Annotated in this window: 44 protein-coding genes and 1 pseudogene (1 of these 45 running past the window's edge); 22 read left to right on the top strand and 23 right to left on the bottom strand. The window is 63.4% G+C overall.

Annotated elements, in window-relative coordinates:
* On the top strand, window positions 1-569 hold the 3' portion of the coding sequence (locus E3T46_RS03600) for a response regulator transcription factor (protein ID WP_241980436.1). The gene continues 265 nt to the left of window position 1, outside the view; only the last 569 of its 834 coding nucleotides appear in the window; its start codon lies off the left edge, out of view; the stop codon is at window positions 567-569.
* Window positions 566-1,714 (top strand): HAMP domain-containing sensor histidine kinase, encoded by a 1,149-nt coding sequence (locus tag E3T46_RS03595; protein WP_134577503.1) that lies wholly within the window; start codon window positions 566-568, stop codon window positions 1,712-1,714. The genes E3T46_RS03600 and E3T46_RS03595 overlap by 4 nt, the downstream gene beginning before the upstream one ends.
* Before the next feature lie 110 nt (window positions 1,715-1,824).
* On the opposite strand, the gene E3T46_RS03590 is transcribed toward E3T46_RS03595, so the two are convergent.
* The 7 genes from E3T46_RS03590 to E3T46_RS17750 form a co-directional block, all read right to left on the bottom strand.
* Entirely contained in the window at window positions 1,825-3,072 is a 1,248-nt protein-coding gene (locus E3T46_RS03590) for an NAD-dependent epimerase/dehydratase family protein (RefSeq protein ID WP_134577502.1), read from the bottom strand.
* A gap of 85 nt (window positions 3,073-3,157) precedes the next feature.
* On the bottom strand, window positions 3,158-4,261 hold the full coding sequence (locus E3T46_RS18350; protein ID WP_241980435.1) for an MTAP family purine nucleoside phosphorylase: 1,104 nt from the start codon (window positions 4,259-4,261) through the stop codon (window positions 3,158-3,160).
* A 338-nt stretch (window positions 4,262-4,599) separates the two neighbouring features.
* Window positions 4,600-6,063, bottom strand: a complete 1,464-nt coding sequence (locus E3T46_RS03580; protein WP_134577501.1) for a DUF5719 family protein — start codon at window positions 6,061-6,063, stop codon at window positions 4,600-4,602.
* Window positions 6,053-9,058: a glycosyltransferase family 2 protein gene (locus E3T46_RS17755; RefSeq protein ID WP_166790163.1), complete on the bottom strand. Its 3,006-nt coding sequence runs from the start codon at window positions 9,056-9,058 to the stop codon at window positions 6,053-6,055. The genes E3T46_RS03580 and E3T46_RS17755 overlap by 11 nt, the downstream gene beginning before the upstream one ends.
* Window positions 9,059-9,283: 225 nt before the next feature.
* On the bottom strand, window positions 9,284-9,601 hold the full coding sequence (locus E3T46_RS03570) for a WhiB family transcriptional regulator (protein ID WP_104132008.1): 318 nt from the start codon (window positions 9,599-9,601) through the stop codon (window positions 9,284-9,286).
* A 204-nt stretch (window positions 9,602-9,805) separates the two neighbouring features.
* Entirely contained in the window at window positions 9,806-10,771 is a 966-nt protein-coding gene (galE, locus tag E3T46_RS03565) for a UDP-glucose 4-epimerase GalE (RefSeq protein ID WP_134577500.1), read from the bottom strand.
* A 46-nt stretch (window positions 10,772-10,817) separates the two neighbouring features.
* Window positions 10,818-10,958, bottom strand: coding sequence for a hypothetical protein (locus E3T46_RS17750; RefSeq protein WP_166790162.1), 141 nt, complete (start codon window positions 10,956-10,958; stop codon window positions 10,818-10,820).
* A 99-nt stretch (window positions 10,959-11,057) separates the two neighbouring features.
* Here E3T46_RS17750 and E3T46_RS03560 point away from each other — a divergent pair, with 99 nt between their 5' ends.
* Entirely contained in the window at window positions 11,058-12,014 is a 957-nt protein-coding gene (locus tag E3T46_RS03560) for a helix-turn-helix domain-containing protein (RefSeq protein ID WP_134577499.1), read from the top strand.
* A gap of 26 nt (window positions 12,015-12,040) precedes the next feature.
* Here E3T46_RS03560 and E3T46_RS03555 read toward each other — a convergent pair whose 3' ends face one another.
* Window positions 12,041-13,135, bottom strand: a complete 1,095-nt coding sequence (locus tag E3T46_RS03555; RefSeq protein WP_134577498.1) for an FUSC family protein — start codon at window positions 13,133-13,135, stop codon at window positions 12,041-12,043.
* A 93-nt stretch (window positions 13,136-13,228) separates the two neighbouring features.
* A complete protein-coding gene (gene manA, locus E3T46_RS03550; RefSeq protein ID WP_134577497.1) occupies window positions 13,229-14,512 on the bottom strand; it encodes a mannose-6-phosphate isomerase, class I in 1,284 nt (427 codons plus the stop codon).
* Between the two features lie 125 nt (window positions 14,513-14,637).
* Between manA and E3T46_RS03545 the strand changes: the two genes are divergently transcribed.
* The 5 genes from E3T46_RS03545 to E3T46_RS03525 all read left to right on the top strand — a co-directional run bounded on the left by E3T46_RS03545 (window position 14,638) and on the right by E3T46_RS03525 (window position 20,954).
* Entirely contained in the window at window positions 14,638-15,816 is a 1,179-nt protein-coding gene (locus tag E3T46_RS03545) for an acyl-CoA dehydrogenase family protein (protein ID WP_134577496.1), read from the top strand.
* A 187-nt stretch (window positions 15,817-16,003) separates the two neighbouring features.
* Window positions 16,004-17,461 carry an NAD(P)/FAD-dependent oxidoreductase gene (locus E3T46_RS03540; RefSeq protein WP_134577495.1) on the top strand — a complete coding sequence of 486 codons (1,458 nt, stop codon included), beginning with the start codon at window positions 16,004-16,006 and terminating at the stop codon, window positions 17,459-17,461.
* Window positions 17,462-17,546: 85 nt separating this feature from the next.
* Complete coding sequence (locus tag E3T46_RS03535) at window positions 17,547-17,984, top strand: SRPBCC family protein (RefSeq protein ID WP_134577494.1); 438 nt, start codon at window positions 17,547-17,549, stop codon at window positions 17,982-17,984.
* 128 nt (window positions 17,985-18,112) lie between these two features.
* Window positions 18,113-19,648: an O-antigen ligase family protein gene (locus tag E3T46_RS03530; RefSeq protein WP_134577493.1), complete on the top strand. Its 1,536-nt coding sequence runs from the start codon at window positions 18,113-18,115 to the stop codon at window positions 19,646-19,648.
* A 22-nt stretch (window positions 19,649-19,670) separates the two neighbouring features.
* A complete protein-coding gene (locus E3T46_RS03525; RefSeq protein WP_134577492.1) occupies window positions 19,671-20,954 on the top strand; it encodes an O-antigen ligase family protein in 1,284 nt (427 codons plus the stop codon).
* 403 nt (window positions 20,955-21,357) lie between these two features.
* On the opposite strand, the gene E3T46_RS03520 is transcribed toward E3T46_RS03525, so the two are convergent.
* The 5 genes from E3T46_RS03520 to E3T46_RS03500 all read right to left on the bottom strand — a co-directional run bounded on the left by E3T46_RS03520 (window position 21,358) and on the right by E3T46_RS03500 (window position 28,209).
* On the bottom strand, window positions 21,358-23,568 hold the full coding sequence (locus tag E3T46_RS03520) for a cell wall-binding repeat-containing protein (RefSeq protein ID WP_134577491.1): 2,211 nt from the start codon (window positions 23,566-23,568) through the stop codon (window positions 21,358-21,360).
* A 659-nt stretch (window positions 23,569-24,227) separates the two neighbouring features.
* Window positions 24,228-25,157: a hypothetical protein gene (locus E3T46_RS03515; RefSeq protein WP_134577490.1), complete on the bottom strand. Its 930-nt coding sequence runs from the start codon at window positions 25,155-25,157 to the stop codon at window positions 24,228-24,230.
* A 266-nt stretch (window positions 25,158-25,423) separates the two neighbouring features.
* Window positions 25,424-26,002: a hypothetical protein gene (locus tag E3T46_RS03510; RefSeq protein ID WP_134577489.1), complete on the bottom strand. Its 579-nt coding sequence runs from the start codon at window positions 26,000-26,002 to the stop codon at window positions 25,424-25,426.
* A gap of 45 nt (window positions 26,003-26,047) precedes the next feature.
* The gene (locus E3T46_RS03505) at window positions 26,048-27,040 is read right to left on the bottom strand and encodes a glycosyltransferase family 2 protein (protein ID WP_134577488.1); all 993 of its coding nucleotides are present in this window, start codon (window positions 27,038-27,040) and stop codon (window positions 26,048-26,050) included.
* Window positions 27,040-28,209: a glycosyltransferase family 2 protein gene (locus E3T46_RS03500; protein WP_134577487.1), complete on the bottom strand. Its 1,170-nt coding sequence runs from the start codon at window positions 28,207-28,209 to the stop codon at window positions 27,040-27,042. The genes E3T46_RS03505 and E3T46_RS03500 overlap by 1 nt, the downstream gene beginning before the upstream one ends.
* 61 nt (window positions 28,210-28,270) lie before the next feature.
* Between E3T46_RS03500 and E3T46_RS03495 the strand changes: the two genes are divergently transcribed.
* The 3 genes from E3T46_RS03495 to E3T46_RS18655 are packed head-to-tail and all read left to right on the top strand — an operon-like array spanning window position 28,271 to window position 31,384.
* A complete protein-coding gene (locus tag E3T46_RS03495) occupies window positions 28,271-29,143 on the top strand; it encodes a hypothetical protein (protein WP_134577486.1) in 873 nt (290 codons plus the stop codon).
* Window positions 29,140-30,282, top strand: coding sequence for a hypothetical protein (locus tag E3T46_RS03490; protein ID WP_134577485.1), 1,143 nt, complete (start codon window positions 29,140-29,142; stop codon window positions 30,280-30,282). The genes E3T46_RS03495 and E3T46_RS03490 overlap by 4 nt, the downstream gene beginning before the upstream one ends.
* 4 nt (window positions 30,283-30,286) lie before the next feature.
* Window positions 30,287-31,384, top strand: a complete 1,098-nt coding sequence (locus E3T46_RS18655; protein ID WP_134577484.1) for a glycosyltransferase family 1 protein — start codon at window positions 30,287-30,289, stop codon at window positions 31,382-31,384.
* On the opposite strand, the gene E3T46_RS03480 is transcribed toward E3T46_RS18655, so the two are convergent.
* Window positions 31,360-32,520 (bottom strand): glycosyltransferase family 4 protein, encoded by a 1,161-nt coding sequence (locus E3T46_RS03480; RefSeq protein ID WP_166790161.1) that lies wholly within the window; start codon window positions 32,518-32,520, stop codon window positions 31,360-31,362. The two genes, E3T46_RS18655 and E3T46_RS03480, sit on opposite strands and share 25 nt — an antisense overlap.
* Entirely contained in the window at window positions 32,513-34,141 is a 1,629-nt protein-coding gene (locus E3T46_RS03475; protein ID WP_277870914.1) for a DUF2142 domain-containing protein, read from the bottom strand. Before E3T46_RS03475 ends, E3T46_RS03480 begins: the two co-directional genes overlap by 8 nt.
* Window positions 34,142-34,422: 281 nt before the next feature.
* Here E3T46_RS03475 and E3T46_RS03470 point away from each other — a divergent pair, with 281 nt between their 5' ends.
* The 3 genes from E3T46_RS03470 (at window position 34,423) to E3T46_RS03460 (ending at window position 36,078) form a co-directional block, all read left to right on the top strand.
* On the top strand, window positions 34,423-35,142 hold the full coding sequence (locus E3T46_RS03470; protein ID WP_134577481.1) for a glycosyltransferase family 2 protein: 720 nt from the start codon (window positions 34,423-34,425) through the stop codon (window positions 35,140-35,142).
* An 11-nt stretch (window positions 35,143-35,153) separates the two neighbouring features.
* Window positions 35,154-35,531, top strand: a complete 378-nt coding sequence (locus tag E3T46_RS03465; RefSeq protein WP_134577480.1) for a DUF2304 domain-containing protein — start codon at window positions 35,154-35,156, stop codon at window positions 35,529-35,531.
* Window positions 35,532-35,643: 112 nt separating this feature from the next.
* Window positions 35,644-36,078 carry a GtrA family protein gene (locus E3T46_RS03460; protein ID WP_206751473.1) on the top strand — a complete coding sequence of 145 codons (435 nt, stop codon included), beginning with the start codon at window positions 35,644-35,646 and terminating at the stop codon, window positions 36,076-36,078.
* Window positions 36,079-36,122: 44 nt separating this feature from the next.
* On the opposite strand, the gene E3T46_RS03455 is transcribed toward E3T46_RS03460, so the two are convergent.
* From E3T46_RS03455 to E3T46_RS03440, 4 genes are all read right to left on the bottom strand, one after another.
* Window positions 36,123-37,487, bottom strand: coding sequence for a hypothetical protein (locus E3T46_RS03455; RefSeq protein WP_134577478.1), 1,365 nt, complete (start codon window positions 37,485-37,487; stop codon window positions 36,123-36,125).
* A gap of 57 nt (window positions 37,488-37,544) precedes the next feature.
* A complete protein-coding gene (locus tag E3T46_RS03450) occupies window positions 37,545-40,034 on the bottom strand; it encodes a glycosyltransferase (protein ID WP_134577477.1) in 2,490 nt (829 codons plus the stop codon).
* A gap of 82 nt (window positions 40,035-40,116) precedes the next feature.
* On the bottom strand, window positions 40,117-42,183 hold the full coding sequence (locus E3T46_RS03445; RefSeq protein WP_134577476.1) for a hypothetical protein: 2,067 nt from the start codon (window positions 42,181-42,183) through the stop codon (window positions 40,117-40,119).
* A gap of 165 nt (window positions 42,184-42,348) precedes the next feature.
* Entirely contained in the window at window positions 42,349-45,255 is a 2,907-nt protein-coding gene (locus E3T46_RS03440) for a glycosyltransferase (RefSeq protein WP_166790159.1), read from the bottom strand.
* Window positions 45,256-45,478: 223 nt separating this feature from the next.
* Between E3T46_RS03440 and E3T46_RS03435 the strand changes: the two genes are divergently transcribed.
* The 5 genes from E3T46_RS03435 to E3T46_RS03415 all read left to right on the top strand — a co-directional run bounded on the left by E3T46_RS03435 (window position 45,479) and on the right by E3T46_RS03415 (window position 51,328).
* The gene (locus tag E3T46_RS03435) at window positions 45,479-46,390 is read left to right on the top strand and encodes an ABC transporter permease (protein WP_134577474.1); all 912 of its coding nucleotides are present in this window, start codon (window positions 45,479-45,481) and stop codon (window positions 46,388-46,390) included.
* Entirely contained in the window at window positions 46,390-47,613 is a 1,224-nt protein-coding gene (locus tag E3T46_RS03430) for an ABC transporter ATP-binding protein (RefSeq protein WP_134577473.1), read from the top strand. The genes E3T46_RS03435 and E3T46_RS03430 overlap by 1 nt, the downstream gene beginning before the upstream one ends.
* An 11-nt stretch (window positions 47,614-47,624) precedes the next feature.
* The gene (locus E3T46_RS03425) at window positions 47,625-48,524 is read left to right on the top strand and encodes a glycosyltransferase family 2 protein (RefSeq protein ID WP_134577472.1); all 900 of its coding nucleotides are present in this window, start codon (window positions 47,625-47,627) and stop codon (window positions 48,522-48,524) included.
* Window positions 48,521-50,554: a glycosyltransferase family 2 protein gene (locus tag E3T46_RS03420; RefSeq protein WP_134577471.1), complete on the top strand. Its 2,034-nt coding sequence runs from the start codon at window positions 48,521-48,523 to the stop codon at window positions 50,552-50,554. Before E3T46_RS03425 ends, E3T46_RS03420 begins: the two co-directional genes overlap by 4 nt.
* Window positions 50,555-50,839: 285 nt before the next feature.
* On the top strand, window positions 50,840-51,328 hold the full coding sequence (locus tag E3T46_RS03415; protein WP_134577470.1) for a hypothetical protein: 489 nt from the start codon (window positions 50,840-50,842) through the stop codon (window positions 51,326-51,328).
* A gap of 365 nt (window positions 51,329-51,693) precedes the next feature.
* Here E3T46_RS03415 and rfbA read toward each other — a convergent pair whose 3' ends face one another.
* Window positions 51,694-52,554 (bottom strand): glucose-1-phosphate thymidylyltransferase RfbA, encoded by an 861-nt coding sequence (rfbA, locus tag E3T46_RS03410; RefSeq protein WP_134577469.1) that lies wholly within the window; start codon window positions 52,552-52,554, stop codon window positions 51,694-51,696.
* Between the two features lie 5 nt (window positions 52,555-52,559).
* Window positions 52,560-53,168, bottom strand: coding sequence for a dTDP-4-dehydrorhamnose 3,5-epimerase (rfbC, locus tag E3T46_RS03405; RefSeq protein ID WP_134577468.1), 609 nt, complete (start codon window positions 53,166-53,168; stop codon window positions 52,560-52,562).
* A 72-nt stretch (window positions 53,169-53,240) separates the two neighbouring features.
* On the opposite strand from rfbC, the gene rfbB reads away from it, so the two are divergent.
* Genes rfbB through E3T46_RS03390 form a run of 3 tightly spaced genes read left to right on the top strand, consistent with a single transcriptional unit; the run spans window position 53,241 to window position 56,222 of the window.
* The gene (gene rfbB, locus E3T46_RS03400; protein WP_134577467.1) at window positions 53,241-54,227 is read left to right on the top strand and encodes a dTDP-glucose 4,6-dehydratase; all 987 of its coding nucleotides are present in this window, start codon (window positions 53,241-53,243) and stop codon (window positions 54,225-54,227) included.
* A 1-nt stretch (window position 54,228) separates the two neighbouring features.
* Complete coding sequence (rfbD, locus tag E3T46_RS03395) at window positions 54,229-55,083, top strand: dTDP-4-dehydrorhamnose reductase (protein ID WP_134577466.1); 855 nt, start codon at window positions 54,229-54,231, stop codon at window positions 55,081-55,083.
* Window positions 55,080-56,222, top strand: coding sequence for a glycosyltransferase family 1 protein (locus E3T46_RS03390; protein WP_134577465.1), 1,143 nt, complete (start codon window positions 55,080-55,082; stop codon window positions 56,220-56,222). The genes rfbD and E3T46_RS03390 overlap by 4 nt, the downstream gene beginning before the upstream one ends.
* A 234-nt stretch (window positions 56,223-56,456) precedes the next feature.
* Here the strand turns inward: E3T46_RS03390 and E3T46_RS03385 are convergent.
* A pseudogene (locus tag E3T46_RS03385) lies at window positions 56,457-57,479 on the bottom strand (IS110 family transposase); the annotation flags it as partial.
* Between the last annotated feature and the right edge of the window lie 192 nt (window positions 57,480-57,671).

Below are 57,671 nucleotides of genomic sequence, written 5' to 3'. Positions count from 1 at the left end.
CCCTTCCGGTGATCATGCTCACCGCCCTCGGCGAGGAAGAGCATCGCATCGCCGGCCTCGAGGCCGGTGCCGACGACTATCTGGTGAAACCGTTCTCGCCGCGGGAGCTTGTGTTGCGGGTGCAGTCGGTGCTGCGACGCAGCCGGTCGGAGTCGATCCCGGAGGGAATTCTCGAGGCCGGCGAGTTCACGCTCAACCTGGCCGCGCACCAGATTCGCCTGCGCGGGACCCCCCTCGTGCTCACCGCGCGCGAATTCGATTTGCTCGCCTACCTGATCTGGCGCCCGTCCAAGGTGCTCACCCGCGAGGAACTCCTCCGCTCGGTCTGGGGCTGGGAATTCGGTGACTTGTCTACGGTGACCGTGCATGTGCGGCGGCTGCGGGAGAAGATCGAAGCCGACCCGGCGCATCCGCTCGTGTTGAACACGGTCTGGGGGGTCGGCTACCGGTTCGACCCTGTGCCGCTGGGCGCGGGGGCTGCGGATGGCACGGTGCCGGCGGAAAAGGCCGGGACTGCGCGGGGCGCACAGAGCGGGGATGGCCCGAAGAACGCCGGCGGCACACCATGACCGCCTCGGTGTTCGCCGCGGTCGCCGGCATCGCACTCGGCTGCGCGCTGGTCGTGGGCGCGCTCGGGTTGCTCGCGTTGCGGCTGCTGTCGCGCCGGTCGCTGATCGCCCAGATCGTCGTCGTCGCCTTCGCCACCGTCGCATCGGTGGTCAGTGGAACGGCTGCGGTCGCCTCGCTGATGTATCTGTCGGCGCACGATCTGATCGTGTTCTACGCGGTCGCAGCGGTGGCGGGTGTCGTGTCGCTCGTAATGGCATCGGTGCTCGGACGCTCACTGGCACGCGACAACAAGTATTTTCGGGCCGCCGCGGCGAGCATCGGTCGAGGCGAATCAGTTCTCTCCCCGGATCGGCATACGAGTCTGGAGTTCGCAGCGCTGGCCGGGGAGCTCGCCGCAACCGCCGATCGGCTGACCGAATCCCGCGAGCGGGAAGAACGCATTGAAACGTCCAGGCGCGAAATCGTGGCCTGGATCTCGCACGATTTGCGCACCCCGCTGGCTGGAATCCGCGCCATGGCCGAGGCGCTGGAAGACGGCATGGCGCCAGACCCCGAGCGGTACTACGTGCAGATACGCGGGCAGGTCGACCGACTCAGCGGCATGGTCGACGACCTGTTTGAGCTGTCTAAAATCCATTCGGGAGCGCTGCAGCTGTCGCTCGAACGGGTATCCCTGTATGACCTGATGAGCGATACGGTGGCCGATCTGGCACCGGTTGCCCTCGCGAAATCGCTCGACCTGCGCTTCGAGGGCGAACGCGGTCTGATGCTGCAAGCGGATGCCCGCCAGCTGGCCCGCGCGGTGGGAAACCTGGTGATGAATGCCATCCAACATTCGCCGGCCGACAGTGTGATCGTGGTCTCCGCGACCCGGCACGTCGACGGGCGGGCCATTATCTCGGTCGTCGATGCGGCGGGCGGTATCCCCGAACAGGACCTCGGCCGGGTGTTCGAGGCCGGGTGGCGGGCGAGCGAGCCGCGGACGGTGTCCGCCTGGGGAACCGGCGGTCGCAGCGGCGGCGCCGGGCTCGGACTCGCTATTGTTCAGGGGATCGCTGAGGCCCATCACGGGTTGGTGACGGTGACCAATGTGGAGAATGGGTGTCGGTTTGATTTGCTGCTGCCGCAGCATCCGCTTGACTGAGCGGTGTTGATGCGGCGCCGATTGCGACCATTCACCCGCTCAGTGGTAGCACCGCGGGGCCTGCTCAAGGGGCGAAAGGTGGCACCTCGCGGATGCGCCGGGACGACCAATCAGGGGCGCACGGCGGCGCGCAGCGGGGCGGTCGCGAACTCGCGCATTCCGTCGTCGAAGGAGATTTGCGCCGACCAGCCGAGTTCTCGTCGCAAACGCTCCGAGGACGCCGTGATGTGCCGCACGTCGCCGAGCCGATACTGCCCGGTCACGATGGGTGCCGGGCCGCCCGCCGCCGCGGCAAGGGCAGTCGCCATGTCTCCGATGGTGTGAACGATTCCGCTGCCGACGTTGAACGGACGAAATATTCCGGCATCGGAATTCATTGAGCCGGTGGGTGCGATTTCAGCAGCTGCAGCGTCGGCGGGCGCGCGGCCAAGGCCGGCAGCCTGCGGCCTGTAGTCGAGCCCGGTGAAGTCAAGCGCGGCGATGTTGGCCGCGGCGACGTCCCGTACGTGCACGAAGTCGCGGCGCTGCCGGCCGTCTTCGTACACGCGGGGAGCCTCGCCACGCTCGAGTGCCGAGCGAAACAGTGAGGCGACTCCGGCATAGGGCGTGTTCTGCGGCATGCCCGGCCCGTAAACGTTGTGGTAGCGCAGGGCCGCGACGCGTCCGCCGGTCGAGCGGGCCCACGCGGTCGCAAGATATTCCTGGCCGAGTTTGCTGCTCGCGTAGACGTTGCGCGGGTCGAGCGGATCGGATTCGCTGACCAGAACGGGTTCGAGCGGCTCCCCGGTGGTCGGGTCACGGGGATCGAAGCGTCCGGCATCGAGGTCGCTGGCCAAGCGGGGGCCGGGCCGGGTGAAGCCGTTCGGGCCTCGGTAGCTGCCTTCGCCGTAGACGACCATGGATGACGCCAACACCAGACGACGGATGCCCCGCGCGGCCATCGCGGCCAGCAGCACGGCCGTCCCGACCTCGTTGCTGTGCACGTAGTCGGGGGCGTCGGCGAAGTCCACGCCGAGGCCGACCTTGGCTGCCTGGTGACAGACCACGTCGATGTCGGCGAGGGCGCCGGCTGCGGTCACCGGGTCGGTCACGTCCCCGTGCACGAACTCGACCCGCGGGTCCAGTCCCGCCGGCCTCACGTTCCGGGCCCGGGCCCGGAAACGGGGCCCATGTTCTATCATGGGCCCACTTTCCGGGCCCGGGCCCGGACCGGTTGTGGACTCTGCCGCGGGGCCGTGCACGTCGGCGCGCAGTGAGTCCAGCACGCGCACCTCGTAGCCGCGGGCGAGGGCAGCCTCAACGATTGCGGAACCGATGAATCCGGCACCGCCGGTGATCAGCAGACGGACGCCGCTCATGCGAGGGCTCGGTCACCGGCACCAGGCCCGGTGGTTGGCCAGGACGCACCGGGGAGCCTGCGACGAGGCTCGGACCGACCGGTCGTCACGTCAGATCCCCGGCTGGGGCGGACAGCAGGGCAGAAGAGGAATCGCCGTGCGCGGCATCCGACAGCACGGCCCGCGCCAGAACGGCGTCGACCTGGGCCGGGTCGATGAGCTCGCGCGGGGCGAAGTCGGTCGGCAAGGCGCGCAAGATCCCGTCGATCGCCGCGAGGATGCGCGGCTGGGCCTCGCGGAGGCGACGGAACACGACCGATGCGGTGACGGCATCCGTTTCGCTGGTCGCGGTCGGGCCAGACGTTACGGGGCCGCCGGAAGCGCCGGGCGCGGACAACGCTGAAGCCGGTGACCCGGACACGGCCAAGCCCGAAGCGGCCACGCCGGGCACAGGCAAGCCAGGAGCGGCGAAACCGGAGGCATCGACCACGGGACCAACCTCGACGGCAAAAGGCGTCGGCGCGAGTCCCGCGTCGGCGTCCGTCACGAAGGAGAGGTTGACCGTGCCCATGTTGAGCTCACCGGCCAGCACGATTTCAGGGTACGCGGTCATATTGACAATGTGCGCGCCCATCGAACGGAACCAGACGGACTCTGCCCGGGTGGAAAACCGTGGACCCTGGATGACCACGACCGTACCGGAGGGAGCGAAGTTCTCGCCAAGGTCCTCGAGCGCGCGCCGGGCGTACCCGCGCAGCTGAGGGTCGAACGGGTCCGCGGCGGAAAGGTGCTGCACCGATTCCCGGTCGTAAAACGTGTCGGGGCGGCCCGACGTGCGGTCGATGAACTGGTCGGTGACGACGAGCAGACCCGGCGGATATTCCGGCGTGACCCCGCCCACCGCCGAGGAGGAGATGATCGCCCGCACGCCGATCGAGGCGAGGGCCCACAGATTGGCCCGGTAATTGATCAGGTGCGGCGCGACGCTGTGGCCGCTGCCGTGCCGGGGCAGAAAAGCGACGCGGCGACCCGCGCGCAGGCCGATCGTGACCGACGCCGACCCGTACGGCGTCGGAATCCGATGCGTGACCGCGGTTGCGGGGTCGACGAGTTCGTAGAGGCCGGATCCGCCGATCACGGCGACGTCCGCGCGCGCGGTCGGGTCAAGCACAGGGTCAAGCACAGGGTCAAGCACAGGGTCAATCGTCACTAGCGGCTCCCAGCGGGTTACGAGTCGAATGTTCAGTCTGCCATCGAAAGCTGCGTGCCCACGAAAGCCCGCCGTACCAAAACGGATGCCCCGACCCGTCCGACCGGGCCCGGGCCCGGTCGCTGGGCCCATGATAGAACATGGGCCCGCTTTCCAGGCCCGGGCCCGGTCCAATAAGGCCGGCAGGCGCGCGCCGGGCGACACCCGGTGTTCGGGGCCCGGGCCCGCTCCGCCGGCCCGGTCTATAAACTAGGCCCACGTTCCGGGCCTAGGCCCCGGACGCAAGCAGAGCCCCGGACGCAAGTAGAGAGACCCGAATACCCCGGAACGACAACCGGCTAGTGCGTGTAGACGCGGATCGACGACGCGAGCGGTCCGGGCGGGTTCACGGTGAATGACGACAGCAAGCCGCCGCCGGAGTAGTCCACGAGCGCCCACACCGACTCCCCGCCGCTCACCAGGTAGCGAGCCCCGCTCCGCAGCGGAACCGTCGCGCTCGCCCCGGCGTCAATCTGCAGGTCGACGGCAGAGCCGCGGTCGGGCGTGAGGGTGAGCGCAGCATCCGCTCCCCCGCCGTTGACGAGGTGCAGGGTCGGCGACGGCCCCTCGGCGACGGCCACCGTGAACGAACCCTCGAGCGGTGCCGAGGCCGCGAACCAACCGAAGTCCCGGCCGTCAGCGCCCGCGCTGGAGGTGCGGGCGGCCGCGACGATCGGCTGGTCGGAGCGCAATTTCACCGAGAAACTGCCCACGGCCAGCGGCGACAGCGGAATTTCGGTCGCAACTCCGGGCTCGATCTCTACCTGGGTCGAGGTGCCGTCAGCAGCCCCGTCGGCGCTCGTGACGCCGATCTGCACGGTCGCCGCCTCGGTGCCGGGCACGAACACCCGAATCGACGGGGTATCGGCGTTGAAACCCTCGCCGGTGGTGACGGTGTCCGCGGCGACGGCCGACGTGACACGCACCCCGGCAATTGTCTGGTTGAGTGCCGGCGTGGCGGTGGCGCCAATGATCTCGACTCCGCCGGGTTCAATCCCCCGGATGCTGCTCTGCTCCAATGCTGCCGCCACCTGCCCACCACGCGACGACACGCGCACGACCGGGGATTTCAGGTTCGGGGCGAGGCCGGCCAGCGAAATGACACGCTGCTCACCGGGCTGCACCAGAATGCCGGAGGCGCCGGGCGCGTCGACGATTCCGCTCTCACCGTAGACGGTGACGTCGACGGTCGCGAGCACGGTCGACGGGTTGCTGAGCAGCAGCAGGCTACTGCCGCCGATATCGGTGGATCCCCCAACGAGCCAGCTCTCGCTGGCCGCTTCGGTGCAGGACGCGACGGCGAGCCCGCCCAGGGTGTCGGTGCCGACGATCTGCGACTGGCTGCCGGCGACGAGCGGTGGCACGGTGGCGCCATCCTGCACGGGAACGGTCAGCAACAGCGGCGGCTGCCGACTGCTGGAGTCGTCGACCGCACTGATCTCGGTGACGTCCGGGCGAATCTGGTCAAAGTCGCTCCCGGCCGCGTCGATAGCGCCATACACGGCGGCAGCGGACCCGACGCTCGACGCCGACTGGGCCTGCGTCGAATCCTCGGCGAGGGTGAGCAGCGGTCCAGGGCAGACCCGTTGCTGCTCGCTCGGCAGCGGCACGATCTCGCTCGAGCGGGGTTCGTTCTCAACGGTCGGCAGCGTCACGAGGGTCGAGGCCGCGCCGACAGCGACAACGACGGCGATGCCGACCAGACCGAGTACGCCGCGGCCGGCCCGACCACCAATGCGGACGAGAGTGCTTCTAGCGGGCATGATCGTCCTCCACAGTGTCTTCCGTGGGCGATTCCAGCCCGGTACCGACGCCGGTTTCCCGGTCCATGGCCAGGTCGGCCTCTAGATCGGTACCGAGCGGCGGTTCTCGATCGGCGTCCAGGTCGGAAACGACCATGCTCTTGCCCCGGCGGGTACGTTTCGGTTTCGGCTTGGCGTTGGCCCTGGCCGCGCGGCGAATCGCATCACGGTTGGCTTGGCGCACGGCTTCACGGCCGGCGCCGATCGGCAGCGACAGCAGTACGGCGCTGCCCACCACGGCGACGGCAATCAGCAGGGTGACCAGGCCGAAGACGCCGCCGGCGCGAGCCGGTGCCGGAACGCCACCGGCAGCATCCGTTTCGCCGAACTGCCACAGTCGGCCGAATTCGGTGTCGCCCACCGGGGCCAGTGCGGCATTGCCGTCCAGGGCGGTTTCGGTGCGCAGCTGGGTGTCACCGGCAAGAACATCAGCGCCGGCCGGCTGCAACACGATAAAGCGGATGCCGAATTCGGCCAGATCCGCGCTGGTGTCCAGCCCGCTGCGTGAGGCCAGGTTACCGGCGAGCTCCGCCAGCGCTTTCTCGCGGGCGCTGAGCGTTTGGTCGGTGCTGCCGCGGGTGGATTGCTGGTTCAGCGTGGCGCCGACACCGCGCTCGATCGTGGCGAGCAGGCCGCCGTCGGCCTGCGGAACGAGGTGCAGGGTGCCGACCCGGTCATCGATCTGCGCTTCGGCGGCGACGAAGGCCGGCTGGGTTCGGCCGGTTCCCTCGCGCACGGCGGCGGTACCGAGGTGCAGGGAGCCCAGAAGCGGCAGCGCTACGACGGCCAAGGCCAGCGCGGCGACGACCCCGGGCGCCGGCGCAAATCGGCGCAGGGCGCGCAGGCCGATCAGGAGGGCGCCGACCAGGCCGAGCCAGTACAGGCTAAGCCCGGCGCCCGACCACACCCGCACCGGTTCGGCACCGATGGCGGCAAGAACGAGCTGGTTGGCGGCGAGGGCGGTGCCGAATCCGAGCAGGGCGACCAGCCATGCGCCACCCGCGAGCCGGGCGCCCGGCAGTAGCAGCGCCAGCAGGGCGAGCAGGGCGATGGGCGCGAGCAGGATGGGCACGATCAGCTGCGGGTCGAGACCAGGCATTCCGAACCGATCGAGGACACCGGCCCAACCGCTGCCGCCGGGCAGCCCGAGCAGCAGTTGCAGGGTCGGTGCGTGATCGCTCGGTACGGGCAGGCCGGGGTCGGCGACGAGGTTCAGCCAGGTGCCGCGCAGGCCCTGGTCGGCAATGAGCGGAAGCGCGAGGGCGAGCGCCGGAAGCGGAATGCCGATGAAACGCATTACCCGGCGACCGGCAATGGCCACGCTGAGCAGCCAGGCCACGAGCAGCGCCGGGGCGAGGGACGGCGCACAGGCCACGACCGCCGCGAACAACAGTGCGGCCGAGGCGGAGGACGACCAGGTGCGCGCGGCCGCGAACCAGGTGAAAAACAGCCAGGGCAGCAGCAGGTGCACGAGGATGGCGGCCGGGCGGCCGTCGGCCAGGGCGGCCAGAAAACTCGGGGCCAGCACCCACAGGGCGGCGGCCAGGGCGCGCAGGCTGCCCCGGTCGGTCAGGCGGGTCGCCGCCATCCAGGCGCCGACCGCAGCGAGCGGAAAGGCGAGCGCGTAGACCAGCACGAAGGCAAAGGACGGCGACCAGAACGCGATGGAGCCGAGCACGGCCAGCACAGCGGCAAACGGGTCTGCGGCGCCGACGAAGCCGAGTCCGAGGTCGCGCCAGCCGTAGCCGACGCTTGCCCACAGTTCGGGCAGGCTGGGCGACAGCGGCAGCAGCCCACCACCGATGAGGGTGTCGGCGCCAAGCAGCGGCACCATCATCACGATGCCGACCACCGCGGCGGCGAGCATGGTCCAGGCTCCGCCGCCGGAGAAGAACCGAATTTCGGAGCGTTCACCGTGCAGGCCGAACAGGCTCGCCTCGCGCTTGAGTGACTGCCGCCGGCGAACTTCGGCCGACGGAACGCGCAGGGTGGAGATGGCATCCCAGCCGAGGGTGCGGGTTTTCGTAAACATGCGACGGGCGCTGCTGACGCGCAGGCCGTTGAAGGCAGCACCGAATGCGGCCGAGAATTCGCCCACGATCGCTCCGGGCTCCTTGCGCAGCAGCTGGCCGATCGAGCGGATGAAGGCGAGCGGCAGCAGGGTCAACCAGTGCAGGGCGAGCACTCCGGCCGGCGCGTAGACCAGGCGGCGATGCAGCTGCGCCGAGCGTTCGGCTCGCACCCGGCGGCGGCGCAGCCGCCCGCGGGAGGACTGGTTCGGGCCGGCCACGCCGTCGCCGGCCGAAGCCACCCGTGCGGCCGGCACCACCGAGACGCGATACCCGGCGAGGCGCACGCGCACACAGAAGTCCAGGGAGTCGTCGACGGTGGGCAGCGCCGGGTCGAAACCACCCAGCTGTTCCCACACTTGGTGGCGTACGAGCATGCCGCCGGCGCTGACGGCGAGCACATCGCTCAATCCGTCGTGCTGGCCCTGGTCCAGTTCGCTCTCCACCAGGGTGACGGTCGCGCCAAACGGCGTCATCGACTCGCCGAAGTTGTGGATGTATTCGCCGGCGATCCACTCCATCACCTTGGGCCCGGCCACCGCAACGGACGGCGCAATCTCGAGCGCGTCGACCAGGATTTCGAGGGCGGTCGGGTCTGGGGCGCTGTCCTGGGCGAGCAGCCAGAGCAGCTCCCGGTCGTGCGTGGGCGGCGTGGTCACGCGCACGGCGGCGGTAATAGCCTGCCCGAAGTTCAGGTCGGCATCGGCGGCAATGAACTGGGTCGGCCCGAAATCGGCCAGTATCTTGGCCGTCGCATCGCTCGATCCGCAGTCCACCGTGATCACAATGTCGGGTTTGCGGGTCTGCAACGACAACGCCTTGAGAGTTCGCTCAAGGTGTTTCGCACCGTTTCGGGCGACAAGGATGGCGGTGACTCTCGGTTGCATAACAGCACCAGCCTAGGTCGGGATCGGTCGCTGCCCCTCAACCGAGAGGGCGCGCCTCAAATATTGGCCGGGCAATAGCGAAGCGGATGCGTCAGCATCCGCTTCCGCTTCCCCCGGGCCTAGCGCGGCCGAAACCTGGCTCGCTGCCAACCGCGTCAGGGCCGAGAAAGCTGCGCCCGGACCGAGCCAGCCGACAGCATCCGCTTAAAAACTGCGCGGAACGGGTTAGGCGCGCTTGCGCAGTTTGCGCCGTTCGCGCTCGGACAGCCCACCCCAGATACCGAACCGCTCGTCATTGCTGAGCGCGTATTCGAGGCATTCGCTGCGTACCTCGCAACCGGAGCAAATCTTCTTGGCGTCGCGGGTGGAGCCGCCCTTTTCGGGGAAGAATGCCTCGGGGTCGGTCTGCGCGCAGAGGGAGTCGGCCTGCCAGGCCAATAGGTTCTCGTCGCCGTGGTCTTGTCGTACTCCCGGAACACCGAGGGTGACGGGGTCAACGAACCAGTCCTCTGGTACTCCGGAACGATAGTCAGGTAATGCCATATCGTCTCCCCGCGCTCGATCCGCACCAATCAGTGCCGCACCTAATTACACCCGTGTAATTCGATATCGTCAAGTCGCGAATCGTAAACCCTCAATATGGGCTAGAGAGTTGCGACGCGCCCACGGCGACAAATTCGGCCATTTGGGGGGCGTCTGAACGTTGCGAACACAGCACAATATGCGCCCTCAGCGGCGTGTCGACCCTCAATGAACGGCCGCGCGTGATGAGTCCCAGGCGCTCTGCACCATCTGCTCGAGGGTGTGGCGCATGCTCCAGCGCAGGTCGCGGGCCGCGAGCGCGCCAGACGCGACGATGCGATCGGGGTCGCCCACGCGTCGCGGTCCGAGCTCCGGAACGAAGTCGATGCCGGTGACCCGACGCACGGTCGCCATGATCTCGCCGACCGAGACGCCGTCGCCGCTGCCGAGGTTGTAGACCGGCTCGATCGCCTCGTTGGCGTCGAGCCGGCGTGCCGCGGCGACGTGCGAGAGGGCCAGATCGGCGACGTGAATGTAGTCGCGCACGCAGGTGCCGTCCGGCGTGGCATAGTCGTCGCCGTTGATGCGCGGGGTGCGACCCTCGAGCAGCGCCGCAAAGACGAGCGGAAAGAGATTATGCGGGCTGGTGTCGCTCAGGCTGAGGTCGCCCGAGCCGACGACATTGAAGTAGCGCAGCGAGGTGTGCCGCAGGCCGGTCGCTACGCCTTGGTCGCGCAGCAGCCACTCGCCAATCAGTTTGGATTCGCCGTAGGGCGATTCCGGGCTTTTCGCGGTGCTTTCGGTGACGAGGTCGGTGTGCGGCGTGCCGTAGACCGCAGCGCTCGAGGAGAACACGATGCGGTCGATCGCCGCCCCATCCATGGCGGCGAGCAGCGTGGCCGTCGCGGTGACGTTCTGTTCGTAGGTGTGCAGGGGGCGTTGCACCGAGACGCCGGCGTACTTGAATCCAGCGACGTGGACGACGCCGTGCACGTCGTGCTCGCGAAAGGTGTGCACGAGCAGATCGCCGTCGAGCACGCTGCCCCGCACGAAGGGCACTGTGGCCGGCACGAAAGATTCGTGGCCACTCGAGAGGTCGTCGAGCACAACCACGTCGAGCCCTTCAGCCTGGAAAGCGCGCACCACATGGGATCCGATATAGCCCGCTCCGCCGGTTACCAACCACGCCATACTGCCCCGCTCGTTCACGGTGACACCGATGTGCCACCGCTTCAGGCTAGCGCCAGCGAATCAGTGCGTCATCGTCGTCGGTTGCTCGGACGCCTTGGCGACCGTAACCGTCGCGCCCGGAAGAGCGAATCGTGGCCACAACACCGGCGATCGCGAGGACTGTGAGGAGAAAAATAAGAATGAACATGGCAGAAACTCTATGTATTGTGCTTTTCTGCCGCGAGTGGCACAGTTGACGTTGTTCGACACATTTCTGCCATGTCCAGCCTCAGCAGAACGGATGCCCATGCTTCAGAAAATCGTCTGCGTCACCCTCCCCGGTCTGGCGCCGTTCGAATTCGGCGTCATCTGCGAGGTGTTCGGCATCGACCGCAGCGTGCACGGCGGGCCGGCGTTCGACTTTCACGTCGTCGCCGCCGAACCCGGCCCGATCCGCACCAAGATCGGCTTCGACATCGTCGTGCACGACGACCTCGCCGCCGCCGCTGACGCCGACCTCATCGCAATCCCGGCCTACGCTATCGGAGCGGCAATCGACCCGCGCGTGCTGCAGGTCGTGCGCGACGCCGAGGCTCGCGGTGCCTGGGTGCTCAGCGTGTGCAGCGGCGCGTTCGTGCTGGCCGAGGCCGGCATCCTCGATGGGCGCCGCAGTACGACCCATTGGATGTACACCGAGGCCCTCGCCCGGGCCTGCCCGAATACAACCGTCGACCCCGACGTCCTGTTTGTGGAAGACAATCACGTCGTCACCGGAGCCGGCACAGCCGCCGGCATTGACGCCGCGCTGCACATCGTGCGCAAGGAACTGGGCGCGACCGTCGCGAACGTGATCGCACGCCGCATGGTCGTGCCGCCGCAGCGCGATGGCGGCCAGTCCCAGTACATCGAAGCATCGGTCGTCGACTGCCAGGACGAATCCTTCGCCGCCGTCACCGAGTGGATGCTGCGCCACCTCGGCCAGGAATTGCCCGTCGATCTACTCGCCCGCAAGTCGCTCATGTCGCCGCGCACCTTCGCCCGCCGGTTTCGCGCCGAAATCGGCACCACGCCGACCCGCTGGCTCAACCGGCAGCGGCTGCTTCGGGCGCAGGAACTGCTCGAGGACTCCTCAAGCAGCCTCGAGGAGATCGCCATCGACACCGGCTTCGGCGGGGCGGCCGTGATGCGCCATCATTTTCTGCAGATTCTGCAGACCACTCCCACCGCCTACCGGCGGGCCTTCGGCCCCCGCAAGGCCGGCTAACGCTGCAGCCCCCGCGCACCGCGAAATCACGAAGCGGCGGATGCCGGCGCCTCCTGGAGAGAAGGTCGCAGGGCCACCAGAATTCGTTGGAGATCGATCACGATGGCGGCGGTGGGACTCAACGAAGCAGCTCCTGCCCCTATTTCTTGCTGCATTGTGCGCAGGATCTCCCCGACCGCCACAGCAGCCTGGTCCAGAAGCTGGGGCTGTCGCGGGTCGTCGACTCCGACGCTGATCGCCCCGGCAACCGCACTCAGTGCCTCCTGCAGAACGGGGCGAAGATTTTGCGGCGACTCGAGCGGGATCGGCTTGCCCCACACCATGCCGGCTAGAACCTCGGTGAGGTTGCGAATGTGAAACGTAACGTTCTCCAGTGCAACCAGCGCGTCGTAGTCGGCGTCGAGGTTTCCCCGAGTGAACCACGCGCGGGGATTGCCCTTGCGGCTCTCCTCGGCCGCCTGCACGGCCGTGCGCACGTTCCGGGCTGCCGCATCGAGCATCTCGCCGTGCGTGGCCCAGTCTTCGCGAGCCGGCGGCGACCGCTCCAGCACGGCTTCGCCGATCTCGGTGAGGTGTTTCGAGAGGGTTCTCCGAAATCCCAGCATGCGTTCCCGCGCAGGCCCAATGGTGAGGGGCGGCAGGATCAGCAAATTGACGCCCAGGCCGACGATAATTCCCAGGCACAACTGGGTTGCGTAGCCGATCGAATAGCCGTCGGCCTCTGGCCCGCCGATGATCAGCACGAACAGGGCGGTGATGGGCACGTACTCGCCACCCACGCCCATCCACTTCATTCCACCGACCAGGGTGCCGAGGCCGACAACGAACGCGAGAGTCCAGACGTTGGGGTCACTCACAATGAGAACGATGGCGGCCAGCCCGATGCCGATGAGCACCCCGGCCAGAGTTTGGGCTGCGCTGCGGAGCGATCGCATGAGCGTGGGCTGCATGCTCAACAGCGCGCCTAACGGGGCGTAGTAGGGAAAATCCTTGGCGGTACCCGGCATGAGCGGTGCGAGCGACCAGGCAACGGCCACTGCAATACAAATCTTGGCCACTTGAAGCGCTCTCGGGCTCATCAGGCGACGTTTGACCTCGATCAGTTCGTGCGTACGCGGCATCGTGTGCGGTTCCCGTCAGTTCCGGATGCCCTCCCGCATCTTCTCCAGTTGGAGGTTAGGCGAGTTATCTGGTGAGGTTCTGGGAGGCCCGCGTTACGCGCCCGTCGTTGCGAGAAAGATCTCGCCGGTTCCGGCGAAGGTCAGCGTGCCCTCGTCGGGCGTGACGTAGACGGCCTGGCCGCGCTTCAGCGGCCGCGACGACGCGGCACCAGCCACCAGAAATCCGCCGGCCGTGCAGATGGCGATGGCCGGGCCGGTGAGGGTGATCTGTCGCATCGTGACGGGCGACGACGACGACGCATCGGCATCCGCTTCAATGTGCACGAGCTCGAAGTCGGGCACGTCCGGACGATACAGCGAGACCCCGGGCGTGTCGACGATCGGCGCGAGGTACGGCGAGGGCGCCGGAGTGAAGTCGAGCACCAAGAGCAGCTCCTCGACGTCGATGTGTTTGGGCGTCAGTCCGCCGCGCAGCACGTTGTCCGAGGCGGCCATGAGTTCGACGCCCAGCCCGGACAGATACGCGTGGATATTGCCGGCCGGCAGATACATCACCTCGCCGCGCTGCAGGGAGACCCGGTTCAGCAGCAGGGCCAGCACGATTCCGGGGTCGCCGGGATACTCGGCGGCGAGCGCGCGCACCGTCGCGAGCTCTCGCGCATAGCCGATGGCCGCTCCGCCCTCGGCCAGGAATGCGGCGTGGTCGGCGAGCGCCACCACCCGTTCGACCAGCCATTCCACCTCGCCGGAGTCGCCGCCGCGACCGTCGCGCAGCAGCCAGTCGACGGTGTCGGGCAGGCCCCGGGTCAGGTGGCTCTCGAGCAGGTCGATGATCGCGGCCTGCGAATCCTCGGTCGCGAGATCGAGCAGCCGCAACTCGGCGATGATTCCGCGCACCTCGGCGAGCGGCCGAAAACCGCAGAGCGCTTCGAAGGTGTCGCTGAGCGCAAAGATCAGCTCGGGCTTGTGGAACGGGTCGCGGTAATTGCGATTGCCGGCGTCGATGGCCACACCCGCCTCGTTCTCAAGCTCGAACCCGGCGCAGGCCTGCGCGCTGGTCGGGTGCGCCTGCAGCGACAGCGGGCGCCCGGCCGCGAGAATCTTGAGCAGAAACGGGAGGCGTGGGGCCGCATCCGCTTCTCGACTGGCCCAATCAGCGCCGAGTGCTACCTCCGGCGCCGCCGCGATCCACTCGGCGAGGTCCGAAAAACCGCCGACCAGCGCCGGATCCTCGATCACCGACGGCGACCCGGCGTGGGCTCCCAACCACAGTTCGGCCTCCGGCCCGCCCGACGCCGTGCGGCCGAGCAGGTCAGCGATAGCGCGAGTGGAACCCCAGGCGTAATTGCGCGGGGTGTTGGTGATGCCCACAAACATGTTCGGCTCCTTCTACAACTGTTTAGACCAAACTACCAACCGGGTTGGGGCGCTCAGACAAGCCCCCTAGGCTGGCGGCAATTCACCGGTCGCCTGTCGGCCGCAGTCTATGCAACGGAGCAACCATGACCTTTGAACTACTCGGCAGCGACTTCTTCGGCTACGAAGACCTGCTCACCGAGCCCGAGCAAACCGCCATCTTGAAGCTGCGCGCCTACCTCGAAAAGGAGGTGCGGCCGATCGCAAACGGATGCTGGGATCGCGCCGAATTTCCCACCCAAGTCATCAAGCCGCTCGCCGAGCTCGGCATGTACTCCTTCGGCTGGGAATCGACGAAACCGTTTGAGAATTCGGCGGTGTTCCGCGGCTTCGTGGCGTTGGAACTGGCGCGAGTGGATGCATCCGTCGCCACCTTTGTCGGTGTGCAGAACGGTCTCGCCGCGGGCACCCTTGAAGCGTGCGGCTCGGACGAGCAACGCGCCGAGTGGATTCCGCGCCTGGCGTCCGGCGAGATCGTCGGGGCGTTCGGGCTGACCGAGCCGTTGAGCGGCTCCGACGCAGCGCAGGGCCTCCGCACCACCGCGACCCGCAACGGCGACAGCTGGACCCTGAACGGCGCCAAACGCTGGATCGGCAACGCCACCTTCAGCGACGTGACCATTATCTGGGCCAAGGACACGGCCGACAACCAGGTGAAGGGCTTCATCGTTCCTACCGACACCGCCGGATACACGGCTACCAAAATCGAGGGCAAGATCAGCCTGCGCGCGGTGCAGAACGCCGACATCGTGCTGACCGACGTGATCGTTCCCGAAAGTCTGCGCCTGCAGAACGCCAACTCGTTCAAGGACACCGCGAAAGTACTGCGGGCCACCCGCGCCGAGGTGTCCTGGGCGGCCGTCGGCAATGCCATCGGCGCCTACGACGCGGCCGTCGCCTACGCACACGAACGCGTGCAGTTCGGCAAGGCCATCGGCGGGCACCAACTCGTCCAGGACCTGCTGGTCAAGAGCCTCGGCAACATTACGGCCAGCCTCGGCATGGTGGTGCGGGTGTCGCAGCTGCAGGATCAGGGCGTGCAGCGCGACGAGCACTCCGCATTGACCAAGGCCTACACGACCAGCCGTATGCGCGAGACCGTGGCCTGGTGCCGGGAGCTGTTCGGCGGCAACGGAGTCGCCCTCGAGTACAACGTGGCCCGGCACTTCGCCGACGCCGAGGCCATCTACTCCTACGAGGGCACCCAGGAGATGAACACCCTCATCGTGGGCCGCACCATCACGGGCCAGGCCGCGTTCGTCTGAGTCGCGCCGCCGGGCCGCCGCACGTAGAACCGGCAGAATTTTGCGACACGCCGCGCGGGGCATCCGTTTGAAACGGCGTGTCGCAAATTTACCGGCGTTAGCTACGCGAGCGGATGCCCGCGCGGGGTGTGTGTCCGCCCGACTCGGGCTACGGTGTCGGAATGAGACTTGACGTGCACGGACCGGCGTGACGACCGACCAGGAGCTCGACGCGATCGTCGTCGGATCCGGCCCGAACGGACTCGCCGGGGCGGTCACGCTCGCCCGCGCCGGGCTCAAAGTGCGGGTCTACGAGCGCAATCCTCAGATCGGCGGCGGGGCGGCGACCGCCGAGCTCACCCTGCCCGGGTTTCACCACGATGTGGGGAGCGCCGTGCACCCGCTCGCGCTGGCCTCCGAGTTCTTTCAAAAATTCGGCCTCAAGGATCGCATCGAACTCAGGGTTCCGGAGATCTCCTATGGGCACCCGCTGCCCGGCGGCCGGGCCGGCGTGGCCTGGCACGACATCGAACGCACCGCCGCCGGCCTCGGCAGTGACGGCCCGGCCTGGCTGAACCTGCTCGGGCCGCTCGTCGACCAGATCGGAGCCATCGCCGAGCTGACCGGGGATGCGCTGTTGCGCGTGCCGCGGCATCCGCTCACGCTGGCCCGCTTCGGGCTGCGCACCCTGGAGCAGGGCAGCCCGGCGTGGAACTGGCGTTTCACCGGGGAAACCGCGCCGGCGCTGCTCACCGGCACGTTTGCGCACTCGATCGGGCGGCTGCCGAGCCCGTCGACCGCCGGTGCCGGGCTGACGCTCGCGGCGCACGCGCACGCCGGCGGCTGGCCGATTCCTACCGGCGGCAGCGGTGCCATCGTGCGCGCCCTCGCCGACGATCTGCTCGCGCACGGCGGCGAAATAATAACGGATGCCGACATCGTAAGTCTCCGAGAGCTGCCGCCGGCACGCGTGACGCTGCTCGACGTGACCCCCCGCGCCCTCGTGGGCCTCGCCGCCGGCGCCCTTCCCGACCGCTACGCGGCCGCCATGACACGGTTTCGCTACGGAAACGCCGTCGCCAAGGTGGACTTCGCTCTCTCCGAACCGGTGCCCTGGACCGCCGCGGACCTGCGGCGAGCGCCGACCCTGCACGTCGGCGGCACTCGCGCCGACCAGGCCCGCGCCGAAAACGCCGTCGCCCGCGGCCGGCACGCCGACTCCCCCTACGTGCTCGCCGCGCAGCCGAGCATCCTCGACGCCACCCGCGCTCCCGCCGGCAAGCACGTGCTCTGGGCCTACACACACGTGCCGGCTGGGTCCACCATCGACCAAACCGAGCAGATCACGCGGCAGATCGAGCGCTTCGCCCCCGGGTTTCGCGACACCATTCTGGCCTCGGCCAGCCAGACCGCCGCGCAGATGCAGAACCACAATCCCAACCACATCGGCGGTGACATCGCGGCCGGCGCCATCAGCCTCCCGCAGCTGCTCCGCCGTCCGGTGCTCTCGCGCGACCCGTGGCACACCCCGTTGCCCGGCGTCTACCTGTGCTCCTCGTCAACGTCTCCGGGCCCGGGCGTGCACGGCATGTGCGGCTACCGCGCCGCCCTCAGCGCCCTCCGCCACGAGTACAACATCACGACGCCCCCCGACCTCTCCCCTTAACAGCCCGCGAGAGCGCAAAAAGTGCCCGATTGGGCACTCCAATCGGGCACTTTTTGCGCTCTCGCGACAAACCGAAGGAGACCCGATGGCTGTGAACTTTCGAAAATTCCGCTGCACTCCCGAGCAGGTCTTTGCTGTGCTCGAAAACGGATGGCTCTACCCCACCTGGGTCGTCGGTGCGAGCCGCATGCGCGACGTCGACGCGATCTGGCCCGCGGTCGGCAGCCGTCTGCACCACTCGGTCGGAGTCTGGCCGGCCCTGCTCGACGACACCACCTCCGTGCTCGAATGGCAGGCGCCCCGCCACGCCATGCTGAAGGCCCGCGGCTGGCCGATTGGCGAGGCGCACGTGTCGATCGACGTTCAAGATCACCCAAACGGATGCCTCGTGCGCATGACCGAAGACGTCGTCGCCGGCCCGGCACGCCTGGTTCCCACCACCCTGAGCGATCTGGCCATCCGCTACCGCAACTCGGAGACCCTGCGCCGCCTCGCCTACCTCGCCGAGGGCCACGCCGAGTAGCCGCGTCCCCTCGTCCCCCTCGTCCCCCTCGTTCCGCGAGAGCGCAAAAAGTGCCCGATTGAGCCCTCCAATCGGGCACTTTTTGCGCTCTCGCGTGACCTGGCGCGCAACACCGGTAATCTGAAACCATGTCCGCCGTGCAGAGTCGCCTCGTCATTCGACTCTTCGCGACCTTCGTCTGGTTCACCGTTCTGGCCGGCCAGTTCTGGCGCAACCTCGGCGGCTGGTGGGGCTTCGGCGCCATCGCCGTGATCGTGGTCATCGGCAGCGTGATCGGCCTGAACACCCAGCGCCACAACGCCCGCCGCCGGGCAACCGCCAACGCAGCCACAGCCACCCGCCTAAACGCAGCCCCCGCAAACGCGTCCGCAGTCTCCTCACACGCTGGCACGGAAGCCTCGGTCCCGGTACAGGCCGACGGCGCAGCCGCGATTTCAACGACCGTAGCGCCCCCACCAGCCCAGGACGACACCCCCACCGACCGCGACATCGCCCGCGGCAACACCTACCAAGCTGCCCTCGCCCCCGCGCTGAACTGGCGCAAGTTTCCGAAGACCATCACCGCGTTCCTGCTGCTGGCCACCCTGTCGATCGCGTGGTCGTATTACCCGGGGGCATCCGCTCTGGGAATCACGCTGCAACTCATCACGACCCTCGCCGCCCTGTTCCTGGCCGTGACCCTCACCTGGCCGGAGCTGCTGCGCACCCTGGCGGGCGCCCTGCGCTGGGTACTCGCGCTGAGCCTCGTATTCGAGCTTTTCGTCGCCGTCGTCATCCGAAATCCGGTACTGCCGTTCTTCGTTGACTACGGCACCGACGACGTGCCAGGCGCCTTCTACTGGAGCCGCGGCCTGCTCTTAAATGGCGGCCCCATCGAGGGCATCGTCGCCAACCGCAACCTGCTCGGATTCATCGCGTTGACCGCCATCATCGTCTTCATCGTGCAACTGAGAGCCCGCCTCGTCAAGCGCGGCGCCGGCCTGGTCTGGCTGGGCCTGGCCGTCGGGATGCTGCTGCTCACCCGCTCCGCCACGGTCACCGTCTCGCTGGTCGCCGTCGTCGCAGCCCTGTTGTTCGCCCTCTGGGCCCGACGACTGCACGACCAGCACCGGCGGCCGCTGTATCTCGTGGCCGCGGCATCCGTTCTGGCGGTGGCAGCGGCCCTCGCGCTGTTCTCGTCGCAGCTGTTCGGGCTGCTCGGCCGCAGCGAGGATCTCACCGGTCGCTTCGACATCTGGGCCAGCGTCACCAATCTCGCCCAGGAACGCCCCGTCTTCGGCTGGGGCTGGGTGAGCTACTGGGTGCCGTGGGTGGAACCGTTCAACGACCTCGCCGTGCGCAAGGGCGTCACCTACCTGCAGGCGCACAACGCTTGGCTCGACGTGTGGCTGCAGCTCGGCATCGTCGGCGTGATTCTGTTCGCCGCACTGGTCTTCTCGACCCTGTGGCGGGCCTGGTTTCTCGCCGTCGACCGGCCGCGCCTCGGCATCGAGGACACCGAACCCTTCGCCGTCTCCGCGCTGCTGCCCCTGCTGCTGCTCGCCGCGCTGATTGCGCAGAGCGTGGCCGAGAGCCGAATGCTGATCGAGAGCGGCTGGGTGATTCTCATCGTGCTCGCTGTCGTCACCAAACGGCAGCAGCACGCGCCCCGGCCGATGCCGTGACCTGCGCGCGGTAAATTAGAGGATGACCACCCTGCCCGAGGACCTGCGCCGGGTGTTCGCGTCGCCGAAATTCGCGGCCGCACTCACGCTCATTATTCTGGCGACCGCATTCAGCACCCATCTGCTGCGCAGCGTCATGGGCTGGGCCGGCCTCATCGGCATTCTCGGCGGCCTGGTCGTTCTCGCCGTGCTCTCCCTGCTCGCCCGCCGCCCCATCGTGGAGTGGCACGGCCTGCTGCCCATCTCGATCATCGTATTCGTGGCCTGGTGCGCGCTCTCCGGCGTGTGGAGCGGCTACACAGCCTCGACCATCATCGGCGTCAGCTACCAGGTCACCGTCGGATTCCTCGCCATCTACGTGGCCCTCGTGCGCGACACCTTTCAGGTGGTGCGCGCCATCGGCGACGTGCTGCGCGTGCTGCTCGGCCTCTCAATCGTGCTCGAAGTGCTCTCCGGCCTGCTGCTCGACCTGCCGATCGCCTTTCTCGACGTGGTCGGCGATATCGACCAGCTCGGCCCGATCCAGGGCATCTTCGGCTCCCGCAACGTCTTCGGACTCATCGCGCTCATCGCCGCCGTCACCTTCTACGTCGAGCTGCGCGCCCGCTCGATTCCGCGCAGCCTCGGCCTCGGCTCGATGTGGCTGGCCGGCATCTGCCTGGTACTCACCCGCTCTCCCGTCGTGGTCGTCGTCGCGATCTGCGTCACCGTCGCAGCGCTGGCGCTCTACCGGTTGCGTCGCACCCCCGTTGCCGGCAGACGGATGCTGCAGCTCGGCCTCCTGAGCGCGGCCCTCGTCGCCGCCGGCGCGGCCTGGCTCGGTCGCACGGCCATCATCGACACCCTCAACGCGGGCAGCGAGTTCGAAACACGATCCTCGCTCTGGAGGGAGATGTGGCGGCTGGTGGAGCTGCATCCGCTTGAGGGCTGGGGCTGGGCCGGATTCTGGCCGCAGGACGTCACACCCTACGGCTGGCTCGAATTCACCACCGGACGGATGCACCAGACCGGCCTCAACGCCTACCTGGACGTGTACTTTCAGGTTGGATTGATCGGCTTTCTCGCTTTTCTCGCCCTCGTGCTGCTGGCCTTTGTGCGCTCCTGGCTGCTCGCCTCCAACAAGCGCTCGCTGGCCTACGTCTGGGCGCCGCTCATGCTCGTCACCCTGCTGGTGACCAGCGCGGCGGAGAGCACGATTCTGTTCGAGTTCGGCTGGCTGCTGCTGGTGATCTGTTCGGTCAAGGCCGCGCAGGGCCTGAGCTGGCGCAGCGCCCTGCCGCACAAGCCGGCCCCCGACGCCCCGTAGCCCCAAGGCCGCTGGTCAAGCCTGCCGAAATCGTCGTGCGCCCGATGATGCCGCCACCCGCAAATCAGACCGGCTGCACCAGATCGCGCATCACGGCCTGCAGCCCCAACCTAAACCGGGAGTAATCGCCGGCCCGCCAGCCGCGCACGTTCAGCCCCACCCCTAGCGTCTCTCGGGGCCACCGGCGCGGCCTGACTCGGCCGCACCACCATCATCGGCACCCTCAACGCCGGCAGCGAGTTCGAAGCCCGGTACTCACTCTGGACCGAGATGTAGCGGCTGGTGGAGTTGCATCCGCAGGTTGAGCCCGCAGTGGGGTCACGATCGACCGTTCCGCAGCAAGCCCCGTACACGGAGGGACAGCGCGGCCGCTCGATTGGACGTGACCATTCATGTTCCGCAGTTAGCGCACGAATCCGGCCAACTGCACACTCACCGAGTCTGAGAGAACATTCATTCCACCCAGGATGACGATTCGCGCCGGGTTCAGACGCCGGAGTTCGGCCTGAATGACGGTTGGGATGCTGCTCGACTGCACGAGCAGCACCGGCGCATTTTTGGAACTGGCCACAGCCGCGCCTGAGAGAGCATCGGGAAAGTTCAAGCCATTGGCAACGTAGACGACGTCAACGTCGGCAGGAAAGCTCGACTGCGAGATCATCGCGGATGTATCAAAGCGATCAGCGCCCGACAGCCGGGTCACGCCACCAGCAGCGTACCCGACCAGTGCATTCTCAAGTTCCTCGGAAATTGCGGCCGTACCACCGAGAACCACGATGCGCTGCGGCTGTAACCGGTCAAGTTCGATTCCGATGTCGTCCGGAATGCTCGCGGCCTTCACAAGCAGCACCGGGGAGTTGACGGTTCCAGCGGCGGCCGCGCCCGAAAGCGCATCCGGAAAATTCAGACCATTGGCCACGTAGGCGACGGGCACACCTGGAGCAAAACTGCTCGCAGAGATTGCGGCCGAGGTCGCGTATCGGTCGGCGCCCGAGAGCCGGGTCACCGTTCCTTCCGTGTACGAATCGAGTGCACTCTCCACGGAGTTGGTAATCACCGCCGTGCCCCCGAGCACAACGATCCGCTGTGGCTTGAGCCGGAAGAGTTCGGACTGGATGGCTCCCGGGACGCTCGTGGCCTCCACGAGCAAAATAGGTGCATCCGCGGATCCGGCCACTGACGCGCCAGATAGTGCGTCGGGGAAGTTCAGGCCGCTAGTAACGTAGGCCACGGCCACCCCTGGAGCGAAGTTGGCGCTGGAGATTGCTGCCGACGTTTCAAAGCGTCCGGCGCCGGCCAGACGTTCTACGGCCGCCGGCTGAGACACGTTAATGGTCACGGTGGCGATGCCGCCTTGAATACTCTCGACCGCCACAGATACGCCGCGCGAGCCGGTAAGCATCTGTTCACCCGCAATCATGTAGAGCTTGGTCTTATTCTCGCCGGGAATGGGAAGCAGGATCGACTCCCCGTTGGGCCGCTGGGTGAGAACACGCACACCCAGATTGACGCCCAGGGTGTCGAGCCGCCCCCTGGCATAAAGCGAGGAAGAGTCGCTTCCCCCGCCGCCACGGTAGTCCACGTAGTAGATCGCTCCCGTGCCCGGGTCGGTGACGCGCAAAGCTCGCTGGCCGCTGGTGCCCGTGGATGCGAGTGTCGTGGTGACGTTGTAGCTCGCCCGACCGGAGGGAAGGGCGATGCTCCGCATCTCGCCGGAGGTCAGGGCGCTCAGGAGCCGCTTGTGCGTCACATTGAGAGCCGTAGGTCGTTCATTCGTCTGCGACCCCACCGACCAGGCCGCTCCCATCACGTCGTAGGCGTCGCCGTACTCCTCATCGGCACAGCCTTGGGGAGCCGATCCGGGAACGGTGAAGTGACCCTCGGAAATAGACGGGTCGGTGCAGAAAAGGGTGTTCGAATGCTGCAACCCGAGATTGTGACCAAATTCGTGCGTGACGACGTCAAGGGCGTTGGGGCCAACGGACGTCCACACCAAACCGCCGTTCGCCGCACCGACCGCGGAATTGTTGCCGGTGCCAACGCTTCCGACACCGCCCTCGCCGCAACTGACCGGGGTGAGCACCAACAGGTGGCGAGACGACGTCGTCAGGTACGCGTTGAAGTTGCGGCCGAAAGCCGTGGCCGCTTCGTCCCAAGCGTTGTATGGATCACTGCACGAGAATGCACTGGAATAGCGGATGATTGCCGCGTCGCGCGTAAGCGAAACGACCTGATTGTTGGACTCGACTTTCCAATAAGCGGCGGTCTGGCTCACGAGGCTGTCGACGTCCGAGTCCGACATGAAACTCGTAGTTTCGGAGACATCGGACGGAACAACGACTGCCACATCGATGACATGATTTGCTTGCACGAAGGCCGAAGCCGTGACCGCTTCGTCCACGGCGAAGCCCCGGGCTTCGGGCGCTGGTGTCGCACCGAGCAACTCCGCCGAAGTGAAAGTCTCCTCATTGAAGAACGTGGCCGTCGGTTCCGGGCTATCGGCCGTTCGCGGCGCGGCGGAGGCCGCTGTTCCGGCGAGGGCAAGGGAGAGGCTCAGAGTGGTGGCCACGGCGATGGCAATGCGTCGTCGATTGGCGAGCGTATGGAAAGTCATAGTGCCGTCCCAGTCGTGAGGGGCTGGCCTCAGCTCATCAGCTTATCAGCAGCAGCGCTCACCGTTCGCCCCAGAACGGGGACATTGAACGCGCGAGTGAGGCAGACTGCGCGCGCGCTGATTGACGCCCGGGCTGGGTCTTCGCCGAGCGAGACCCCGCGCAGGCCGCGGCGGTTGAGCAGGGCAAGCTGCGTCGACAGTGCAGATCCCAGGGGCTACACGGGAACGTCTCCTATCGACCAAAGTGTTGACGCCGACCCAAAACAGGGCCAATAGTGCCGGCAGTTTCAAGCGGTCAATGCAATAACGGCGATACTGGCCCTATTTTCGGTCGGCGTTATCACAAAGCGGTACATTGGCCCAGCGACGGCATTGCATACTGACTACGGAGAAGTCAGACCGGCTGGACCAGATCTCGCAGCACGTCCTGCAGTCCCAGCCCGAACCGTGAGTAGTCGCCCGCTGGCCAGGCGCGCACGATCGGCCCCACCCGCAGCAGACGCGAGGCTGGCAGCGCGCCGCGTCTCCTCTCGTGCGCCCGCTTCGCGTCGATCAGCGCAAACACTGAGGCGGATGCCGCCGGCTCCCGCCAACAACCGCGCGTTCCGCCTTTCGACGTCAGTGAGTGCGCCTGGTCATTTACTCAGGGGCGTCCTTGACTAGGAGGAGAAACGTCCCACCGCGCGTTCAGCAATGCTGATTAGCAGTGTCTGCACGTCATGCTCGGTGCCAAGTATTTCTTTCTCAGCACTGAACTGAACCCAATTGCCGGCAATTACTGTATCCAAAGTGCAGAACTCGGAATACACGTGGCACCCAAAGGTCGCGCGGTCAATATCAGTGCTTCCCTGAGCCACTGCGCTGACTCCGCCCCCTGCTGCCATCAAACGGGCGGACGTATCAAAGGCCCATTCCCCGCCGGGCAGCGCCGTTACGACGAATGGCCATGTTTGTCCAGTGCTTTCGGGAGCCCAGACGCAACGGTCACCTCCGGTCATCGCCCAGCCCGCGTTGTCGATGCCCCAACCGTCGCCGTCGCTATCCCCGCTAATCAAAATTTCCCCGGTACTGCCGAACGCGGCGCGAAATTCATCTGCGGAGGCATACACGGAACAATCAGCCGGAAGCATTCCGGTGGAAGTCGGAGCAACCCATGCGGGTCCGGGAGCCGGAGTGTTCTTCACGGTATTGACGATGTCGAGGATCAGCGGGTCCACGCGCTCAACAACCGCTTCGTTGCTCGCACTCGGTTCCACATTCAAGCCCTGCGCATACACGTCGATCCAATTCTGGCCGACGAGAATATTCACTGAGCAGGAGAATGACCCGCCGATGTTGAAGCAGGCCACGTTGGAGGCATCGCCGTAGACCGCATCCAGCCCAGACACGACGTCCGGGTTCTTGGCAATGTAGTCAGTCCATTGCGCGGATGCATCGGGCAGCACCTCAACACTCACATAAGTGTCCGCCACGACTTCGCCGCTCGCCAAGCAGGAGACTCCACCGAGCTGACTCACGGCGTATGCCAACGGCGCTGCCGATTGCGGTCGAATCATCAGGTCTGTCGTAACCGTCGTCGTGTTGAGCACACCTCCCACTAGCGCAGAAGGCAGCACGTCATCACACGTCAGGCCTAACCGTGAGGCTGGCAGCGATACCGGAACGGAACTTTCGCCCGCCGATGATTGCCTCGATGGATCGGCTTGATTGACCGTCGTAGGCCTAGAAGCACAGCCTGTCAACAAAACTGACACTGTAACGACGGCCAGAATGCCTAGGTTCCGCAATGTTTCCCCACATATTTGGATGCTGCTGCCTACACCTGCTGCAATAGACCGGAATGGTCGATTGGCCTCTACGTACCTACGAGCGCGGGAACCCATTGGGTCAAGGCCGGGTAGCTCACATAGAAGAGATTGCCGTCGCGATAGACGAAACCGCCATCTACGTAGTTCGGGTCAGTGTCCGGTTCGTTGAAATAGCCCTCGCCCGGGGTGGCCTCTTTGAGGTAGCCAGTCGCGTTCAGCTCAGCCTTCCGGGATTCCCACTCGGCGGCAGTCAATGCGAGTTGCCCGAAGATAACGACCACATCGCCCTGCCCCTGCCAGGTGCAGGTTATGCCACCGTCGTCAGCCATGAACTGGATGTCCGTTCGCCAGCCCTGATACTCGCGCAATTCCAGCCCGGAGCTTTCGAAATCTGAGTACGCCGCGGCGGCGAGGGCCGTCGCGCACTCTGGCGTCTCCGCGACAGGTTCGGCCGCTTCAGCAGCCGCAGACGGTGCCTGCGACGCCGTCGGCGCATCACTCGCGATCGGCTCGGCCTGCTCAGCGGCGCAGCGCGTCAACGCGAAAGCAAGCAGCAAAACCGAGCCGGTACGAACAAAACTACGCATTTTTCTCTGAACCCCCATCTGCTCATCGTACCGACGCACTTGAGCGGAAACCCAAGCGAGCACGGGCAGGCGGCCGTTTCCGCGTCAGACCGGCTGCACCAGATCGCGCAGCACGTCCTGCAGCCCCAGCCCGTACCGGGAGTAGTCGCCGGCTCGCCAGCCGCGCACGATCGGCCCCACCCGCAGCAGCCGCGCCTCCGGCAGCGCGCTGCGCCGCCTCTCGTGCGCCAGCTTCGCGTCGATCAGCGCCAACACTGAAGCGGATGCAGCCGGCTCGAACCCCGACGCCCGTTCCTGCAGCGCTGCGGCTCGCGCCAACAACCGAGCGTTCCGCGCTGTGCGTGGTGCCGAAAGCCGCCCGAGCTTGCCGGAGGCATCGAGGCTTGTCACACCGATCTGATTGCCACCGTGTTGCCGATAATCGGTGAGCGGCTCGTCGAGCAGGTCGACCAGGCCGGTCGCGGCGGCGACCATGGCCATCCACTCGTCGTGCACCCATGCGGGCGGAAACGGTCGTGAACGCTCGACGAGCTCGCGCCGCACCATCATCGTGGCCCCGGTCACGATGTTGCGGCGCAGGTAGGCCTCGATGGCGTGCCCCGCGTGCACGGCGGCCCGGTCGGCTTCTGACAGGCCCAGGGTTTGCAGCAGGATGGGGCCGAGGGGGGCGCCGGCGTCGTCTACGAGGCGGGCGTCGGCGTGCAACATCTGCAGGGCGGGCCTGCGGGTGAACTCGGCGACCATGCGCTCCACCCGCTTGGGCCACCAGACGTCGTCCTGGTCGCAGAGTGCGATGAGATCGCCCGAGCAGGCGGCGAGCGCCTGCTCGAAGTTCGCCGTCACGCCGAGCGCGGTGGCGTTGCGCAGCACTTTCACGTCGACAACATGTGCCGAATCCTCCGTGCGCCAGGCCGCTACGACCCGCTCCAGCACGGCCAGCGTCTCGTCGATCGACGCGTCGTCGGACACCACGATCTCGTTGGGGAGTAGGGACTGTCGCAGGATGCTGAGCAGCTGTTCTTCGAGATAGGCAGCACCGTTGTAGGTGCACAGCGCGACCGAGACGCTCACGGCCATTAGCTGCGCTTCACGCCGACCGACAGCACGCCGAGGAACAGGCCCGCCATGATGGTCTGCGCTCCGAGCATCATGAGCAGCGCGGCCGGAATCGCGGCGCGCAGGGTGGCGCCGGCCTCGAGGGGACCAAAGTCGTTGGCGGCCCAGCCGATGAACTGCGCGACTGCAACGCCCAGACCGATGAGAAAGAGCACCAGGCCCACGATCGCGCCGCTCTCCAGGCTAATGCGTTTCTGCAGGCGGTCGAAGCTTCGGCTGCGCGGAATGCGAAAACCCTCTTGCTGCGCGTAGATCTTGGTGAGGATCGCGAAAAGTACGGACTGGTAGCCAACGACCGTCAACGCCGCCAGGTAGAGCTGACTGGAATAGGCGAGCCCGATCCGGCCAAAGACGAGGGGCCCAAAGCTGAGCAGCATGACCCCGACAAAGCCCAGCACGAATGCTGCGGTTCCCGGGATTAGAAACAGCCAACGCGGGCTGAAGATGAGCAGAAAACGCAGGTGGCGCCATCCGTCTCGCCAGCTGCGCAGGTGCGGCGGCCGGCTGCGGCCGTCTTTGGCGAGAGTGGTCGGCACTTCGCTCACCCGGGAGCCGCCGAGGGTCGACTTGACAACCATTTCGCTGGCGAATTCCATGCCGGTGGTCTGCAGGTGCAGGTCAAGCATCGACTGGCGGTTGAAGCCGCGCAGTCCGCAGTGAAAGTCCTTGATCGGTGAGCGAAACAGCATACGACCGATCCAGGACAGCACGGGATTGCCGAGGTATTTGTGCAGCGGCGGCATGGCGCCGGGCTCGATACCACCACGAAAGCGGTTGCCCATGACGAGTTCATCGCCGGCGCGCAGGCGTCCGACGAAGCCATCGAGGCTGCTGAAGTCGTAGCTGTCATCGGCGTCGCCCATGATCACGTAGGTGCCGCGCGCGTGTTCGATGCCGCCGTTTAGGGCGCTGCCGTAGCCCTTCTCCGCGATGGCGACGACGCGTGCGCCGAGCGACTCGGCGATCTGCTGCGATCCGTCGGTGCTGCCGTTATCGGCAATCAAAACTTCACCCACCACACCGCTGCGCTCGAGGTAGCCAAGTGCCTTGTTCACGCACACCGCCAGGGTCTCAGCTTCGTTCAGACAGGGCATGAGGATCGTCAGTTCGATCGTCGAAGTTTGCTGCATGTGCGTGTAGGTCCTGTCTATGTTCTGCGGTGCGCCCTCAATCGTACAGACTTAGTGCATTATGAACATTGGCCTCGTCGTTACCACTCTCGGGCGAGAGCAAGGTTTGCTCCGGCTGCTGCAGTCCCTGGCCGGCCAGGTCACCGCCGATGACACGATCGTGATCGTCGCCCAGCGCAATCTCTCGGCCGTGACCGACCTCGCGACGGATTTCGCCTCTATCGGCTGCGACATCATCGTGACGACATCGCCGCTGGGTGCCTCGCGCGGCCGCAACGCCGGGGTCGCCGCGCTGCCGGAGCGCGTGGACTACCTTCTGCACTTTCCCAATGACACGACCTGGTTTCCCCCTGGCAGCATCGCCGGCATCCGTTCCACTCCCGCTGAAGCGGGCGCAGGCGCACTCACGGTCACCGACGAGAACGGTCCCAAATTTCACCTCCCGGTTGCGGGAACGGCCCTGGACCGTTGGAACGTGTGGACCGTCATCGAGATGGGCCTTGTCATGCGCCGCAGCCTGTTCACAGAGCTCGGCGGCTTCACGGAGTCGATCGGCACGGGAGCCTCCACTCCGTGGCAGTCGGGCGAAGCCACCGATCTACTCCTACGGCTGATTAGTACTGGTGCCGCCGATTCCTTTGTGTGGCTGCCGGCAGACATTTCCATCGGCGGAATTTCTGACCCGCAAGGTCTCTCCAACGCCGAGCGCCGACGCAAGCTTCGCACTTACGCCCGTGGCTTCGGTCGGGTGCTGAGCGTCTGGCACTACCCGCTCTACTGGCGCGCTGCCGCCCTGGCTGGCGGCCTGCTCTTCGGCGTGCGAAATCGGTCATCTTTTCAGGCAGCGGATGGCTGGTGGGTCTTCGTGGGCCGTTTCGAGGGCCTCACCGGCCGCTGCTTCGGCACAAATCTGGCAACGGCGGTCGATCGATGAGCATTTTTCTACCCCCGCAAATTCGCCTGCGCGGCGCGGCAATGTCGCTGATCACCTTGCTCGGCGGTGTCTCGTTGGCCTTGATTCCGGCCGCAACCGTGGCAATTTCAGCTCGCCAGTTCACCCTGGATGAACAGGGCGCCATCGCCGTCGCCGTGATGGTGGCCACTTTCGTTGGCCAGGTCACCTTCGCCATCGTCGTCGAATCCCGCCTGAGTTCCGCCGCGACGGCTCGTCGAGTAACGTTTCCGCTCTGGCTCGCCGGGCTTTCGGTGTTGACGGCGATCGTCGTGGGATTCAACTCCAGCAACGCGGTCGTGCTGTGCATCGCTCTGCCCATTTTGCTGGCATCGCTCGAGGTCGGCCGTGGTGTGTCCGTGGCCGAGCGTCTCGATACCCGCGAGATCTGGGCATCCGTTCTGGTCGGCTCTGGAGCACTCACCGGCGTGCTTGTGGCATTCACCGCGCAGACCTGGGGCATGATTCCGTTGGTCGCCGGCATCGCGCTGGCCACCTGTGTGCGATCCCTGCCGGTAGCGCACCAGCCCAGCCGGCCCGACCCAGCGGTCATGGGCTGGGTGGTTGCAGATACCTCAATCACCGGAGTCATCTACCCGCTCTTGAATGTGATGATTCTCGCCTTCATCGGCCCGGCGCAGGCCATCATTTTCACCGCCATCTCGACGGTGTCGGGGTTGCTGGCGATACCGCTCAACTTCTTGCGCCTACGGCTGCTCAAGGAACACTCCCGCCTCGACATTGCAGTATCCGGGCTCGCACTATTGGGCGCCATCGTCGCGCTCGGCATTCTGGAAGCGACCGGCGCGTTCGGATTCATTTTCGGTTCGGCCTGGTCGCTTTCCGACACCGCGCTGCCGCTGGCCGTAGCCTGCGCGTGGCGGGCAACATCCATTCTCACCACGATCCCCTTCGCTGCCCTGCGGCGCTTGGGCGCTGTGCGTCTCCTGACCGGGCTGCGCGCGATCGTCGCCGCCATCACGTTCGCTCTCGCCGGGCTGGGTCTCGTGACCCAGAACATCGTCTGGGTCTTTGCCGGAATGCTCGTAGCCGAGCTGATCTCCGCGGTGATCTACGAAGCGGCCCGCCGCTCCCGCACCACTCTCGTGACCAAGGACTAAGTCGATGCCGCTTCCGCTCATTTTGGTCGACCTGCTGTTCTTCACGGGCAAGAAGGGCGGCATGGAGTCGTATGTGCGCGAGGTCTACAGCCGGATGCCGCCCGAGAGTGCGGGGGTGCGATTCATCGCCCTCGCGTCGAGCGAACTCGCTGCGGGCGACACCTCCTGGTTTCCCGGCGACGTGATCGATTCCGGCATCAGCGGCGAGAACCGAGTGGCCTGGGCGCGCGGCGAGCTGTTCAGCGTCGCCGGGTTTGCGCACCGCCGCCGCGCAGCGCTCATCCACTGCCCGGCCAACTTGGGTCCGCTCTACTCACGCATTCCGGTCGTCATGACCATTCACGACCTGCTGCCCTTTCGGCATCCGGAATATGTCCCCGGCGCCTACTCGCTCATTCTTCGCACCCTCATTCGGCTGGGTGCGCGCACCGCTCGCCACGTTCTCACCATCAGCGACGCGTCCCGTGCCGACATCCGGCGTTACCTGCGCATCAAACGAACCCCCGTCGATGTCATCCCCCTCGCCGGCGAAACGGCCGGCACACCGGTCGTGCAGACGCAGCGCCGCACCGACCAGCTCCTCGCCGTCGGTAACCGGATGCCGCACAAAAACTTTTCGACACTCCTCGAGGCGCTCGCGCTTCTACCCGAGCACGCCCGACCGCGCCTGGTAATCACCGGAAGTCACGGCGACGACCCGCTCACGCCGCTCGTGGACCAACTCGGGCTTCAACAGTGGGTGTCGTTGCGGGGCTGGCTCACCGCCGACGAGCTCGACGCGCTCTATGCGGAGTCGGCCCTCTTTGTGTTTCCGACGCTCTTCGAGGGCTTCGGCCTTCCGGTTCTCGAGGCGATGGCGCATGGGTGCCCGGTGCTGTGCTCCGACATTCCGGTGCTTCATGAAGTCGCCGGCAATGCGGCGGTCTACGTTGATTCTCACGACGCCGCCCAGCTCGCACACGTCATTGGCGGGCTCCTGGGGTCGCCCGAAGAATTGTCTCGGTTGGCGGCGGCCGGGCTCGAGCGCGCCACCGAATTCACCTGGGACCGCACCGCCCAGCAGACCCTTGCGTCGTTTCAGCGAGTCTTGGCCGAACGGTAGGCGTCAAAAATCCGCTCGATCGATCGACTGAGTCCGCTCGCAATGCGTTCCGTCTCGAACCAGACGTGAGTGGACTTTCTGAGCGACTCACCGGCGTTCACGACCGTCACGATGGCGGTCGCGAGCTCGACCGGCTGAACCGAGGTTGCAACGGCGCCATTCACCCCGTTCTGAACCAGTTCAGCCGCCGCGTTGTCGGGGCCGGCCACGACCACACTGGGGGTGGCGACGGCAGCTGCTTCGGCGACGACGAGGCCAAAGCCTTCGCGACGGGATGGGTTGACCAGTGCTCGTGCACCGGCCAGCAGTGTGTGCAGCTTGTCATCACTGACCCGACCGACGAGCGAAACGGCTTCATCGAGCCCCAGCTCGGTGACGCGTGCTTTTACCGCGGCTGTCTCCGGTCCGGAACCCACGATAACGAGCCGCAGGTCGCTGATCTGGGTGCGCGCCTCGAGCAGTGCCGGCAGCAGATCGATGAGTCGTTTGTCAGCGATATGACGGCCGATGAATATGAGATACGGCTCCTCACCGCGTTGGGTTGTCGCAGCCGGGGCGGTACCGACGAGGTCGACTAGCCCCAGCGTGACCGGAGTGGCCCCGCGCCGGTAACCCCGAATCCGCGAACCTGTGAAGTCGCTGTTGACGGTGTGCAGGTGGCCCAGACGAATCGCCACGAACTGCAGCACCGAGGCCACGGTGCCCATGAGCGCCCCGGAGTACGCCCGCCACTGCCGCCAGCCCCAGACTTCGAGCCAATCGGTCACGACGAAGGTTTTGCGCCCGGCCAGTGCCAGCTGCACCGCGAAGACGTTGAGTACGGGTAAGGCGCTGACAATGACCAGGTCGTAGCTGCCCCGACGAGCTCGAAAATGGCGAAAGAGGGCCAGCGCAAATTTCACGGCGCTGGCCGGCGTGCGCGTGCCCATGCTGTCGTAGATCGCCCCACGCCACACCGGCACGACCGAGAAGGTCGCTTGCGGGGCCGGGCCATCCCACTGGGCGCGCGTTACATAGTCAACGTGGCTCCCCCGTTCGCTGAGCACCTCGGCGATTCGGCGGTACACCCGTTCGCCGCCGCCCGAGTTGATCGGAAAGAGGCAGTCGTAGGCGATCGCGACGCGGGGCTCAGACACGAACGGTGGGATCAGTCGATGACTCTGGAGCTGCCGCGTTGAGGCTTTCGGCCAGTTCGGACGCATCCTCGAGCCGTGCCGCGCGAGCGGCAATCCAGCCCGTCCACGAGACGAAAATGATCGATGCGAGCGCATAAAGCGCGACCAGAGTTGGCCACCCGAGCGGCGGCTGCCAGGCCGGGTTCTTCCACATCTCGCTGATCGGGTGTTCGCTGCCGACAACGTACCGCCGCATTACGACGACGAAAGCGATCAGTCCGTAGCAGGCGAGCATCGCTGAGCCAATCCACGTCACACGTATGGACAGGAAGGCGACGCGATTCCCCTGGCGGGCGGACAGCAGCCAGGCGGCCAGAATCGTCACACCGAGATAAAGAAAGAGTGCATATCGTCCTTGCCAGATAATTCCTGTTTGGCTCACGCTGTAGCCCTGCACCAGGGCCGGCACGAAGACGGCTGCGGCCGCCATTACGGCCATCGTGATCAGGCCGCGTCGCCGAGAGACGGTGAAGGCGAGAACGATCACAAGGCCGAGCGGAACCATAAATAGCCAATACGCGGATGTTGCCAGTGGCGCGTCGAACCAGCCAAAGTAGCCAATGGCCTGCTGAAAGAACTCCGGGGTGGTGCGAATTACGTACACAACGCCCTGCAAGAACGAAGCTCCCACTAACGGGGCATCAGATTTTTCTGCCTGACTTGAGAGGCTTCCACCGCTCAGCGTCCACACAATCGAAAAGATGCCGCCAGCCGCGACAACGCCGAGCGGGATATAGGAACGTGCGGTGGTGAACAGCGACTTGACGGGAATCCAGCCGGTCGCGATGAAGCAGATGCCGACAACGACGATCAACCACAGTGGGCCAGTGGCTCGAGCCGTCGCGAGTGTCACCGAAGCGATGGCAACTATCGCCCACAGATACCAGCGCGGGAGTGTCGACAGGTCTCGCGAGATTTTTCGCGAATCGAAGCGTTCGAGCAAACGAGGAAGGGCCGCCCAAAGAGCAACAGCCGATGCGATTTCGATACCGTTAGGGTTCACCGAGCCGAACAAATACACCACCATCGGGGCTGCCACAAACGCCAAGCCCAACGGCATCCACCGCGATCGCCGCACGGACATCGCCGCCTGAAACCCCCACGCAACGAACACGGCGGCGAGCAAGCCGCTCACAATTCGCAGCCCGTAGATGCCGGCTGATCCGTCGAGAATCAGGCTCGGCCATCCGACCGCGTAGTAGTACAGAGGGTTGTATGCCCCGACCCAGGTATTGAACCAGTCTGCTCCGCCCTCATCGCCAAGTTCAACGCCACAGTTCGCGGGCTGTTCGGAGTGAAAAACGAAACAGAGGATTTGCGGCGAGTAGGTATAGCCCTCGGGGAGGTCGACCACCGTGTGCTTGATGCCCGGCACCTGATACCCCATGACCTGCCCATGCACCTGGGCGATGGCCTTGGTCGCGTGTGCATTCTCGTCGGGCACTGAGAAGATCGGACTCGCCAAGGACCACAAAGTGGACAGCGCGGCCAGGATCAGAAAAGTACTCCAGAAGACGGAGCGAGAATTGCCTGTAGGTCGCCTGCCGGCCGCCTGCTTCGCCAGCAAGGTAGTTCGTGGCACGTGTGCATCGCTCCAGACATTTTGCCAGGACCAATGCCCAGTCAGAGCTAGATTACCGCCTCGGAGGTGCGACTGGCGTTGTCGACCAAGTCGCGTGAATGATCGCGCACCCAGGCGCAGGGGAGTTGACCATGCTTGAATCCGATCGGGCGAGGTTCCACGATCGTCGGCCACGACCCATCCGAAAGGAACCTCCAGCCGGTCCTGGCCGTCTCCGGCGACTGGTCGCGCGCCCACCAGGCGACGAGTACCCCCGACGAGACTTGGCTAGAATTGCTTACATGCCAGCGCTCCACGAAATCCTCATTGTGATGCCAGCGTTCAATGAAGAAGAAGCGGTCGGTGATGTCGTCAAGGAAGTCCTGACCGTTTTACCGGGCGTGAATTGTCTCGTTGTCAGCGACGGTTCTACCGATGCGACAGCCACTGTGGCCCAGAGTGCCGGAGCCACGGTTCTGACGCTCCCGTTCAATCTCGGCGTTGGCGGAGCGATGAGGCTCGGTTTCAAATACGCGGTAGACAAAGGGTTCCAATACGTCGTACAGCTTGACTCCGACGGCCAGCACGATCCAAATTGCGTACCTGATTTGATTTCTCAGCTCGAGGTGGCAGATATTGTCATCGGAGCACGGTTTGCCGGTGCCGGCGACTACTCCGTGAGAGGTCCGCGCAAGTGGGCCATGAAGTTGCTGTCGACCATGATCAGCCAGATTGCCAAGACTCCACTCACTGACGTCACTTCCGGGTTCAAGGCAGCCGGTCCGAGAGCCGTGCGCCTCTTTTCAATCCATTACCCCGCTGAATATTTGGGAGACACCATTGAGTCTCTGGTGCTTGCTTCTCGTGCCGGATATTTGGTAGTTCAGGTGCCGGTGGCTATGCGACCGCGCGCCGGTGGCGTCCCCTCGCACAACCCGGTGAAGTCCGCAATCTACCTCGCCCGCGCGGCCATGGCGCTCGTCATTGCACTCTGGCGCACCCCGATCACGTCTAAAGGCTAGGAACCATCTTCATGAATCCCGTTTCCTACGCTTTTGCCATTGCAGCGGCAGCAATTGCACTGCTCGCCGTCATCGAGATGCTCCGTCGCCAGCGATTTCGTGAGCGCCACGCGTTCTGGTGGCTCTTGGCCGCAATTCTTTCATTGGTGATCAGCATCTTTCCTGTCACGCTGGAATGGGCCGCGTCCGTCGTTGGTGTTGAGGTACCGAGCAACCTTGCCTTTTTTGCAAGCATCATCATCCTGTTTTTTGTGACCGTCCAACACAGTTCCGAGCTCACTACTCTCGAAGAGAAGACACGGGTGCTCGCGGAGCACACCGCGCTGATAGAGGAACGACTCTCCGCCGTCACGGAACGACTCGATTCCGAAGCGAGCGGACAGAACTGACATGAAATCCGAGATTTGTGCGCTCCAGAACGAGACCGGGGCATAAGCTTCAACAATGCCTACCCCCAGCTCGCCGAGCCCTGCCGAGACTCCTCCGGCGGATTCATGGCTCGTGAGCGTATTTCGGCACAGCGCGTTCCGCTACCTGCTCATCGGGGGCGCAACTTTCTTTATTGACCTCGGGCTCCTGGCGATGCTCCATCAGGTTCTCGGCTGGCCGCTGTGGATCGCCACGGGCACTGCATTCCTGGCAACTTTCGTGTTCAATTATTCGCTCCAGCGAACCTTTTCATTCAGCTCGCGGGCGGCGCACGGGAATACGCTCGCCAAGTATCTCACCCTGCTGGCTTTCAATACCGGTGCAACAATTCTGATCGTCTGGCTGATTGATCAGACGGGATGGGGCTGGGGCATCGGGAAGGTTGCCGCCACGGTCGCAACAACTACTTGGAATTACTTTGTCTTCCGATATTGGGTCTTCGCACCCGGGCCCCAAACCGCCAGGCAGGCACCCAACCCTGACGAGACACAGCCGCATACCAGCTGAGCGATGTTTGCGAGGACCAGCCTGTGGCAGCTAGGTCCTCGTCGTCACGCTGCGCCGGTTATCGCCAATGAGACTAAAAACGCGGCTCCGCCCGAGATCGCGACTGAGTTAGTCAACCACCGCTTCTGCGAGAAGAGCAAGGCCGCGCAGCACACAAACATCGGTACTAACGCTAGCCCGTAGCGTGACGGCAGCGAGAAGTAGAATCCGCTTGTCGCGAGGTTCGCCACTGCCAGGGCCGGCCCAGCCACAAGCGAAACCACGAGTGTTCCGACTGCAAGGGAAAAGCCCCACGACCGTCTATCTCCCGAGGCGATCAGACCGAGTACGCCTGCTACAGCGATGATGGCAAAGAGACTCGCAACGATCACCCCGTTCACACCAAGCGACTGCGGCGCCGTCGCACCGTTTACAGCATTCGGGAAGAATTTGAACATCTCTGAGATCAGGGCACGAAAGCCGATCGGCTCGGAAACGAGTTGGTCCGGGGCCGGTCCAACCGCAATCACAGAACGGATGACCGTCCAAACAGCCTGCACGAATATTCCGGCAACAACAGCGCTTACGGCAACAACCGTTCTTCTGTCCTTAACCGCCCGAAGAATTCTCTCCTTGACCCGAAGGTCTGACCTGCCGAACCACTCCACCCCGGCGTAGACGACGAGGCCCAATGCAACGGCAGCGACGGCGGTGAGGTTTTGAAGTTTGAACAGCGTCACAATTGCGGATGCACTGATGAGGAGCCAGCCGAACCGTCGGGTCTGCATGAATACAATGGCGAGGTATAGCATGACCGCGCCCGCGGGTAGAGCCGTGGCATCCGTGCTGACAAACGTGTGGGACCAGTAAGCGGGAAGCGATCCCGCGAGAAGGAGACCGAGCCCTAAACCTACCCAACGTGAAATTCCGATTCGCCGCAAAGCAGCAAACATGAAAACCAGTGCAAACGCCAGCCAGATCGAACCGGCATACCGCCCGGCCTGGGCGAGATCCTGCACTCCGGCCCATTGAATCGGCTGGACCATCAACCACGTGGTGCCGAAGTAGAGGGGCGTGTAGAGGTCTGCAGAAGTCACACCACCAAACGGGTATTGGGAATCCTCGGCGAAGTTCGGGCCGAAGCACAACGCAGGTTGCGGCTCGGTATACATCGACACACCGTGGCACGCAAAGTACTCACGCGCGTAGTCACCTGTTTCCTCGCCGCGTTCCACCACGCCTTCGGTGCTAACTTTGGCTAGGTAATCTATGTAGACAAATTCATCAATTGGTGAGATCTGTTGGTGCTGAGGCACATGAACCAGCCCGACAACGAGACTTGCCATTACCAGTCCGAGACAAATTAGCCAGTCTGCGACCGAGAAGCGGTGAGTTCTGAGCTCCGTGGTACTGGCATCGGTTGAGGTCATCGAGGAATTCCCATAATTTCGTTGGTAAGAAATTTACTTGTGGCGGAGCAATCGCTGTTAGCGCTTTCGTCCTAAGCGGTTACGCACCTTGCGCATCGCGACCGGTAACCCGCCATTTCGCAGATAGAAGACAACCAAACCCAGATCGTGTCGAAAGCCGTGCTTCTTGACGCGTCGACGCGGGCGGCTGATCAGGCTCTCACCGGTAGTGCCAGCTTGCCCGCCGGCCAGCCGGTCAGGCGCATGATGTGCGTTTTCCACAAAGGAGACGAGTGGCTCAAGGGTATTCCGCCAGAAGAAATCCTCGCGAACTCGATGAATGTTTGCCTTGACCTCGGCAATGAACACCTCATCGAACAGTACGCGTTCCAGCGCATCCGCCAGCTGCGCCTCGTCCCCGGCATCGACGACGATTCCTAGTTTCTCGGTCTCAACGAGCTCGGCAAAATAGTCACCTTTTGTGAGTACCATCGGCAATTCGGCCCAGAGATAGTCAAGCACTCGCGTTCTAAAAGAAAAAGTCGTTTCAACGTGCGAGAAGTGCGTGCTTACACCGGCATCAGATTCAGTGAGAAAATTCTGCCGATCCGCATAATCGACCCAGGACGCGTTGAAGAACACATTTTTGTCGAGCACGCCCAACTCTGAAGAAAGCTGACGAGATTCCGCGACTATCGCCATTTCCGGCACGCCCGGATGCGGATGCTTCGTGCCTTGGAAAAAAAGCCGCACGTTCGGACGTTTCACGGCCAGGCGCGTCACAGCCCGAATGAGAGTTTTAGGGTCAAACCAGTTGTAGAGCCCGCCGCTCCACAGCAGCACTTTGTCCTCAGCCTCGATCCCCGCAACGACGGATTTGAGAACCTGCCGGACGTGCTTCGGTGGAGTTTCGTCCAGCCCGAACGGTACGACGCTGATGAGCCCGTTCAAATCGGGGTCCGAAGCGTAATTCGCCGGGTTGACGCGACCCAACGCGGCGAGTTGGCCTAAATAAAAATGGCGCTGACGCTCGGATGCACAGAGAAAGAAGTCCCCACGAAGCAATTGCTCGTTCAAAACGTCCGTTGCATCGGCAACTTGTTTGTCCCACAACGGTTGAGCAAGCCCCCGCCCCTGTTCCAGCTGTTCCAGGTGCATCGGGTCGTAAATGTCGGCGATGACAATTTTCTTCGTGCGACGAAGAGCATCAAAAACGGCCATGGCGTGGCCTTGGAAGATAATGACGTCGGCCCAGTTTTCAAGCTTGGCAAAGGTCCGATTGTCTCCAGCCGCAACATGAACAATATCGAATGGTGCACTCAAGAGCTCCGCGCCAGACAACGTCACCAGAGTGACCGTGCTCGTTTTGGACAGCGCCAAGGCAATATTCCATGCACGAATAGCGGGGCCGGCCATCTTCGCGCCGATGGGGTCACCAGTAATGAGAAGGACCCGCGTCGACGACGGCGCCTCCGTCACATCGAATGCCGTCACGATACTCTCGTATCCCGCAAGGTAGTAATCGTTTTGAAATGAGGGGGCGTCGGTGAGCCCGAAGAGTCGCCAAAGGCGACTGTCCGAAACAAGCCGGCTGTTCTGAACGAGGTCCCTGGACTTTTTGAGTCCTGGCAGCGCCTCCACAAATTGATCAATCGCGAACAGCGACGCGGCCGACTCCTTTGACACCGACATCTCTGACGCACCGTCCTGGCTCTTCTTTCGAATGTCTAGAGCTGTGGAATCGAGGTGCCCCTTCGCTACCCCACGGCGCACCGACAGCGCCATAGCTGCTGGAAGCGCCTCCGCGAGGGACTCCGCGCCGAGATTCTTATAAAGGGCAAACAGTGCATTTCGTTCCAACAAGTACGTTTCTTTGAAGGATCCGAAGCTGGACATCGATGCGTGGTGTTTGTGGAATGCAATGGACTTCGGTTCATAGACATATCGCCAGCCCCGAAGGTTTAGCCGCCAGCCCAGGTCGACGTCTTCAAAGAACATGAAGAACCGCTCATCGAATCCCTCGAGTTCTTCGAAAACTGAGCGACGAACGAACATGGCGGATCCCGTGCCGAAAAGCACATCGTGTGCGGGGACCTCCCGTGCCGGCAGAGGCTCCGCGGTTAAGGGTTTGTAGCCCATTCCAAACCAGGTCAAGGCGGCGCCGACGAAGTCAACGTTATTACCGTCCCAATCTACGACCTTGCTTGCAACCGCCCCGATCGCGGGCGACTGAGCGAACTGTGTCATGGCAGCACGAATCCACGCACGGTCAGGCTTCGCGTCGTTGTTGAGGAAGGCGAGGAACTCACCCGTACTGCGGGCGACGCCGAGATTGCAGCCCCCGGCGAATCCCACGTTTGTCGGAGAGACGACGATTCGCACCATTGGGTGCGCAGCGCGCAGCAGCGATTCGCTGTTATCACCAGATGCGTTCTCCACGACGATAATTTCAAGCTGGGAGTCGGGCCAGTCGACACCGTTCAGGTGATTGATCGCTTCGATTGTGTCGTCAACGCCCTTGAAATTCACGAGGATAACTGACACGACGCCCGGTCGCAGCTTCGGCATAGATGCCCTTTCAGTGGTCGGATAGTGCTCGGCGAGTCTAGCAATTGCCGCGAAGAGAGCCTTCACATGGGCATAGCCAGGCCTACTTCAGCACGGTTTTGCACCCCATATCCTGGTTTGCACCGGCGCCGGTGCTGATAGCGAAGACGCATACTTGGGTGCTGCCCGATTCAAGGGTCACTGGAATCGAAAAACCGTGTTCGGCACCGAATGCCGGATAGGCACGGTCGACATCATTTCGGGGTGTATTGGCGGCGAAGCTTCCTCCCCAGCGACCATTGAAGTAGACATGCACATTAACGGGCGACGTCGTATCTGGATCAATCGTCCATCCCGATATTGTCGTCATCCCTGTCGAAGATGTGACCGCCGATTCGAAGTTGCCGAACGGCGTTCCTGTTGGCCTAATTACCTTTGCGCAGCCGAGCGAGGAGTTGAATCCGCGCCCCACGTTGATCCCGAACAAGCAAACTTCGCTCGATCCGCCGGGAACGGGAACGCTCATGCTGAATCCGCGGGAGTCGCCATAGCCGGGGTATGCGCGGCCGACATCGGCTCGTACCCCGCTCGCGGTGAACGACCCACCCCACTTTCCATTGACATAGGCGTGGACAACGATTGGATCGGTCGTGTCAGGATCAAGACCCCACCCGCTCACAATGGCTTGTCCGGCAGCTGCCTTTGCGGACTCTATATTTCCAATCGGCGGGCCCGAGCCGGAGGACACAGTGGCACAACTAACCTGCCGATCGACGCCGCCAGCTATATTGACGCCATCGATACATATCGTATTTGTGCCGACTCCCACATTGATGACAGCGCTGAAACCGTGTTTCGAGCCGTAGCCCGGGTAAGCGCGCGCGACGTCCGCACGTTCAGCATCGGCCGCAAAAATCTCTCCCCGAGTGCCATTCACGTACACCTGGACAGTCGTTGATGCGGGAGAATCGGGATCGATTACCCAACCGGAAACGGTCGCGATTCCGTCTGTCAGCGTCGCTGAGTCCACGGTTCCGAATGGCGGGCCAGTCGGTGTCGTGACGGTCTTGCACGCCAGCAATTGGTTACTGCCAATGCCCACATTGATGGCATAGAGACACGCCTGGACTGCTCCTGCTCCGACTGCCAGAGGGACCGAGAACGCGAACCCGTGGTTTGGTCCGTAACTCGGGTAGGCCTTTGCAATGTCCGGCCGAGGTACTGCTGCCTCGAAGGCACCACCCCACTGGCCGTTCAAATAGAGGTGCACGGAAATCGGCCCAGCAATTTCCGGGTCGAATGTCCAACCTCTAAACGTTGCGGAGTTGACAGAGGCTGCGGCCACTTCAAGGTTGCCTATGGGATCAAGCGGCGGTCCGGTCGTCGGCCCGAACCAATTAGTGTAATGGACCCAGAAATTGCGATTGCCGTACGCCGAGCACCCGTCTCCAACCCCGCCGAGGTTCTCCAAGGCACTCGAATTTGGCTGGTACGGCGTGTAATAATACAGGGCTGCGGTGGCCCGGTTCTGGATAAGAACGTTCGACGATCCGCAGGCCGTGTTCGGATGAAACCTAACAGCGTTTTGCTGGCCAATCTTAATGGAGGTAAATGATCCATCGGAATTTCCGTACCACGCGAGCTGCCGCGCCGCACCAAAAACTTGAAGAAAGAACCCGAAATAGGCGGGGTTGCAGCTGGCGCTATCAGGACACTCGTACCCCATCGCTTTGCGCAGTATCGCTTCCGAGGGCGCCGTGCGGGTGACCAGAGTCTGTTCCTTCTGCAACGTGGCCAGAATTACCTTGGCACTGATCGCGCACGCACGCTGCACCTTGAAAATGACACGAGCTGCAGACTCATTTGCTTCGCCGGCATACGTGTCGCAGGTACCAAAACTGAGGGTTTTGGTGGGGGTATCCACGCGGAGGACGTTCAGACAGAGCGTGTTTTGACATACACCGACCCGTGCATCGAGAAACGATTGAATTTGATCCTGCGACATCGCGCTCGCATCGTAGAAGTTCTGGTCTGAGATGATGTTGCCGGCCTGAAAGTCCGCGCCGGTCAGGGCCGAGGCCGGTGACAACTCCGAAAGTTGCAATAGAGACGTGAGTACCACGAGGCTTAGTCCTGCCGCGATAGTCCGACGTATGATATTTTTCCGCATGTGTGCCTAACTTGCCGTTCATGGAAATTGCGGACTCGCAACGATCAGTTCAAGTTCACACAACAAGAGGCAACGTTAACGGCACACAGTGTATTTACAGTAACCCAAGTTGTCCCCGAAAAGGGAGGGCAAGAAATCAAGTTCCCCTTCCGACAGGAGAACTCCCTACGAGCCGGGGTTCGCCATGTAGCCGTGGATATCATCCAGCGCCGCATTCCAGTCCGAGTGACCGGACTGGATCGTCGACAATGCACGGGCTGAGAGTTCCGTACGTAGTTGTCTGTCTCGAACAAGGGTGTCGAGTTTCTCCACCAGGTCGTCCAAGGTCCTCATCGTCAAAAGGGAGTTCTCTCCATTCGTGAAGAGCCAGTCGAACCAAGCGCTGTCAGGGGCCACCATCGGGACACCACTGCTCATCAGCTCCAACGGGAGATACGAAGGGTGGCGGGAAATTTGCATGGTCAAACCAATATCTGTTTCACGATAGAGCCGGCCGGTCGCGCGATAGTCGAGCAACCCCAAATCGATGAAATCCGCGCTCGCAGGAAGGTAGCGTGCTCCAGCTGCAACGATTCGAACGTCGTCACCGTGGATTCGCTTGATTTCGGTCAGTGCGCTGTAAACGAGCTCCCAGCAGTTCCGAAAGTGATCGCGTGCATAGGCAAAAATCGTGACAGGTTCATTTGCGGACTTCTCGCGACGCCCTTCAGCGTGATAAATGGACTGATCGACTGCTGGCGTGAAGTAGGTCGCTTGTCCGCCGTACATGCCCGTGTAGATACTGTGCATGCTGACGGTGTTGCAGATTCCATACAGACCGAGCCGGTAGCTTTCCTCTGCCATCGCGAACAGAGTGCTCGCCGGGTAGAAAGCGGGCTCATAGTCCTGCATGAGGTAGAACTTGCGCTTAACGTCAGGGGATTTGGCCACGTGGATGGCGGTGAGCCAGAGGGTCGCCACTGCTGCGTCCGCTCCGGGTATCGCAGCGATCTGTTCGTCGGAACCGTCATAAAACGAGATCTCCGAGTCTGTGAGGTCCGGGAATGCCGCTGTCAGGGCAGAGGCCACGAAGGCTCGATTAGGTGCGGCCAGTACGACGAACCGATTCTGAATTCCATGATCTCGAGCGAGCTTGGCCGCGAGCCGAAATGCAGTGTTCAAACCACCGAAGAACGGCATGTCGATGTCAGGAATGAACCAGTTGATCGTCTTGATGTCGAGTTCACCGGAGAAGTCTTTGTGAAGTTGGTGAACGGCCGCGACCTCCTCCGCCGAAATCGAAGCCGTGCCCAGCAGGGCCGACGCTTCCTCGGAGATCGATGAGCTCTGCGCGTGCTTGATGAACGAACGACCGAGAACTTCTAAGGCCAACTTGATGGGATCCTCGTCCCTGGGGTCCTTAAACCGAGGCACGGGACTCAGCCGAGACACGTTCGGCGACATATATGGGTCTCCCCCCTGCAGCCACGGGTGGTACCGCCAGTAGCTGGCGTAGAAGTCCTCGGCGGGCACCGAGGTTCCCCTCGTGAGCGACTCGAAGTGGCGGACGGTGTCAAAGGGAACGACAACATTTCGTCGTCCACGAATGATCTGGTCGAGACCCAGTACGACATCGCTTCCGCAGAGGATGAAGGCCTCATCCAGTCCCCCGACGTCTTCGAAGTCGGTTCGACGAATCGCAACACAGGCACCGGTCACGGCCAGCGCATCGCGGTACCAGGACGTGCGGCCGATTAGCGTGTCGGAGTCTGGTTTCATGCTCGCAAAAATATTGTCTGCGAAGCCACCCGGGCCGATCATGACGCCGCCGTGCTGAATTAGACCATCAGCTTGGCGGTGCTGGACGCCGACCGTGCCTACACCGTCGCGCAGCAGGAGCCCGACCATCTCTTTCAACCACACGGCTTCAACGATCTCCGTGTCGTCGTTGAGCATGACAACGATCTCGCCGTTTGTTTCCCGAACGGCAGCGTTGTTGACCCGCGAGTAGTTGAAGGGCGCCTCAGTCCACCACTGCACGGCGAGATTAAGATCCGCGGACTGTTCGCGATACCAGGCCGCGTTGTCTTCGCTTTCACCGCCATTGTCCACGATGCGCACATCGAAGCCCGGGTAGTCCGTGCGAGCAAGACTCGGTAGGAGCCTTCCCAAATTAGAGCGCGAGTGGCGTGTGGGAATCACAATCGATACGGTCGGCCACCTCGTCGGTTCAAAGAGCACGCGCACGACGCCGCCGACAGCCGTCGCCGTCGCTCTTTCACCCTGGTGGTTGAGAACCCGCTGGACCATCTCCGCATCCGATGTCGCGGCACGGCGTTGCGGGGCCTGCGGTTCCGTCAGGAGCACGTGCGATAGGTTGCCCGCCGTGCGTTCCGTTGTCTGCGACGAGAGCAGCAACTCCCAGATGCCCCGATCATTCAGTAACACGCCCGCAGCGGCGGGAAGCGCTGACGCCTTGATGGCAAAGGAGCGGTCAATGTAGTTTGCCCCGAGGAGTACGTCCGGGGACCATTGGGGCCGGAAATGCGGATCAACCGGACCGAGGTGCCCGCGCACATCGGAGTCGAAGACAACCAGCTCCAAGGCGGGGTCAATGCGATGCTTCTTCGCCACCTCGGCGAGGGCGTGCGGAGAGAGCTCAGACCCGGCGCGGAGAAAAAGGACAAAGTCCTCGTCTACGGCGCAAAGGATCTCGCTGAGCGCCGATCCGGATCGCAGAGCCGCAATACGACCGGACGCACCAATCTGGGCAGCGATGCTGTCTCGGGTGCGTTTGACATCCCCCACCGCCCCTGCAGCCGCTACCTCGACGATGACAGCGAACGAAGTCTTGGTGGCACTTCCTTCGGCTCCGGCACCGTGCACCGCGTTCAGCTTTCGCCAAGCCCGGTAATCGAGTTCGGATGTTCGGGAGGCACTCGCAGCGCGCACAAAGTTGGCTCGAGCATTTCGAGAGAAGGTTCCAGCATCCTTGATGCTGTAATACGTCGCCGCAGCAAAGAGGCGCGGACCAGAGTTGAGGGGAAGTGCCTTACGCACACCACCCGCGATTTTTGATTTCCAAGCGCTCATACAGTCAAGTCTCCATGCCAGTGCCATTCGGTGCACAAACGGGTCTAAGTTCCACCGGATGTCGATCTCAGCGGATTCTGAGTTCAACCATAGCTGAGGCCCCTGAGCCCCCAAAGTCCCTGCCGCGACGCGCGATCCCGGTCAGCGATGAGATCAGTGCTGTATTGTCTCTCACGGCAGCAAGTCGTCCTTTGCCGAGCCCCCATCATTACTGGAGAACTACATGACCGGCCCTCAAACGTCTTCACCCGAGCGCAAAGCCCGGCTCGAGCAGATGGCTTGGCTGGACGTTGGAACGCGGAGCACTCTCGTTCACGGGACCATTGCGTCTGTTCGGGACATTTGGTCACACCGCGAATTGCTCGGCATGCTTACTCGCCGCGAACTCAAAGCCCGGTACAAAGACAGCGCCCTGGGTTTCATGTGGAGTCTTGCCCGGCCGCTGACACAGCTCCTGATCTACTACGTAGTCGTCGGGAAATTTCTAGGTGCAGCCCGCTCCATCGATAATTTTGCTATCTACATCTTTGCCGGCCTTACGATTTACACCTTGTTCAGTGAGATAGTTTCGACCGGAACCGGCGCTATCATCGCCAATGCGGGACTCGTGAAGAAGGTGTATCTCCCGCGCGAAATCTTCCCGCTGGCGACGATCGGTTCCTCACTCTTCAACTTCATGATTCAGCTGGGAATTTTGCTCGTCGTTTCTGTTTTCGCAGGAACGCTCCAGTTCGGCCCGAACTTGCTCTTCGGCGCAGCTGCACTCGTGCTCGTTCTTGTCTACGCCGGTGCGCTGGCAATCCTCCTTTCCGCGTACAACGTGTATCTGCGCGACGTCGCCTATCTCGTAGACGTGATTATTTTGCTGCTCATGTGGGCTTCACCCATCGTCTATTCGTGGATCTTCGTCAAGGCCGCTATCCCCGCATGGGCACTCGAGATTTACATGAACAATCCGGTGACCCTGGCGGTGCTCGGCTTCCAAGAGGCGTTCTGGACCGAGGCCAGCGGAGGCGATACACCCGGCTTCCTCGCTGGACGCATGCTAATCGCAGGCGTCATCGGGCTGATCTTCCTACTTTTCGCTCAGCGTGCTTTCAGCAAGCTTCAGGGCAACTTCGCGCAGGAGCTTTAATGACCATGACCACCGCGGCCGTTGTGCCGATCGTCAGAGTAAACGACGTCTCGAAGCGTTTCGTTATCAGGAAAGATAACAGCATTAAGGAACGCATCCTCAATGTAGGACGAGGCGCCAAGTTCAAAGAAGACTTCTTTGCCCTCAAGCACGTAAATCTGGAAATTGAGGCCGGTACTACGATCGGTTTGATCGGACCGAATGGGTCGGGCAAGAGCACGCTTCTCAAAGCTATCGGCGGGATAATACAACCGACCACGGGGAGTGTCCAGAGACGAGGCCAGATGGCTGCACTCTTGGAGCTGGGCGCCGGTTTCCACCCTGACCTGACCGGTCGGGAGAACGTATATCTGAATGCCTCGATTATGGGTCTTTCACGTCGGCAAACAGAAACGCATTTCGAAGAAATCCTGGAGTTCTCTGGCATCGGTGAATTCATCGATACTCAAGTGAAGTTTTACTCGAGCGGAATGTACGTTCGACTTGCCTTTGCCGTTGCCGTTCACGTCGACCCCGACTTACTTCTCGTCGATGAAGTGTTGGCGGTGGGCGATGAGGCTTTTCAGAAGAAGTGCCTCGATAAAATCCGCGCCTTTCAAATCGAGGGACGAACCATCGTTTTGGTAAGTCATACGCTCAGCCAGATCACCAGCATGTGCAGTCGTGCGATCGTGCTGGCGAAGGGGAGCGTCGTCTTTGACGGCGATCCGTTCGACGCTGTTTCCGTATTGCGTTCGGGCTTCGCCACCTCCATTGAACTGGACTCCTTGAAGGACGACCGGCTGAAAGCGGCCATGGCGAATGTAGAGCTTGGACGTATCAAGGGCGTAAGGGTAACGAATAGCGCGGGCGAGCAGCGACCCGCTTTCGACACAGGCGATGACATCGTCGTTGAGGTAGAGATTGAGGCACCGAAACGCCTCGCGTCCTGGAGTGTTGGGCTACACATCAACAATCCTCTCGGCCAGCTGGTAACGGGAGCAACCTCCACGAGCCTCGACGTAGGGCTGGGCGAACTCCTTGGAACCTGCGTAGCTCGATTTACCCTGCCACATGCACCATTCGGTTCGGGTGAATACGGCGTCACCGTCGCCCTCATGGGAACGCAGGGGCAAGAAATCGCGCGCGTCACTGATGCGGCGTCGTTCAGCGTGAATAACCACGGCGGCACCTGGGGGCCATTACGCACGGACATGACCTTTGAAGCCATAGCGGGCGTGTAGCCACAACAGTTATGACCGATACAAATTCGATGCCCCCCGGCTCCACCCAGCCCAGAGTTGCCGTAATCACCGTGAGTTACGGCTCTGAAGGCGTGCTCACGCCATTCTTCGAAACGCTGAGGGAAGCGTCGAACCAAGACATCATCACCGTTCTCGCCGATAACAAAGCATTCGTTGACTCACCGGTGGAAGAGGTCGTCCATCTATTTGGAGCGAAATACCTCGCTATGCCGTCGAACGCCGGATACGGCGGCGCTATCAATGCGGCCGCACGAACTTTGCCGGCATCTGTCGAGTGGATTCTGATTTGCAATCCCGACGTCACCTTTAGCAAGAACGCACTCGACTTGTTGGTAGTTGCGGGAGATTCTGATCCGCTTATCGGTGCAGTCGGCCCAGGGATCCTGACCGCGCTTGGCGAGGTGTATCCCTCCGCGCGATCTATCCCTTCACTGCGAAATGGAATCGGACACGCCCTCCTGGCCGACATCTGGAAGTCGAACCCGTGGAGCGCCGCATATAAGAATGACGCTCAAATGACGTCACCTCGAGCGAACGTCGGCTGGCTATCCGGCGCTTGCCTCCTAGTGAGGCGTTCGGCCTTCACCGCAATAGGCGGGTTTGACGAAGACTTCTTCATGTACTTCGAAGACGTCGATCTCGGGTATCGACTCAGCAAGCTTGGTCTTAATAATGTCTACCAGCCAGCGGCTTTGGTCACACACTCAGGCGCGCACTCTACGGCCACAGAGGCGACCACCATGCTTACCGCCCACCACAAAAGCGCCAAACGTTTTCTTGCAAAGCGCTACCCAGGCGTTGTCTTATGGCCAGTACGAACAATTCTTTCCCTCGGTCTAGACATTCGCGCGCTGGTTGTCAATCGAGTGAGTAGAAGGGAACGGACATGAAGCTCGTTCTGACCGTGATGGTACGTGATGAGGCGGACATCATCGAGGCGATGATCCAGCATCACTTGGCACAAGGTGTTGAACTGATAATCGCGACCGATAATGGTTCCGTCGACGGCACGCGGGAAATCCTTGAAGCACACCGAAGCGCGGGCCACCTAGTGCTGCACGACGATCCCGTTCACATGAAACAGCAGCATTCGACGGTGACGAGCATGGCTCGTGAGGCATACGCAGACCACCAGGCAGACTGGGTAATCAATGCCGACGCTGATGAGTTCTGGGTGCCCGTGAATGACGCCATCACCCTTCACGAAGCGCTCTCGCACATACCCAAGTCGATTCAATCGTTCTTGGCTCCTGTCACGGATATGACAGGCCTGGCGGCGGCCTCGGGGTCACAGTTCGGGCGCCTGCATTTGAGGGATCATCGATCTGCGCGGGAAATCATGAGGACCGGGCTCCTGGCACATTCCACGCCAAATGCCGTGCATGTCGGATACGCAGAGATTGAAGTTGCTCAAGGCAACCATTTCGTAAATCTGGCTAGTAGAGGCGATCCTGACCCCGAATGGGCTATCGAGGTGCTCCATCTTCCTTGGCGATCATGGGAGCAATACCGCCGCAAAGTGGACAATGCGGGACGCGCTTACGAAGCAAATCCGAAGCTGAACCCTAGCCCCAATCACCACGGAATGAGGGATTACCGTCGACTCAAAGAAGATGTGCTACTCCCGTTCTACCTTCTGCGCCATCCGACCCCGGACCAAGTCGAAGTCGGGTTGGCGGACGGCACCTACGAGGTCGATGACCGGCTATCCGCCCTCGAAGTCTTTTCCTCAACAGATGTCATGTTTGAACCTGAGTTCGAGAATTGGAACAGACGCCTTGGCGCGTCCATCGCGTTGGGCGAGGAGCAGTTGCGTGCCGCTACTCAGAAGATCGAGGATCTGCAGTCCACGGCATCCGAGGACGCGAAGCTCCGCTCTGAACTCGAGCAGGCGCTGCTTGATCGCGACAGCCGGATACTTATCCAGGAAGACACTCAGGCGGTTCTTGAGGAGCTCATAAATCGATTCAGAGCGCGCCGAATCGTGCGTTTGGTAGACGGAATCGCAGAAAACAAAGGCCAAATCAGCACCGCAGCCGCCGTGCCGCGAAGAGTCCTGACGCGTATTCGCGCAGAATCGGTTCGCCTCAGCGACCTGCGGCACAACGCAATGCGTCTGCGCGAGGTCAATCGCCTGCTCAAGCGAGGACTCCCGCTAACAACAACAAATGGCACTATCGCGTCGACCGCATTGCCCATCGTTATGTGTCTGTGGAACCGCTCCCAGCGCATCGATACAATGCTCGAGAGTTTTGCTCGGCAGGCCACGAAACGCAACCTCCGTGTCATCCTGTGGAATAACGCCCCAGAAGATGCGGAATATTACCGTATACGTGTGCACGAATTTCAACTCAGTGGAGCCCTCGACTCCATCGAATTGCACTCCAACCCGATCAACATCGGTGGGATGGCACGGTTCGTCGTCGCCAGAACATTGTGGGAGCAGGGGGTGCGCGGTCCCTTCATCATGGTGGATGACGACCAGGACCTGAGTGAGACATTCGTTGAAGACTCACTGGTCGGCTACGAGGCGCACTCCATCAATTCCTGGTGGGCCTTTCGCAACCACGGTTCGCACTGGAATCGTTCCGAGCTGGAACCCGGCGATATTGCCGACTATGGAGGCACGGGCGGCGCAGCCGTCGACCTGGCAATTGTTGAAGATCTTGCCTTTTTCACGATTCCGGTTCGGTATTTCATGCTCGAGGACCAGTGGATGTCCCACTACGCGCACACGCACGGCTGGACGATTCGTAAGTCCTCCGCACAGATCACCGCGGTGCTCGAGGAGACGAATCAGTACCACGCTCTGCGGGAGCTCAAGGACGAGTTCTTCACCTACCTGCACCCTGGTGTCGGCGGACGCGCCTTCTGCCGCGCAAGGACACTCGGTGGACCATCAGATAATCGCCCAAGCTGAGTTCTGCGCACGGCAGCAGCGGCTGCCGCGATCTCAAGTATTGCGAGGTCAGTGGGACGCATTTCCCGACGACTTACCTGGACTAGTCGTATATTGTCCACGAAAATGCTCCGAAGCTGCGCTCTTCCTGGCCCTCCTGGACTCACCCTTCCTCGTGCCAACGAGTAGCACTGAAAGGGGCGTCAATGTCAACAGCATGGCCACTGTCCACGGCAGGACAACTGCGGCGAGAAGCGTCCACTTCGGCATGACGTCGTGGGTCCTAAAGGCCCATATCACGACGGGATGAGCCAACACTACGGCGATACCAACTACGCCAAGACGAATGGCCAGTTCAGAGACGTGTGTGCCCAGTGGAAAGCGTCGAGCAATCAGGATCATTCCTGTGCCTGCGGCCACGGCGATCGCCACGCCGACTCCCGGAGTGCCAAACAATCCAACTTTCAGGTCGACGAATTGCTGCGGAATAGAGGCAATGGCAGCTCCGGCTGCAAATACGAGCAGTATTCCGATGACCAGCGGATTGGTCAACCGTGGCTCAATAACCTGCAGCAAGCGGCCCGCGAGAACGAAAGCAAGGCACGGAACAGCCAAACCAATTCCGAACGGCATCCCCGCAAGGAACTCTCCATCGAAGTAGGCCAGGCCGAGACCACCTATTGCCACCACGATCTGCAGGCTGTTGGGTACACGCTCTATCGCTCGATAGAGCACGACCGTAAAGAAGAGCACAGATACAAACCAAAAGGTACCAAACGGACCCTGCGCGTGTGATCCGCCCATTAGAGCCGGCAGAAGTGAATTCAGAGTAGCCGGGCCAGACAAGGCAGTAATAGCCAGGAAAACTGCAGACACTACGACGAACCATCCCGCATAAGGGACCACAAGAGATCGAGCTCGCATACGAATATCGCTCACCCAGGCACGGCCAGGGGTCCAGAAATAGCCAGTCAGGATGAAAAAGAGGGGTACGTGCCAAGCGTAAACCCACTGGTGTGTGAGCGGTCCGGTGTATACGTGAGCAAAGATGACGGACGCGATGCTGGCGACTCGAAGGGCGTCGATCCCCGCAGATCGTTTCAACGACATTTGTGAGGATCGCGGCTGAATCAATGTACCTTCCCCTCAGTTTGACGCGGCTATTCGACCAGGCCGGCGAGGTAGCGTCCGTAGCCGCTCTTGAGGAGTGGCGCGGCGAGTACCGCGAGTTGGGCATCCGATATCCAACCTGCACGCCACGCAATCTCTTCGATGCAGCCGACCTTGAAGCCCTGGCGGTCTTCAATGACCCGCACGTATTCTGAAGCCTGCATCATTGACTCAAACGTTCCAGTATCCAGCCAGGCGGTGCCACGATCGAGCACCTGCACGTGCAAGTTCCCCTGCTCCAGGTAGCGTTCGTTGACCGTACTGATCTCCAACTCGCCGCGCGCACTCGGCTCAATGGTCTTGGCGATCTCAACGACGGAATTGTCGTAGAAATAGAGGCCCGGAACCGCATAATTACTCTTCGGTTTCGCCGGCTTTTCTTCAATGGAAATTGCCGTTCCGGTCTCATCAAATTCGACGACACCATACGACGTGGGATTGCTGACGTGGTACGCGAAAATGCGCGCGCCCTCGATCTCCGCATTGCCGCGAAGTGACGAACCGAGCCCAGCGCCGTGGAAGATGTTGTCACCCAGCACCAGCGCGACGCTGTGATCGCCAATGAACTCTTCACCGATGATAAACGCCTGAGCCAAGCCGTCCGGCGAGGCCTGGACGGCATACTCGATGCGGATACCGAGATCAGATCCGTCGCCGAGCAACGCACGGAACTGTTCATTGTATTCGGGCGTGGTGATGATGAGAATCTCTTTGATGTCAGCCATCATCAGCGTGGACAAGGGGTAATAGATCATCGGCTTGTCGTAGATGGGCATGAGCTGCTTGGAGATGCCCTTGGTGATCGGCCACAGGCGCGTGCCCGAGCCGCCGGCGAGAATGATTCCGCGCATAAGTGTTAGTTCCTGTCGTTCAAAGTGGCATAGTAGGCGCGGGCAGCTCCCCAGGTGGGGAGGAGGCCGGCGGCCGCTGCGGCCGCGAGAGTGGGGGCATCCGTGTCTTTTGGCGAGAGCAGCAGCTCGCCAGCCTCAGGCGGGAATACCAGTGCGATCTGCTCGTCGAGCGGGCTGATGCCGTGTTCGCGGCCGGGGCTGAAGGTGCTGTTCACGAGGTAGCTGACGGTGGCGTTGTCGGTCAGGGCTACGAAGCAGTGGCCGAGCCCTTCAGCGATGTAGACCGCGCGACGATCTGTGTCATCGAGAAGCACGCTGTCCCACTGGCCATACGTCGGCGACCCGACGCGAATGTCGATGATGTAGTCGAGAACCGCGCCGTGAACGGCGGTGACGTACTTGGCTTGGCTGGGCGGGACATCCGCGAAGTGAATGCCGCGCACCGAACCGCGCTTGGACACAGACGTGTTGGCCTGAGCGAGGTCTAGCTTGTGCCCGACCTTTTCTTCAAGCTTGTCGAAGCGGTACCACTCGAGGAACACTCCCCGGTCGTCACCAAACTGCTTCGGAGTGATTTCAAAGGAATCGGGGATGGAGAGTTCGCGAATCTGCACGTTGGGAGTCTACCAATCGTGATCCGGTAGAATCGCGGAGGCCATTGAAGCGAACGGAACGGTTACTCCTATATGAAGATCCTCGTCACCGGCGGCGCCGGTTTTATCGGCTCCAACTTTGTGCGACGCACGATTGAAGGCAAGTACCCGGGCCTTGAAGGCGCCGAGGTTGTCGTGCTCGACGCACTGACCTACTCGGGCAACCTCGAAAACCTTGCCCCGATCGCCGATTCACCTCGCTACAGCTTTGTGCACGGCGACATTCGCGACGGCAAGCTGCTCGATACCCTGTTTCCCGGGCTCGACGCGGTCGTGCACTTCGCCGCGGAATCGCACGTGGACCGTTCCGTAATGGACTCGACGATTTTCGTGGAGACCAACGTGCTGGGCACCCAGCAGCTGCTCGACGCAGCCCTGCGCCACAAGCTTGCCCGGTTCGTGCACGTCTCCACCGACGAGGTCTACGGCTCGATCGCCGAAGGTTCCTGGAACGAGGAGCGCGCGCTCGAGCCCAACTCCCCCTACAGCGCATCGAAGGCCGGCAGCGACCTGCTCGCCCGCAGCTACCACCGCACCCACGGCCTCAACGTGTCGATCACTCGCTGCTCGAACAACTACGGCCCGTACCACTTTCCTGAGAAGGTCATTCCGCTGTTCGTCAGCAACCTGATCGACGACCTGCACGTTCCCCTCTACGGCGAGGGCAACAACATTCGCGACTGGCTGCACGTGGACGACCACACCCGCGCCATCGCCATGGTGCTCGTCGGCGGCCGCGCCGGCGAGATCTACAACATCGGCGGCGGTACCGAGCTCACCAATAAGGAACTCACCCAGCTGCTGCTCGACTCGACCGGCAAGGACTGGTCCTACGTCGACCGCGTCGCCGACCGCCTCGGCCACGACCTGCGCTACTCGGTCGACATCTCGAAGATTCAGGCCGAACTGGGCTACGCCCCCGAGGTTCCGTTCGAGCAGGGCCTCGCCGACGTGGTGCAGTGGTATCGCGACAACCGTCAGTGGTGGGAACCGCTCAAGGCCCGCGCGGCGCTGAACTAGCATGACCCGTTACCTGATCACTGGAGCGACCGGCATGCTCGGCCGCGACCTGCAGGCGGCTCTGGCCGGCCGCGACGTGACGGCCCTAGGCCGCAGTGACCTTGACGTGACCGACCTTGACGCGGTCACCGCTGCCGTCGCCGGGCACAATGTCATCATCAACTGCGCTGCCTACACCAAGGTCGACGACGCCGAAACGAACGAAGATCTCGCCTACGCCGTGAACGCGGTGGGGCCGCGCAATCTGGCGGTGGCGGCATCCGCTTTGCGGGCGAAGCTCGTGCAGATCTCGACGGACTACGTCTTCGACGGCAGTGCGACCACGCCGTACGCCGAGAACACGCCGCACAGCCCGATCTCAGCCTATGGTCGCACCAAGGCCGCCGGTGAAGACTTCGTGCTCGCCGAGAACCGCGCCCGCAGCTACATCGTGCGCACGGCCTGGTTGTACGGCAAGAACGGTCCGAACTTCGCCAAGACCATGCTCAAGGCCGCTGGCACGCGCGACACGCTGAACGTCGTCAACGACCAGGTCGGACAGCCCACCTGGACGGTTGACCTCGCCGCTCAGATCGTGCTGATGCTCGACTCCGACGCGCCCGCGGGCGTCTACCACGGCACGAACGCCGGGGTCGCATCGAAGTTCGACCAGGCCCGCGACGTGTTCGCCCTGGCCGGACTTGACCCGGAGCGCGTGCTGCCGACCGACAGCTCAGCGTTTGTGCTGCCCGCACCCCGGCCCGCCTACTCCGTGCTCGGCCACGGCAACTGGACGGCCGCCGGGCTGGCGCCGATGCGCAGCTGGCAGCAGGCCCAGGCTGAGGCGTTCGCAGCGGGAGTTTTCGAGACAGCATGATCACTCTGCGGGTACTCGTCGACCAGATGGTCGCCCCGGTTCCGGGCGGCGTCGGGCGGTACACCGAGGAACTCACTCGGGCGCTGATCGCTACCGCTCCGGCCGAGTGTGATGTTGAGGGGATCGTCTCCTCCTCGACCCCCGAACAGTACGAACAGATCGAGGCCGCTCTGCCCGGTCTCGGCAACCTGCACAAAACAACGTTGGCCCGGCGCGAGCTCGCTGCGGCTTGGGCGCTCGGCGTGACCAAGTCGTCGGGCACCGGACTGATTCACGCGCCGGGACTTCTCGCTCCGCTGCGGCGCCACAATCGCGCCGAGGACGGCACTCAGATTGCGGTGACCCTGCACGACGTGCTGGCGTGGACGCATCCGTCGTCGCTGACCCCGGCAACCGTGGCCTGGACCAAGGGCATGCTCAAGCGCGCCCGTAAGCACGCCGACGCGATTGTGGTGCCGAGCCACGCGGTCGCGCGGCAGCTGACCGAGAGCATGGATCTCGGCGACCGGGTGCGCGTGATCGGCGGCGCCGTCGGGCGCGGGCTGGTGCTGCCGGCCATTCCCCTGGTAGAAGAGCGCCTGCAGGCGCTGGGGCTTCCCTCGCAATACATTCTGACCTCCGGGTCGCTCGACCCGCGCAAGGCCGTGACAGCGCTGATCACAGCGCTCGGGCTGCCGGGCGCGCCCGACCTGCCGCTGATCGTGCTCGGACCGGATACCTGGGGCGAACTCGACCTCGCGTCGGTCGCCGATGAAGCCGGGCTGGCACCGGGACGCGTGCGTGCGCTGTCGGGGCTGAGCGACTCCGACCTGGCCGTGGTGATCGCCCGAGCGAGCGTGTTCGTCTATCCGAGCCTGGAAGAAGGCTTCGCGCTGCCGATCATCGAGGCGTTCCACCTTGGTACCCCGGTCGTGCACTCCGACGCTCCGGCCCTCGTAGAAGCGGCCGGAGACGCCGGCGTTGCGGTGGAGCGGTCGGACCCGAAGGAGTACCCGGCCCGACTCGTCGATGCGATCAACCGCGTGCTCGGCGACAGCGTGCTGCGGAGCCGCATGACTGTCTTCGGCGGCGACCGGTCGCGGGCATTCAGCTGGCGGGATTCCGCCGAGCGGGTCTGGCAGCTTCACGCGGATTTGTAGCCCGTGCGCGCGATGATGCTCCTATAGTTGTCAAGCTGCGATTTGGTGGGGTTGGTGTTCGTTGAGCCAGGCCCGGTAGCGGTGTAGGAATCGGGTGTCGCGGATGGTGCCGCGTTCGATGAGTGAGATCTTGCTGATCGCGCAGTTGAGGGCGTCCGCAACCTCGACGAGGCTGAGCCCGAGGTGCTTGCGTGCGGGGCGCAGATCGCTGCTGTTTTCCGCTGGCTGTGGATTCGTGATGAGGTGGAAGACTTCTCGGGCGATGGCGCGTTTAAGGCAGCGGAGGACGTCTTTCTTCGTCTTGCCCTCGGCGGTCCGGCGGGTCGCGTAGTCGCGGGTCTCGGGGTCCGTGGCCAAACGCACGATCGCGATCTTGTGGAGCGCGGAGTTCGCGGCCCGGTCGCCGCCACGGTTGAGGCGGTGGCGTGTTGTTTTTCCCGAGGACGCTGGTAAGGGTGAGGCGCCGCAGAGCATTGCGAAGGCTGCCTCGGAGCGGAGCCGGTCCGGGTTGTCGCCTGCGGTGATCAACAACTGGGCGGCGGTCACGGTCGCGATCCCTCGGGCTTGAACGAGGGCCGGGTTCACAGTGTTCACGAGTTGCGCGAGGTCGGTGTCGTGGCCGGTGATCTCCTCATCGAGCTGCTGGTAACGAACAGCGAGCCGTTTGAGGGCGGTGCGGGTCCTGGCCGCAACTTGGTCATCGCCGACCCGTGCACGAGAGCCTGCCAGTCCCGCTATCAAGCGGCTCGTGGGCAGGTCACGGTACTCGGCTCGGACGCGCTCGGGGGCGGTCACGATCAGCGATTTGAGTTGCACGATCGTCTCGGTGCGTGCCTTCATCGCGCTGCGCCGGGCTGCGTTGGTCACACGAATCGCTTCGACGTTGCCGGTGCTGGTCTTCGCGGTAACGGTGTCATTATTCGCCAACGCGATGTGCGCGGCGGCGTAAGCATCGAGCTCGTCTGATTTGCCGCGCATCCGTCGGGTCTGTCGTGCTGGCCGGATCACCTCGACGACTTCGATGTCCAGCTCATGCAAGTGCCGGGTCAAGCCCGCCCCGTATGAGTTCGTGCCCTCAACACCGGCGCGCAGCAGCGCGCCGTGGCAAGTGATGAAGCCCGCAAGGGCGCGATAGCCGGCGTCGCTGGCGGGGAATTGGGCGGCGCCGAGGTGTTCCCCAGTGACGGAGATCACCGCCGCGTAGTGCGTGTCCTTGTGCGTGTCCACGCCTGCAACGATCAGAGAATGATCGCTCATGGTGTACTTCCCTTCGTTCGTGTTTCAGAATGGGAAGTGGCGGCCGGGCAGGGCAGACAAGACGTTGACGAGACTGAACCGTCCCTGATTTCCTGCCGCTTTCTTTCTGGTGAAAGGATTCGGATATGCCCAAGAAACACCCAACAGAGGTTCGCGAACGAGCGGTCCGTATGACTCTTGATCGTTTGAAGG

The organism is Cryobacterium sp. Hh11, assembly GCF_004404045.1.
GTDB lineage: Bacteria > Actinomycetota > Actinomycetes > Actinomycetales > Microbacteriaceae > Cryobacterium > Cryobacterium levicorallinum.
Note: the sequence above shows the minus strand (reverse complement) of the source record. Positions and strands in the feature narration are given on the sequence as shown.

Excerpts from the sequence above, each read along its gene's own strand:
- E3T46_RS03595 (WP_134577503.1), top strand. The coding sequence starts at position 566 with ATGACCGCCTCGGTGTTCGCCGCGGTCGCCGGCATCGCACTCGGCTGC.
- E3T46_RS03590 (WP_134577502.1), bottom strand. The coding sequence starts at position 3,072 with ATGAGCGGCGTCCGTCTGCTGATCACCGGCGGTGCCGGATTCATCGGT.
- E3T46_RS03580 (WP_134577501.1), bottom strand. The coding sequence starts at position 6,063 with ATGCCCGCTAGAAGCACTCTCGTCCGCATTGGTGGTCGGGCCGGCCGC.
- E3T46_RS17755 (WP_166790163.1), bottom strand. The coding sequence starts at position 9,058 with ATGCAACCGAGAGTCACCGCCATCCTTGTCGCCCGAAACGGTGCGAAA.
- E3T46_RS03570 (WP_104132008.1), bottom strand. The coding sequence starts at position 9,601 with ATGGCATTACCTGACTATCGTTCCGGAGTACCAGAGGACTGGTTCGTT.
- galE (WP_134577500.1), bottom strand. The coding sequence starts at position 10,771 with ATGGCGTGGTTGGTAACCGGCGGAGCGGGCTATATCGGATCCCATGTG.
- E3T46_RS17750 (WP_166790162.1), bottom strand. The coding sequence starts at position 10,958 with ATGTTCATTCTTATTTTTCTCCTCACAGTCCTCGCGATCGCCGGTGTT.
- E3T46_RS03560 (WP_134577499.1), top strand. The coding sequence starts at position 11,058 with ATGCTTCAGAAAATCGTCTGCGTCACCCTCCCCGGTCTGGCGCCGTTC.
- E3T46_RS03555 (WP_134577498.1), bottom strand. The coding sequence starts at position 13,135 with ATGCCGCGTACGCACGAACTGATCGAGGTCAAACGTCGCCTGATGAGC.
- manA (WP_134577497.1), bottom strand. The coding sequence starts at position 14,512 with ATGTTTGTGGGCATCACCAACACCCCGCGCAATTACGCCTGGGGTTCC.
- E3T46_RS03545 (WP_134577496.1), top strand. The coding sequence starts at position 14,638 with ATGACCTTTGAACTACTCGGCAGCGACTTCTTCGGCTACGAAGACCTG.
- E3T46_RS03535 (WP_134577494.1), top strand. The coding sequence starts at position 17,547 with ATGGCTGTGAACTTTCGAAAATTCCGCTGCACTCCCGAGCAGGTCTTT.
- E3T46_RS03530 (WP_134577493.1), top strand. The coding sequence starts at position 18,113 with ATGTCCGCCGTGCAGAGTCGCCTCGTCATTCGACTCTTCGCGACCTTC.
- E3T46_RS03525 (WP_134577492.1), top strand. The coding sequence starts at position 19,671 with ATGACCACCCTGCCCGAGGACCTGCGCCGGGTGTTCGCGTCGCCGAAA.
- E3T46_RS03520 (WP_134577491.1), bottom strand. The coding sequence starts at position 23,568 with ATGACTTTCCATACGCTCGCCAATCGACGACGCATTGCCATCGCCGTG.
- E3T46_RS03505 (WP_134577488.1), bottom strand. The coding sequence starts at position 27,040 with ATGGCCGTGAGCGTCTCGGTCGCGCTGTGCACCTACAACGGTGCTGCC.
- E3T46_RS03500 (WP_134577487.1), bottom strand. The coding sequence starts at position 28,209 with ATGCAGCAAACTTCGACGATCGAACTGACGATCCTCATGCCCTGTCTG.
- E3T46_RS03495 (WP_134577486.1), top strand. The coding sequence starts at position 28,271 with ATGAACATTGGCCTCGTCGTTACCACTCTCGGGCGAGAGCAAGGTTTG.
- E3T46_RS03490 (WP_134577485.1), top strand. The coding sequence starts at position 29,140 with ATGAGCATTTTTCTACCCCCGCAAATTCGCCTGCGCGGCGCGGCAATG.
- E3T46_RS18655 (WP_134577484.1), top strand. The coding sequence starts at position 30,287 with ATGCCGCTTCCGCTCATTTTGGTCGACCTGCTGTTCTTCACGGGCAAG.
- E3T46_RS03470 (WP_134577481.1), top strand. The coding sequence starts at position 34,423 with ATGCCAGCGCTCCACGAAATCCTCATTGTGATGCCAGCGTTCAATGAA.
- E3T46_RS03465 (WP_134577480.1), top strand. The coding sequence starts at position 35,154 with ATGAATCCCGTTTCCTACGCTTTTGCCATTGCAGCGGCAGCAATTGCA.
- E3T46_RS03455 (WP_134577478.1), bottom strand. The coding sequence starts at position 37,487 with ATGACCTCAACCGATGCCAGTACCACGGAGCTCAGAACTCACCGCTTC.
- E3T46_RS03450 (WP_134577477.1), bottom strand. The coding sequence starts at position 40,034 with ATGCCGAAGCTGCGACCGGGCGTCGTGTCAGTTATCCTCGTGAATTTC.
- E3T46_RS03445 (WP_134577476.1), bottom strand. The coding sequence starts at position 42,183 with ATGCGGAAAAATATCATACGTCGGACTATCGCGGCAGGACTAAGCCTC.
- E3T46_RS03440 (WP_166790159.1), bottom strand. The coding sequence starts at position 45,255 with ATGAGCGCTTGGAAATCAAAAATCGCGGGTGGTGTGCGTAAGGCACTT.
- E3T46_RS03435 (WP_134577474.1), top strand. The coding sequence starts at position 45,479 with ATGACCGGCCCTCAAACGTCTTCACCCGAGCGCAAAGCCCGGCTCGAG.
- E3T46_RS03430 (WP_134577473.1), top strand. The coding sequence starts at position 46,390 with ATGACCATGACCACCGCGGCCGTTGTGCCGATCGTCAGAGTAAACGAC.
- E3T46_RS03425 (WP_134577472.1), top strand. The coding sequence starts at position 47,625 with ATGACCGATACAAATTCGATGCCCCCCGGCTCCACCCAGCCCAGAGTT.
- E3T46_RS03420 (WP_134577471.1), top strand. The coding sequence starts at position 48,521 with ATGAAGCTCGTTCTGACCGTGATGGTACGTGATGAGGCGGACATCATC.
- E3T46_RS03415 (WP_134577470.1), top strand. The coding sequence starts at position 50,840 with ATGAGCCAACACTACGGCGATACCAACTACGCCAAGACGAATGGCCAG.
- rfbA (WP_134577469.1), bottom strand. The coding sequence starts at position 52,554 with ATGCGCGGAATCATTCTCGCCGGCGGCTCGGGCACGCGCCTGTGGCCG.
- rfbB (WP_134577467.1), top strand. The coding sequence starts at position 53,241 with ATGAAGATCCTCGTCACCGGCGGCGCCGGTTTTATCGGCTCCAACTTT.
- rfbD (WP_134577466.1), top strand. The coding sequence starts at position 54,229 with ATGACCCGTTACCTGATCACTGGAGCGACCGGCATGCTCGGCCGCGAC.
- E3T46_RS03390 (WP_134577465.1), top strand. The coding sequence starts at position 55,080 with ATGATCACTCTGCGGGTACTCGTCGACCAGATGGTCGCCCCGGTTCCG.